The sequence below is a fragment of the Ottowia massiliensis genome (assembly GCF_900240305.1).
Lineage (GTDB): Bacteria > Pseudomonadota > Gammaproteobacteria > Burkholderiales > Burkholderiaceae_C > Ottowia > Ottowia massiliensis.
Window position 1 is genome coordinate 2,413,256 of sequence record NZ_LT964854.1, and the last position, 57,347, is coordinate 2,470,602.

A 57,347-nucleotide genomic window follows, 5' to 3' on the forward strand; every position below is an offset into this window, starting at 1 on the left:
GCGCGGGGGTGATGAGGCAGCGGGCGGCATCGTGCACCAGCACCCAGTCGCTGCCAGCCGCGCCGCGCTGCAACAGGCGCTCCAGCCCGTTGAACACGCTTTCGGCGCGGCTGGCGCCGCCGCAATCGGCCAGCGCGAATGAATCACTGGGCAGGCGTGCGGCCAGCGTGCTATCGCCCGGCGCGGTCACGATCAGCGTCTGCGCAATGCGCGGCACGCCCGCAAAGGCCGCCAGCGTGTGCCACACCAGCGGCGCGCCGCCGATGGGCTGGTATTGCTTGGGCTGCCCCGCGCCCGCGCGCGAGCCGCTGCCCGCGCAGGGAATCAGGGCATGGCAGCGGGCAACGCGGCGGTTGGGAGCGGCGGATTTCATGGGCAGGGCAGAAGCTGGCGTGCAGCGCAAAAAGCGCGATTTTCATGGAAATGAAATTGGCGGAAGATATGTATTTTTATTGATTTGCCGCATTCAACTTTGCCTGCCGCCCCGCCACCCCGCAAACACATTCGCGTTTCGCAAATCATCAAGGCCAAGCCAGGGCCGTATGGAAGAAAAACATGAAAGACATGGCTGACAACTTTTTTGCCAACCCGCGCCCAGTCGAGGGACGCCTGCGGCAACTCTTCATGGCGCGGCCTGGCAGCTAGCCAGTCCATCTTTTGGAGTGGCAGAAAGCCTTGCCAGCGGTGGAATTTTCCCCATTCAAATGTATGAGCATTACTAACGCAACGGGTGTTGCAGAGGGCGGCGGCGAGTTTTGGGAACGGCACACTTGATTGATATGGCAAAAACCGCCATGCGCGGCTTATGATGGATTCCACTATTTAAACGAGTGACCACTTACGGAAAGGAGCGATGCAATGCAACTGGAACATTTGTCAATCGACGGGCGGCGCAAGCTGCCGTTTTGCATCTTTCATGCGCTGCTGGGGCGCTGGCTCCGGTGGACCTTGCTGGCCATGCTGGCGCTGGGCTGGCAGGCGGCGATGGCAACGCCGCCTGCGATGGAACCCATGGCTGAAATCGTGGTGGATGTTCCCAATCCACAGCCGGGCATACCGGTGGATGAATTCGAGATGAAGTTTTCATTCATCCGATTGGAAAAGGGCCTGCATGGCAAGATCAAATTCAAGGTAGTTGGAGCCAATCACCGGGATTTGACGGGCATTGAGGTGCCAGCGGAGTTGCCGCTGGATAGCCCGGGGCCGACGGCAGAGGCTAAATTCAGGCCAAAATTTTTGAAAGCTGGTTGGTATCATATTTTAGCTGATTTTGAATCCAATGAATTCAATGGCGGAATACAATTCAGCATCTTACTGCATAATGGAAAGGTTTATTACGACTGGCTTGGAACAAATCTGCTGCATTCAATAGCCAGATTCAGTCTCAGGAACCACGATGAATACCAGTCATTGGTCTCTAAAGTCAATAAAAAGCATGAGCAATGGAAAAAACCATCCAGGGGAAGAAGAACGGCTTCCTTTTGAAAGGTGGCTGAGCAAGGAAGAATTGAAGCGGATTTCGGAGATTGTTCGGGGAGAAGAAGGTCGTATCTATAGATCCATCCAGCAGGAGTCCAAGCCACACCCAGAAAAGTCAGAAGATTCTGGCAAGAAAATATCCAAAGGGGATACTGTAACAATCAGGGTTAAATTTGCCATAGATCATGGGTTCTCCAAGTTTTTGCCATTGCATGGCGCCGTGATTCGCGTTACACACACTGGAAAGGTGCCTCCAGGACTGGCTGAGCTGATTGCTTATGGCCGGTTGGATGAAAATGGGGAGCTTAAATTCATATCTCCCGTTGATGACTTGAAATACCAGGTGCAGCTTTTTGGCAAGCACGATAGATTTAATATTGGTATTTTTAAAGATGCCGATAATTTTACCCCCTTGATATCGCTGTTTGATCAAAAAGAAGAAATAAACATCAAACCTGATGATGCACATAAAGATAACAAATACCACATCAGCAAAGCCGAAGCCAACTCCTGGTCCGTTTTCCAGGCCCTGTATGAACTGACGGAGCATGTCAAACCCATCGCAGGCATTCCCGAAGCGCCCGTTTTCAAGAAAGTCGTCACCAACCGTCCCACGCCAAGAGAGGCTTTTCACGGGGCTGGCAGCGATGGAGGGAAAAAAGTGTCTGAAATGCACCTGGGTTCTCTCAAGTCTTTTGACTGGGACGTGATGGCGCACGAATACGGCCATGCCGTGGCTTACCTGCAAGGCGCAACCAGGGCGGAAGGCGGCTTTCATGACGGAAGCAANNNAAAAAGGTGTCTGAAATGCACCTGGGTTCTCTCAAGTCTTTTGACTGGGACGTGATGGCGCACGAATACGGCCATGCCGTGGCTTACCTGCAAGGCGCAACCAGGGCGGAAGGCGGCTTTCATGACGGAAGCAATCCGTACGACATTGACAAAGACACTTCTATCTTCTGGCGTGCTGCGGTATGAATTGGTCTTTTTTATTTCCGCCGGTACGGCTGGACGCGAACGGCAGTTTCATCGAAGACAAAACCGGCAAATACAGATTGGACAAAGACGATTTGCTGATAGCCAATATTCCGGCAGGCATTAGCGTGTCAAATTTGGCGGCCACCGTGCCGACGTTGCTGAAACAAAGAAAATTTGTCTGAATGCTTTAACATGGCTGCCATATAATGGCTCTTAAACAAGAGCCGATTGAAAACCTTGAACATCAGGTTTTTAGTCGGCCTATCCCCTTTACCAAAAGGAAACTCAAAATGAAAAACATCTGTCTTGCGGCAATAGGGCTGATTTCATTCATGCTGCATTTCAATTTGACTATTGTCGCATTCATGAAATCATCTGCGCTATATGCGGATGAAAAAACGATCTTATGGAGAAGTGTTCTTGAATATTTGTCTATTCCAATTGCCTATATCGATGGATATCTATTCATTGACAATGTAATTGTATTGATCATGCTCAACAGTCTGATCTGGACATGCCTGATCGTATTTGTAATTTGGCGTCTGATGATGTTCAAGAAAACATGAAATATACGAAAGTTTTGCTTTTAAATATCGGGCGGTTGTCATGAATCAGATTGGCCACTTGAAGGTTCTTATTGAGCTGGGCGCCGATATGAAAGCAAAAACGCCGGACTCTCCGCCCGAGACCTTGATGCAGGTGGCCAAAAGAATGATGTCCCGTGAAATCATTGAACTTTTGGGATCTTATGGCGTACGGTCTTGACTCTGAAGCGCAACGCCGTTGATTTTGCGGCTCATGAATATACAGCGGAGATTGGATTTCAAGGCGCCAATCTTGATGTGGATTTTCTGACTTCTTTTCTGGACCTCACTCTTCCAATGACAAGAAGAAAGAAAGCGGCAGATCCAAAAGATTTCAATGATTAACGATGTGGGAAATTCATGACGATGGCATGTGGATTATTTATGTTGCTTCATCTTATAATTTTCCGGGTTGGGGATGTGGTGGCAAAACGTCTTTACAGAAAAATTCATGGAAAAACAGACGGATATCATCTTAAAAAAGTCTTGAAAAGCATAAAGAATGGCGATCTGGATGATGAATTTTCCGGAGTGGCGAGAAAATAATGATCCTGGACCGTCTCTCATTGATATTTTTAGTGCTTGCATTTATTTGTTTTTATGTGTCTTTATTGACCCAAGATCAACCAGCTTGAACAAATGGATCGCTCAGGCCGTGGAGGGCAGAAGGGTGGAGCGTGTCGCAAAGCACGCCGATGAAAGGGAGGAAAGGGGGTGGAAAACGCTGTTTTCCGCTCCTTTGTTCATAGCGCGCTGTCCGCGCCACTGAAGCGGCAGATGCCTTTAAGCCCTGGCTGAATTTGCTCCTCTTTTAGATGCAATCTGGCATGTCAGGCGCTGCGTAGCGCGCGTAGCCTGAGAAGCCGTTCAAAGAAGAAGCGGGGCCTGCAAGCCCCGCTTCTTCTTGTTGGCATGCAGCGTGCGCTGGGTTATTCGCCCTGGCTGCCCAAGGCGCGGGTGACGACTTCGCGCACGTCGCGGCTGAGGGTGTCGCGGGCGGCGACGGTTTGCAAGGCGGCGCGGGCGCTGCTGCGGTATGGCTCGGCCAGGGTGGCCCAGCGGTCGAGGGCGCGGGCCAGGCGGGCGGCCACTTGTGGGTTGAGGGCGTCGAGCGCCAGCACTTGTTCGGCCCAGAAGGCGTGGCCTGCGCCGTCGGCGCGGTGAAAGGCGGCGGGGTTGTTCAGGCAGTAGGTGAAGATGAGGGCGCGGGCGCGGTTGGGGTTTTTGAGCGTGAAGTCGGGGCGCTGCATGAGCTGGCGCACGAGCGGCAGCACGTGGCCGTCTGCGTCGGGCGTGCGCGCTTGCAGGGCGAACCATTTGTCAAGGGCCAGGGCGTCTTCGGCAAAGAGGACGTGGTAGCGGGCCAGGGCTTTTCCGGCCAGCGGGTGATGGGTGTGGATGAGGGCGGTGAGGGCGGCCAGGCGTTCGGTCATGTTGCCGGCGTCTTTGGCGCGCTGGTAGGCCTTGCCGGGCCAGACGGCGTCGCCGGTGGCCTGGGCGTTCAGGCAGAGCATGAGCAGGGCCAGGCCGGCGAGGGCGCGGCGGCCGCTGCTGGCGGCGTCGGGCTGGTAAGCGCCGCTGCCCTGGTGCGCTTGCCAGGCCCATTGCCAGTCGGCTTGCAGGGCGCTGGCGATTTGGGCGAGCATGGCCTGGCGCGTGGCGTGGATGCGTTGCGGATCAACAGGCTGGCCCTGGCTGGCCATGTGTTCGGCAATGTCGCTTTCGGCGGGCAAGGTAAGGGCCAAGGCCTTGAAGGCGGCGTCCAGCTGCGGGTGGCGGAGCACGGCGCGCAAAGCTTCCATCTGGGCGCCGTTCAGCGCGGGTTCGCCGGGGTTCGCGGATGCGCTGGCGTGGCGGGTGGCGGCTTGCAGCAGCAGGGTCTGGCCCGCTTCCCAGCGGTTGAAGGGGTCGCTGTCGTGGGCCAGGCGGTGCAGCAGTTGCGCGGGGGTTTCGGCGTATTGCAGCCGCACGGGGGCCGAGAAGCCGCGCAGGAGCGAGGGGGCGCAGCCCGCAGGCACGTTGGTGAAGGTGAAGCTGACTTTTTCTTCGGTGAGCAGGGCGGTAAAGGTGGCGGCGGGGGCGGCAGCGGGGGCGCTTTCGCCTTGCTGGCCTTCTTGCGTTTGCAGGGGCACGTCTTGCCCGTCCGGGCCGACAAGGCCAATGCGCACGGGAATGACGAGCGGCTCTTTGACGGCCTGGCCGGGGGTGGGCGGGGTGTGCTGGGCGAGGGTGAGCGTCCAGGTCTGCGCGGCTTCGTCGTAGCGGCTTTCGGCTGTCACCACGGGCGTGCCGGCCTGGCTGTACCAGCGCTTGAACTGCGGCAGCAGGGCGGGCAGGGGGCTTTGCGGGTTGGCGTCGCTCATGGCCTGGGCGAAGTCGTCGCAGGTGACGGCCTGGCCGTCGTGGCGCTCAAAGTACAGGTCCATGCCGCGCCTGAAGCCTTCGCGGCCCAGCAGGGTTTGGTACATGCGCACCACTTCGGCGCCTTTTTCGTAGATGGTGGTGGTGTAGAAGTTGTTGATTTCCTGGTATTCGTCGGGCCGCACGGGGTGGGCCAGGGGGCCGGCGTCTTCAGGGAACTGGTGGGCGCGAAGGACGATGACGTCTTCAATGCGCTTGACGGCGCGGGCCGATTCGCTGCCGGCCATGTCCTGGCTGAATTCCTGGTCGCGAAAAACGGTAAGGCCCTCTTTGAGCGAGAGCTGAAACCAGTCGCGGCAGGTCACGCGGTTGCCCGTCCAGTTATGAAAGTATTCGTGGCCGATCACGCTTTCCACGCCTGCAAAGTCGGCATCGGTGGCGGTGGCGGGCTTGGCGAGCACGAACCGGGTGTTGAAGATGTTCAGGCCCTTGTTTTCCATGGCGCCCATGTTGAAGTCGCTGGTGGCCACCACCATGAAGCGCTCCAGATCCAGCGGCAGGCCAAAGCGCGCTTCGTCCCAGGCCACGGCGGCCATGAGCGAGCGCATGGCGTGGCCGGTCTGGTCCAGATCGCCCGGGCGCACAAAGACTTGCAGCAAGTGCTCCTTGCCCGCGCGGGTGGTGATGCGCTGCTCGCGCGCCACCAGGCGGCCAGCCACCACGGCGAACAGGTAGCTGGGCTTTTTGTGCGGGTCGTGCCAGATGGCGAAATGGCGGCCATCGTCCAGATCGCCGCTTTCGATCAGATTGCCGTTGGACAGCAGCACGGGCCAGCGCGCCTTGTCGGCGCGCAAGGTGACGGTGTAGGCGGCCATCACGTCGGGCCGGTCCAGAAAGTAGGTGATGCGGCGAAAGCCCTCGGCTTCGCACTGCGTGAAAAAGTCGCCGCCGCTCATGTACAGGCCCATGAGGCGCGTGTTTTTTTCAGGGCAGCAGGTGGTGAAGATTTCCAGCTCGAACGGCTCCGGCCCTTCGGGCAGGTTTTCCAGCACCAGCGTCTGGCCGTCCATGCGAAAAGAGCAGCCCTGCCCGCCCAGCAGCACGCGCGAGAGGCTGAGTTCATCGCCATCCAGCCGCAGCGGCTGCGCGGGCACGGCCGGGTTGCGGCGCAGCGTCATGCGGTTGAGCACGCGGGTCTTGGCTGGGTCCAGGTCAAAAGTGAGGTTCACGCTGTCGATCCAGAACGCGGGCGGGGCGTAGTCGGCGCGGCGGATGGTGGCGGCTTGCGGATGGTTCATGGCGGTGTGGTGCAGGGAAAGGAATGCGGGAAGGGCAGGGCGGTGTTCCGCCCTGCGGCGCATGAGAAAGAGTTCAAAAAGAGAAGCAGATCCGGATGGGGCAAAAACGGCTTTCGCGCAGTCTCCACTAGGACATCACGCTATTGTTATAAGAGCAAAATCAGTCTTTCTTTCCAGGTGACGAATGGCGTAAAAAAGCAACGGCGCCACGCCCATGCGGCTTCAGCGCGAGAGGCGGTTGCTGCTGCTGACCAGCTGGTTGCAGTTGCGCGCCACCTTGCCGTGCGAGCCGTCCACCATCCAGCCGCCGCAGCCTTCAAGCATCATGCGTTCGCCTTGGTTGTAGGGCTTTTTGCCGCGAACGCGGCGCACACGCTCCTTGGCGGCCACGAGAAAAGGCTCAATGCTGCTTTCAAACGCGTTCCACATGGGCTGCCCGCCTTCATGCGCCTTGGCGTAGGCCAGGGTTGCGTCGGCAGCCTTTTCAAAGCTGACCATCGGGGCGGCGGCCTTTTCCACACGGGCCAGCCCGGCGGCATAGAAGTTTTCCATCGCCGGTGTCAGGGCGCCTACATCTTTCAGGCAGTCGCTCAATGCGTTATCGCTGAGGGCACAGAGGCCATCAACCATGCGCTCCCTGCCCGCAGGGCTTGTCTTCATGTTTGCCACCCGGTTGGCGTAACGCTCCATGCTTTGTATGGCGCGGCCATCCACGCTGTTGCAGCAGCCGATATAGGCGGAGACTTTGGCGGACGGGCCATCTGCCGACGCGGGCGCTCCATCCGGCTTGCCCGAGCGGGCAGTGAGCAAGGCCGGAACCAAAGTGGCGTGAAGCGTGTTTTTCATATGCAAAGCGAAGGTTGAAAAAGGCGAACGCGGGGAATGCAGACGATGAAAATGCCGCCGCCTGCCGCCAGAGGCCCCGGCGCGGGGCAGGGTGGCCGGGCTGGCTTGGGCCTCACACGCCCTGCTTCAGGCTGGCTTCGATGAAGGCGTCCAGGTCGCCGTCGAGCACTTTTTGCGTGTTGCTGATTTCAACGCCCGTGCGCAGGTCTTTGATGCGGCTTTGGTCGAGCACGTAGCTGCGGATCTGGTGGCCCCAGCCCACGTCGGTTTTGCTGTCTTCGAGCTTTTGCTGCTCTTCCATGCGCTTGCGCATTTCATGGTCGTAGAGGCGGCTGCGCAGGCGGCGCCAGGCCACGTCGCGGTTGGAGTGCTGGCTGCGGCTGTCCTGGCACTGCACGACGATGCCGGTGGGCAGGTGCGTCAGGCGCACGGCCGAGTCGGTTTTGTTGATGTGCTGGCCGCCCGCGCCGCTGGCGCGGTAGGTGTCCACGCGCACGTCGGCGGGGTTGATGTTGATTTCGATGGAATCGTCAATTTCCGGGTAGACGAAGATGGACGCAAACGAGGTGTGCCGTCCGCCGGCCGAGTCAAAGGGCGATTTGCGCACCAGCCGGTGCACGCCCGTTTCGGTGCGCAGCAGGCCGAAGGCGTATTCGCCTTCCACTTTGATGGTGGCGCTTTTGATGCCGGCGGTTTCGCCCGGCGTTTCGTCTTCCAGATCGGTTTTGAAGCCTTTGCGCTCGGCGTATTTCAGGTACTGGCGCAGCAGCATGCTGGCCCAGTCTTGCGCTTCGGTGCCTCCCGCGCCGGCCTGGATGTCGATGAAGCAGTTGCTGGGGTCGGCGGGCTGGTTGAACATGCGGCGAAATTCCAGCTGTTCGACCGTGCCTTGCAGGCGCTGCACGTCGTCGGCAATGGCCTGCAAGGCGGCTTCGTCGCCTTCTTCGCGGCTCATTTCATACAGCTCGGCGTTGTCGGCCAGGTTGCGCGCCAGGTCGTCGAGCACGAGCACCACGTCGTCGAGGCGTTTTTTTTCCTTGCCCAGCTCCTGGGCTTTTTGGGGGTCGTTCCAGACGGCAGGGTCTTCCAGCGCGGCGTTCACGGTGCGCAGGCGGTCGGCCTTGGCAGGGTAGTCAAAGATACCCCCGTAGCTCGGCGGTGCGGGCGGTGAGGTCTGCGATCTGGCTGCCAATCTGGTTGATGCGTTCTGCGTCCATGATGTTTTCCGGGTGTTTCTTGAGAAAAAAGCGGGCGATTCTCGCATGTGGGTCTCTCGGGAGCCTGCCTGCGGCGGGCTTTGCCGCCTTTGCGCGACTGGCGGCGGCGCGGCGGCATCTGGCGGTTTGCTTCCCGTCCGCCAGATCGCATCAAAAACAGGAGCGAATTCAAGGGGGTCGAAATGCCGTCTCGCGCAGTTTCCACTAGGACCTCATGCTACGAATAAAGTAGTGAAAATGACCGTCTGCCCGTGGCCCTGTGCGGACAGATTGCGAACAGGTTCTCAGAGCTTCGCCAGTGTGCGCAGCAGGGCCTCTTGCACCGGCGGGGGCGCGACGGCCATGCGCACGTGGCCGGGCAGGCCGAAGCTGGCGCAGTCGCGCAGCTTGAAGCCTTGGGCGCGCAGGGCGGCCAGCAGCGCGGGCAGCTCGTGCGCCGCCAGCGGCGGGCGGGCGGTGAAAAAGCTGGTTTGGCTGGGCAGCGCTTGCCAGCCCGCTTGCGCCAGCCCGTCAAGCTGCCGCGCGCGCCACTGGCGCAAGGTGGCGCGGCACGCATGCAGCCAGGCGGCGGCGGCGGGGCTGGCCCAGGCTTGCAGCAGGGCTTGCCCGTGCGCGCCCAGCGGCCAGGAAGGGGCCAGCGCCTGCACGCGCGCAAGCAAGGCGGCATCCGCATGCAAGGGGGCGATGGCGTAGGCGGCGCGCACGCCGGTCAGGCCCAGCGCCTTGTTGGGGGTGATGAGGCGCCAGGCGCGTTGCAAGGCGGCTTCGTCCAGGCTGGGCGCGCCTTGCAGGCGCAAGGGGGCGTAGGCCTCGTCCAGCGCCAGCGTTTGCTGCGGCGCGAGGGCGGTGGCCAGCGCGGGCAGGTCAGTTTGCGGCTGGCCCAGCGGGCTGGATGGCTCGCAGGCCCATAGCAGCGCGGCTTGCGCGGGCGCGGCAGCCAGCGGCAGGCCGTGGGCTTGGGCGGCGCGGGCGTAGTCGCCGTAGGCGTGGCGGGGCAGCCAGACGGCGGGCGGCGCGCCGCCATCGCGCGCGGCGGCGCCTTGCAGGGCCACGGCGGCGGTCAGGCGCTGGATGAATTCGCTGCCGCTGGCGGCCACGAAGATGCGGCTGGCCGCCACGCCGTGCCACTGGCCCAGCAGCGCGCGCAGGCGGGTGTAGGCGGAGTCGGGGTAGCGGCGCGCGTCGGCCCGCTCCAGCGCCCGCACGGCCAGCGGGCAGGGGCCGCAGGCGTTGGCGTTGGTTGAAAGATCGTGCTCGGGCGCGCCCTGGGCGTCGGGGCCGCCGTGAAGGGGGGTGGGGCCGGGCATGGCGGCAGGTTCGGGTTGCTGCAAAAAAAGTGAGCGGCCCGCGCTGATTCCACGGGGCTTGGGGCTGGTTTGATGCTGATTGGGCGCCGCTTTGAAAGAAGGGCGGCGGCGCTTCAAGGCAGTTCCGCCCCGGTTTCTTCCTGCGGCGCGGGCGGCGCAATGCGCCCCAGGCGCTGGGCTAGGGACTGGGGCTGGCCGGTGAGCAAGGCGGCGTAATCGACGGTGTTGGAGAGCACGTTTTTGACGTAGGTGCGGGTTTCGTCGAAGGGAATGTTTTCCACCCAGGCTGCGCCTTCCAGCTCGGGGCCGGCGCCGTCGTCGGGGGCGCGCCACTGGCGGGGCGGTGGGGCGGCGTGTAGGGGCGGCGGCCAGGGGCAGGGCGCCGTCAAAGCGCTCCAGCGCCAGCTTCAGGTAGTGGGAGCCGATTTGCAAGTTGGTGTCCAGCTCGTTGATTTGCGCAGGCTTGAAGCCCTTGAGGCCGAGCTGGCGCGCCGTCCAGCGGGCCGTGGCGGGCATGATTTGCATCAGGCCCGATGCGCCCGCGCGCGAGCGGGCGGCGGTGACAAAGCGGCTTTCCTGCCGGATGAGGCCGTAGACGTAGGCCGCTTCCAGCCCGCTGGCGCTGGCGTGGCTGAGCACTTCGGTGCGGTGCGGGGTGGGAAAGCGCAGGGCTTCGTCGCTGAAGGGCAGGCGTTCGCTGGCGCTGATGCAGCGGTCCCACACTTCGTGCTGGCAGGCGTAGGCGGCTGCGGCGTGGCGCTGTTCGTCGCTCATGCCGCCGGGCGTGTGCAGATTGACGGTGTAGTTCCATTCGCGCACGCCTTCGCCGCGCAGGCCCAGCAAGATGGCCAGCAGCGCGCGGTTCAGGCCCGCGTTGTGCCGCACGGCCTGCTGCATGGCAGCGGGCACGGGCGGGGCGGCGGGGGCGCGTTGCAGGCGCAGGCCCAGGCGCTCGGCGGCGAGCTTTTCGTAAAAGCCGCCGCCGCTGGCGCGGGCGATGGATTGGTAAAGCGGCTGCGCCTGCGCGGCCTGCCCCGTGGCGGCCAGTGCGCGCGCCTTCCAGTACACCCATACGGGCTGGCTGGCCTGGGCGGCGGGCATGGCGCTGATGGCGCGCAGCACTTCAGGCCACTGCCCGGCGCGCAAGGCGGCGCGAGCCATCCATTCGCGCGCTTCGGGCAGCAGCCAAGCGGGCTGGCGCACGTGGCTGAAGTAGGAGGGCGCGTCGGCGGAAAGGCGCAGCGCGGCTTTGTGGCCGGCGGCGGCCCAGACCCAGTCGCGGCCTTCTTCGCTCATTTGCCCGGCCCACTGGGGCATCCAGGCGCTGGCTTGCGCGGGGTCGGCGCTGGCAAGCCGGGCCAGCGCCAGGGTGGTGAGTTCGCGGCGCAAGGCGGCATCGGCCACGGCGGCGGGCTGCGCGGCCAGCCAGCGGGCGGGGCTGGCGGCAATGGCTTCAATGTGCGGCAGCGCTTCAGGGTGCAGCAGGGCGACGGCGGCGCGCGCCAGCGGGGTTTTGCCCGCCAGCAAGGCAGCGCGCGCCTTGCGCCAGACGGCGGACGGCGGCACTTGCCCATCGTCCAGCAGGCGCGAGACGGCCCAGAGGCACCCGTCGTCAGCGTCTTTTTGCGCCAGCCACAGGCGGGCGGCTTCTTCGCCCGCGCCCGCCGCCGTTTCCGGATGCGTCAGATGCGCCAGCCCCAGCGCGTAGCAGCGCACTTGCGCGTCATCTCGCATGCGGTAGGGCGGCTCGTAGGCCAGAAAGCGCCCCCAGTCGCGCCGCTGGCCCAGCAGCAGCAGCCAGTCGTTGCGCAGGCGGTCTTCCTGATACGTGCCTGCGTGGCGCTGCAAGAAGGCGTCCACCTCGGCGGGCTGCGCCAGCGGCAGGCGCGCTTTCAGCTCCCAGTAATCGGCCCACGGCTCCAGCGCATGGCCCGCCGCCAGCGGCAGCAGGGCCGCAAGCTGCGCCCGGTCGCTCTTGCGGAAGGCGGCGCGCATTTGCACGATGACGGCGTCGGCGGCGCCAAGGGCCTGCGCGCCGGGCGCGTCGGGCGCATCAGGGTTCAAGCCGGTTTGCGCCCCGGCCAGGGGAGCGGCCAGCGCCAGCAGCAATGTCAGAATCTTTCGCATATTGACTGAATTATGAGCACCCGCCCTGACAAAAAAGCCCTGCGCCAGCGCCTGATGGCCCAGCGCCAGAGCCTGCCTGGCCGCACGGCGCGATCGGCCGCCCTGCACGCAGCGCTGCGGGCCTGGCTGGCGGGCCGGCCCGAAACCTGTGTGGGCGCTTACTGGCCCATCAAGGGCGAGTTCGATCCCCTGCCCGCCCTGTGCCATTGGCAACAAGAAGGCCAGCAGCAGGAAGGCCAGCAGGCGAACCAGCGCCGCCGCATCGGCCTGCCCGTGATGGACAAGGCCAGCAAAACCCTGGCCTTTCACGACTGGCACCCCGGCTGCCCGATGGAGATGGACGCCTGGGGCATTCCCCAGCCCAAGGGCACGCCAGCCATCGCGCCCGATCTGCTGCTGGTGCCCTGCGTGGGCTATGCGCCCGGCGGCGTGCGCCTGGGCTACGGCGGCGGCTTTTATGACCGCACCCTGGCCGCGCTGCGCCCGCGCCCCTATGCCGTGGGCCTGGCCTTTGCCTGCGCCTTCGTGGCCGACTTGCCGCCCGAGCCGCACGACGCGCCGCTGGACGCCATCCTCACCGACTGCGGCCTGGCCTGGCCCGCCAAGGCCGAATCGCATTGAAAACAGGAGCAAATTCAAGACCCATGAAAACGGCTCTGGCGCAATTTCCACCAGGACCTTATGCTATTTAAAAAGGAGCGAAAAAAGACCCTTCATCCAGCCCCGCCAAGCGGCTGCCCGGCTTGAAAAAGAACGGGGCAGCCGCAACTGCCCTGTGTCATTGGGAGTGTGCGCACTGCACGCTCACGAAAGGAGAAAACACTGATGCGAGCCGACAAATTCACAACCAAATTTCAAGACGCGCTGGGCGACGCCCAGTCGCTGGCGCTGGGCAAAGACCACGCCTACATCCAGCCCGAGCACTTGCTGGCCGCCATGCTGCGGCAAGAAGGCGGCCCCAAGTCGCTTTTGCAGCGCGCGGGCGTGAACACGCAGCAGCTGGCGCAGGCGCTGGATGCTGCCGTGCAGCGCCTGCCGCAAGTGCAGGGCCAGGAGCAGGTGCAGCCCAGCCCTGATCTGATGAAGCTGCTGCAAACCACCGAAAAAGAATCCATCAAGCGCGGCGACCAGTTCATCCCCAGCGAAATGTTTTTGCTGGCGCTCACCGAAGCCAAAGGCGAAGCCGCCCGCATCGCCAAGGAAGCGGGGCTGACGCGCAAGGCGCTGGAAGCGGCCATTGACGCCGTGCGCGGCGGCCAGACGATGGACAGCGCCGACGGCGAAAGCCAGCGCGAGGCGCTGAAGAAATACACGCTCGATCTGACCGAGCGCGCACGCCAGGGCAAGCTGGACCCGGTGATTGGCCGCGACGACGAAATCCGCCGCGCCATTCAGGTGCTGCAACGCCGCAGCAAGAACAACCCCGTGCTCATTGGCGAGCCGGGCGTGGGCAAAACGGCCATCGTGGAAGGGCTGGCCCAGCGCATCGTGGCCGGCGAAGTGCCCGACACCCTGCGCGACAAGCGCGTGCTGGCGCTGGACATGGCGGGCCTGCTGGCCGGGGCCAAGGACCGGGGCGAGGTCGAGGAGCGCCTCAAATCCGTGCTCAAGGAAGTGGCGCAAGACGAAGGCCGCATCATCTTGTTCATCGACGAAATCCACACGATGGTGGGCGCGGGCAAAGCCGAAGGCGCAATGGACGCGGGCAACATGCTCAAGCCCGCCTTGTCGCGCGGCGAGCTGCACTGCATTGGCGCCACAACGCTGGACGAATACCGCAAATACATCGAAAAAGACGCCGCGCTGGAGCGGCGCTTCCAGAAAGTGCTGGTCGATGAACCCAGCGTGGAAGACACCATCGCCATCTTGCGCGGCCTGCAGGAAAAGTACGAAGTGCACCACGGCGTGGACATCACCGACCCGGCCATCGTCGCCGCCGCCGAGCTGAGCCAGCGCTACATCACCGACCGCTTCCTGCCCGACAAGGCCATTGACCTCATCGACGAAGCGGCGGCCAAGATCAAGATCGAAATCGACTCCAAGCCCGAAGAAATGGACAAGTTGGAGCGCCGCATGATCCAGCTCAAGATCGAGCGCGAAGCCATGAAGAAGGAAACCGACGAGGCTTCCCGCAAGCGCCTGGCGCTCATTGAAGACGACCTGGCCAAGCTGGAAAAGGAATACGCCGATCTGGACGAAATCTGGAAGGCCGAAAAAGCCAGCGCCCAGGGCAGCGAGCAAATCCGCAAGCAGATTGACCAGATTCGCTTCCAGATTGACGAATTCACCCGCAAGGGCGACTTCAACAAAGTGGCCGAGCTGCAATACGGCCAGCTGCCCGCGCTGGAAAAACAGCTCAAGGAAGCGCAGGCTACCGAAGTGGCCGGCGAGCGCGCCGCGCCCAAGCTGCTGCGCACGCAAGTGGGCGCGGAAGAAATCGCCGAAGTCGTCAGCCGCGCCACCGGCATCCCGGTCAGCAAAATGATGCAGGGCGAGCGCGAAAAGCTGCTGCACATGGAAGAGGCCCTGCACCGCCGCGTGGTCGGCCAAAACGAAGCCGTGAACGCCGTGGCCGACGCCATCCGCCGCTCGCGCTCGGGCCTGTCAGACCCGAACCGGCCCCTGGGCAGCTTCTTGTTCCTCGGCCCCACCGGCGTGGGCAAAACCGAACTGTGCAAGGCGCTGGCGGGCTTCTTGTTCGACAGCGAAGAGCACCTCATCCGCATCGACATGAGCGAGTTCATGGAAAAACACTCCGTGGCCCGGCTCATTGGCGCGCCCCCCGGCTACGTGGGCTACGACGAAGGCGGCTACCTCACCGAAGCCGTGCGCCGCAAGCCCTACAGCGTGGTGCTGCTCGACGAAGTGGAAAAAGCCCACCCCGACGTCTTCAACGTGCTGCTGCAAGTGCTTGACGACGGGCGCCTCACCGACGGCCAGGGCCGCACCGTGGACTTCAAAAACACCGTCATCGTGATGACCAGCAACATCGGCAGCGCCCAGATCCAAAGCCTGGCCGGCCAGCCGTATGAAGACATCAAGGAAGTCGTGTGGGCCGAGCTGAAAAACCACTTCCGCCCGGAATTTCTCAACCGCATCGACGAAACCGTGGTCTTTCACGGGCTGGACGCCAAACACATTGGCGAAATCGCCCGCATCCAGCTGCAAGTGCTCAAGGCGCGGCTGGAAAAAATGGACCTCACGCTCGACGTGAGCGAACAGGCCTTGGAGGAATTGGCCAAAGTCGGATTCGACCCCGTCTTTGGCGCGCGGCCCCTGAAGCGCGCCATTCAGCAGCGCATTGAAAACCCGCTGTCCAAGCTGCTGCTGGAAGGCAAATTCCCGCCCAAATCCACCATCCACGTCAAAGTGGACCCGGTGCAAAACCCCGGCGTCTTCGAATTCAGCGCCTGACAGCCGCCCCCCCATGCCGGGCGGCCCGCCCCATGCGCCGCCTGGCAGCCCGCCAGGATGGCAGCAGGCGCGGGCCACAGCCTGATTTGATGCTTGCGCAAGCGAGGGGGTTTGAAGCGTGGCGGCGGGCCGAGAGCGGGAGAGGCCGCGCCTTACCCCGCTGCGCCCAGCACGCGGGTTTTGAGCAGGGCGAGCTGGTCGCGCGCCTGGGCGGCCTGCTCGAATTCCAGGTTGCGGGCGTGTTCCAGCATTTGTTTTTCCAGGCGCTTGATTTCGCGGGCCAGGTCTTTTTCGTTCATTTCCTCGACCTCGCGGCGGGCGGCGGCGCGCTCGCGGGCCTGCTGGGCCTGGCGGTCTGATTTTTCGGAATACACGCCGTCGATGAGGTCGCGCACTTTTTTGACGATGCCGCGCGGGGTGATGCCGTGCGCCTGGTTGTAGGCCATTTGCTTGTCGCGCCGGCGGCGGGTTTCGTCAATCGCCTTTTTCATGGATTCGGTGACGTGGTCGGCATACAAAATGGCTGTGCCGTGCGCGTTGCGCGCGGCGCGCCCGATGGTCTGGATGAGGCTGCGTTCGGCGCGCAGAAAGCCTTCCTTGTCGGCGTCCAGAATGGCCACGAGCGAGACTTCCGGTATGTCCAGCCCTTCGCGCAGCAGGTTGATGCCCACCAGCACGTCAAACGCGCCCAGGCGCAAATCGCGAATGATTTCCACGCGCTCGACGGTGTCCACGTCGCTGTGCAGGTAGCGCACTTTCACGCCGTTTTCATTCAGGTATTCGGTGAGCTGCTCGGCCATGCGCTTGGTGAGCGTGGTAATCAGCACGCGCTCGCCTTGCTGCACGCGCTGGCGGATTTCCTGCAACACATCGTCCACCTGGTGCGTGGCGGGGCGCACTTGCACTTCGGGGTCGAGCAGCCCCGTGGGGCGCACCACTTGTTCCACCACTTGCCCGGCGTGCTCTTTTTCGTAATCCGCCGGGGTGGCGCTCACGAAGATGACCTGGCGCATGCGCTGCTCGAATTCGGCGAATTTCAGGGGCCGGTTGTCCAGCGCGCTGGGCAGGCGAAAGCCGTATTCCACCAGCGTGGTTTTGCGGGCGCGGTCGCCGTTGTACATGGCGTTGAGCTGGCCGATCATCTGGTGGCTTTCGTCCAGAAACATGATGGCGTCGCGCGGCAGGTAGTCGGTGAGCGTGGGGGGCGGATCGCCCGGCCGCGCGCCCGACAGGTGCCGCGTGTAGTTTTCAATGCCCTTGCAGTGGCCCAGCTCGGTGAGCATTTCCAGATCAAAGCGGGTGCGCTGCTCCAGCCGCTGCGCTTCCACCAGCTTGCCTTCGGCGGTGAAGAATTTCAGGCGTTCATTGAGTTCCTGCTTGATGGTTTCCACCGCCGCCAGCGTTTTTTCGCGCGGGGTGACGTAATGGCTGGAGGGGTAAATCACGAAACGCGGCACGTTTTGCTGAATGCGGCCCGTGAGCGGGTCAAACAGGGCGATGCTTTCAATTTCGTCGTCAAACAGCTCAAAGCGCACGGCCAGTTCCGAATGCTCGGAGGGGAACACGTCGATCGTGTCGCCGCGCACGCGGAAGGTGCCGCGCGAAAAATCCGTTTCACTGCGCTGGTATTGCATGCGCACCAGCTGCGCAATGGCCTCGCGCTGCCCCTGCTTGCCGCCCACCTTCAAAATCATGCGCATTTGCAAATAATCATCGGGCGCGCCAATGCCGTAAATGGCCGAAACCGTGGCCACAATCACCACATCGCGCCGCTCCAGCACGCTTTTGGTGGCCGAAAGGCGCATTTGCTCGATATGGTCATTAATGGCGCTGTCTTTTTCAATGAACAAATCGCGCTGCGGCACGTAGGCTTCCGGCTGGTAGTAATCGTAATAACTCACGAAATATTCCACCGCGTTTTTCGGGAAAAACTCGCGAAATTCACTGTAGAGCTGCGCCGCCAGCGTTTTGTTGGGCGCAAACACAATGGCCGGCCGCCCCAGCCGCGCAATCACATTGGCCATGGTGAAGGTTTTGCCTGAACCGGTCACGCCCAGCAGGGTCTGGAACACCTCGCCATCGCGCACGCCTTCCACCAGCTGCGCAATGGCCGTGGGCTGGTCGCCCGCTGGCGGGTAGGGCTGCCAAAGCTGAAAGGGCGAATCAGGGAAGGTGACGAAGCGGCCTTCCGGGGCGGCGGTTGATGCGGAAACAGGCGTGGAGTCTGGCGTGGCGGGCGGCATGGCTGGCGGCAAGGCGGGCAAAACCGGGCATCGTATAGCGCCCGGGCTGCCCGCGCGGCGCGCTGGCGTGGGCAAAACGGTGCGCTGCTATTGCCTTGATAGCTGCCCGCGCCCGTATTCAGAGGGCTGGCGCTGGTTTTGAGCTGAATTGAAATGGCGCGCTGCGGCTCCAGAAGCAATCAAGGCTGCCGCAATCCGGAAGGATGAGCTGTTGATGCTCCAGGCAGAACGGCAAAACCCACAGGCGCAAGCCAGGCGGCTGAAACTCGAAAACAGGCAGCGCCTGCCTGAAAGCATCCGTTTTTGGGTAAATCAGCGCCATGTCGCCTTGCCCTTTGAGATAAGTCTGGCCGTAGGCGTGCAGCTGATAGAAGTCTGCCTGGCTCAGTCCGTACTTGTCTTCGCTGTTGCCGCGTGCGTTGTCAAGCAGCTTCCATTTTGTGTCCAGCACCAGACGGTTTTCTCCTGATTGCTGAACCAGCACATCAGGCTTCAGGCGAAACCAGCCTTGCTCCCTGTGCCTGACCAGCGAATGGCTGCCAGCTTGCACGCGCAGGGTGAAAGGCGGCGCGAGCTGCCGCTTCAGATGCCTGGCCACGCAGGCTTCAAATATTTCCGCCATCGGAAACAGCAGCGAGGGCGCGTCATGCCCGCCCGCGCCGGTAAGGGGCGATTCGTTTTGCAAGATCAGGCGCGCCCACGCCAGCGCGCTGGCGTAATGCGCCATGCTGCGGTCCAGCCGCGTCCGCCGGAAATCCTGCGCGGGTTGCGCTGACTGCGGAATTTGAGCGAACACGAAGCACAGTTCGCGCGCCAGTTGCTGATGAGCGGGCCAGGCTGTCCACGAAAGAGTCCGCCGCAGCGCAGAGTGCAGCAGGCGGTTTTCGGGGCGATCGCTTGAAAACTCGTCGAACTCGCAAAAAAAGCGGTCGTGCTGGCACAGGTTCCGCCGCAGATGCGCGGTCATTTGCAGCTTGCCGCGCAGCGCGAACACGTTGCCGCGCCGCGCAACGTAGTCGCCGCGCAGGCCGCGTTTGACAACGCGCTCTGCGGCGCGCAGGAATTCGCCGATGAACACCTCCAGCAGGGGCATGCGCGCGGCCTTCAGGCAAGCGCTTTCGGTTTGAATGTGGCGAAACCGCGCCAGGCAGCACAGCATCCTGATGAAAAGCTGCCGCGCCCGGGCATCAGCCTGGTCGCCGCTTGTGGCCCGGCCAATCTTCGGCAGCACTTCAATCTGGTAGCCGCCCGGCGCGCGAATCACCCCGGCGTATCCGCCCAGCGCCTGCACGGCGCGGCGGCCGCCTTTTTGCATCAGGCGCAGCCAGGCCGTGCCGCCCGCCAGCGCCTGGGCCTCCAGCCAATCGAAAACCGGCTTCGGCACTGCGCGCAGCCCGCTGGCGTTGGGTGCGGACGGCGGGCATGCCGTCAGCGCGTCGAATTCGTAAATCGTGATGCCAGCCATCCGCGCGCCTGCCGCCTGTCAGTTGGAAGAGAAAGACTGATAAATACCGATATAAGCGTCAGGTTCGGAAAACGCCTTTTCCTGCAATACGTAATGGCGCTTGAGGGCGTGGTTTTCAAGCTCATGGTTTTCACCAAACAAGGCATTCAGGTCCGTTTCACTTTCAGTCATGAACTGATGCGCCTTCTCTTTCTGGTTATCGCCCAGCACCAGGCGAATCTTTTGCCAGTCATCGAAAAAATACTCTTCCAGCAGCGCAACAATGCGATGGCGGAAAACATTTTTCAAATCGTCAAAATGTTTTATGCCCATCAGATAGGCATGGCCGATGCAGTGGTCGCGGTCATACAGCGCCTCAATGCGCGCGTTCATTTTTTCCAGCATTTGGCACAGGTTGATTTCCTTGTTTTCAAAAACCACCTTTCCCAGCAGTGCGCCATCCGGCAGCAAGGGCCTGAACTCAAACCGGCGGCGCAAGGCCATATCCAGCAAGGCCAGCGAGCGGTCGGCCGTGTTCATCGTGCCATAGATATCCACATTGGCCGGCACGGAGAATTTTTCGCCGGAATACGGCAGAACCACTTCGATGGGCGGTTTTTCTCCATTCAGCGGATCGCGCTTGTCCGCTTCAATCAGCGTGATCAGCTCGCCAAAAATCTTGCTGATATTGCCCCGGTTGATTTCGTCAATCACCATCGCAAACCGCTGGCCGGGCGACTGCCTTGCCTCATCGCACAGTTGCTTGAATACGCCCAGGCGAATTTCATAGGCCACTTCCCCCTGGGCCGTTTCATCATTCAATACAGGGCGCAATCCCTCGACAAATTCCTCGGAACCTGTTCAGAGTCTGGCCGTGAGGGGCGAAAGTGCGGATCGGGATGGGCTGCAAGGCGCAAACCACAGATGGGCCTTGTGGCCCATCGAGGATTTGCAACGCCGCAGGCCGCCCGAGGCCGCGCTTTTCGCACCCACGGGCAGACTTTGAACAGGTTCTTATAGCCATAGGACTGATGGAAGGTGACGAAGCGGTAGCGCTGAATGACGCTGGCTTCTTGCGGCCCACGCTTGAACTCATCAACAAGCGCAATCAAATCAGCGCAGGCATCTTCCCAGTCCCCCGCCAACTTCCATACCGAACTGGCGTTCTTATCGAACACGGCAGGGGCCGCACGGTTTTGTGTTGCCACAATGGAACCTTCGATTGCGTGGTGCTGTAAAGCGCCCCACAAGGTGGCCCGCAAATTTTGGATGCTTTTGGCCTTTGCAATGGCCTGGATAAATGGATGGCGGGTCATTTGCGTGACATCGGCTTTTCCGCCCAAGTCATACAACACGGCAGCCGCGCTTTCCCACCATTTCAAGGTTGTGATTTTTTCGGCGATGAATCGATTACGCCATTCTTCCGGAGAAACATTCGTTTGAGCATATTCATGTTTAAGAATTTCGTTTAGCTTATGGGTCTTTCCCGTGCCAGGCGGGCCGTAATAAATGAGATTGGTGCAAGGCGCGGGCGGCGCAGCGCCGCCATTTTTTTGCTGATGCGTCATCCCTATCTGCCGCCCATATTCCAGAATGCCCATGCCCGCCGGGCGTTTTGCAATGGCGGCTTTTTGCAAGGCGGCCATGCCTTCGCTGGCGTCGCGGCCCGTGTATGCGGCCAAAAGCGCGGGCTTGAAAACGTCCACGATCACCGGGTTTTGCCGGTTTTGATAATGAAAGGCGACTTTCCATCTGAATGCTTCGCCTTCGGCCTCTTTGATTCGTAGGCTGCGTCCTTCGCTGTCTTTGAAACCGAGCGCCCCAATGCCGTCCACATCTCCTTGCGAGGCCAGTTCCGCAATCTGAATCACGTAATCGCGCACCTTTTCAAAAGCTTCTTCAGCCGTTGCGCCCAGAGCCGAATACCAGGCATGCGAATCGCAATAGCGCAACCTGCCATGACTTTCTTTTGGCTCATCGTTTGCGCGCGAAAAAATACCAAATTTCGATGCCCATATGCCCCGGATGCTGCCCAGATCGCGAAGCCGCCATTCAAGCCAGTAGGTAAAAGTATCTTTTGAGCCAGCCTGGGTGTATTCATCCAGCGTCATCGTACGCAGGCGCCGGGCGGGCCATTCCTTCAAAAATTCATCCCACAGGGCGTAAAGCTGTTCAATATCTTTCATGAATCAATGGCCTTCCTGGCGTTGAAAGTGCAGGCATTTTTGAAATGTATGCGAATGAGCGCATTGGTCCGCTGGCGGCCAGGGCGGCCAAGACCAGAAAGGGCGGGCGGCAAGCGGGCGCCTATGCGGCCTTCAGCGGCTGGCTTGCAAGCGGATTTGAAGGCGTGCACTGAAGGCGTGCGCATTGCGGACGCGGGCACTCATCAGTTGCTCCATACGCTTTAGGAAGCCAAAAACAGGAGCAGATTCAGGGGGGGCGGAATACCGCTTCGCGCCCGTTCCACTAGGACCTCATGCTATGTTTTTAGAAGCGCCTAAAGCTGGCGGATGAATGACGCCAGCTCCGGCGGCAGCGCGGCTTGCAGCTCAATGGCCTGGCCGGTGGCCGGGTGCGCAAAGCGCAGGCGCCAGGCGTGCAGGAACATGCGTTTGAGGCCGTGCTTTTGCAGGGCGCGGTTCAGGGCGAAGTCGCCGTATTTGTCGTCACCCGCAATGGGGTGGCCGCTGCTGGCCAGGTGCACGCGGATTTGGTGGGTGCGGCCGGTTTTGATGGTGACTTCCAGCAGGCTGCCCTCGGGCAGGCCGGGCGCAAAAGCGGGCAGGCGCTTTTGCACGCGCACAAGGGTGATGGCGCGCAGGCCCTGGGGGTCGTCACGGCTGGCAATTTGCACGCGGCGCTCGCCTTCGCCAGCCGCGCCAGCGGGCACGATGAGCTTGCGCAGCGGCGCGTCAATCACTTTGCGCCCGGCAGGCCATGCGCCCAGCGCCAGCGCGAGATAGGTTTTGCCGGTGGCGCGGTCGCGGAACTGGTCTTGCAACTGCTTGAGGGCGCTGCGTTTTTTTGCGATGAGCAGGATGCCGCTGGTTTCGCGGTCCAGCCGGTGCACCAGCTCCAGATAGCGGGCTTGCGGACGGGCGCGGCGCAGCTGCTCGATGACGCCAAAGCTCACGCCAGAGCCGCCATGCACGGCCACGCCAGCGGGTTTGTCAATGGCGATAAGGTGCTCGTCTTCCATCAGCACGGCAAATTCGCGCGCGGGAGCCGCCGGCTGGGGCCTGGCGGCAATGCGGATGGGCGGCACGCGCACGGCGTCGCCCGCTTGCAGGCGCGTGTCGGCGCTGGCGCGCGCCTTGTTCACGCGCACTTCGCCGCTGCGGATGATGCGGTAGACGTGTGTTTTGGGCACGCCCTTGAGATGCCGCATGAGAAAGTTGTCCAGCCGCTGGCCGGCGCTTTCGGCGTCCACGGACAAGGTGCTGGCCTGGCTGGCGCAGGCCAGCGCCAGGGGCGCGCGGGCAGGCATGGAAGCTGGCATGGATGGGGCGGCGGCCATCAGCGCGAAGCACGGCACGATGCACGCGGGGCGCGTATGCAATAAGTGAAAAAACGGATGAATGGAATCGGCATTTTCAGGCGGAGGCAGAAAGCAGGCAAAAGCGATGGGCGCGCGGCCTGTCTGGCTTTGCATCCAAAAAAGGAGCAAATCCAGACCATCAAAAAAGCGCTCAGCGCAGGAAACACGGGGACATCATGCTATGAAACAAGGAGCTGAATTTGCCGCCTTCTTGCGCCTTGGCCGGGCCGCCTGAAAAGCGCGGCGGATTGTACAAACGCAGTGCCATGCCCCGGACGGCGCGGCAGGCCCCGCGCCTATAATCCGCGCCTGTCCGCGCCCATAGCCTGAAACCTGCTGATTCATACAGCCCGGCAACTTCGTGAAACAGGCGCCGCGCGGGCAAGGTTCATGCCACGCGCCACGCGCCCGGCTGCCGCTAGCGGCCCCCGGCGGTGGCGGCAGGCCGGATCGAAACACTCGGACACTGAAACGGATTTTTCTTCCGGCAGGCCCCTTTGCAATGCCTGCCGGTCTTTTCTGGACAGGCAATGCTTTTTTTGTGGGTTTGGCTGGCTTCACTCTGGCGCGGGCGTCAAGCCGCCGCGCCAGCGTTTGGCGGCCTCTTTCCGCCTTCTGCCGCACCCGCTGCGGCGGCCCCGGCAGGCAGCGGGCTGGCCCACGGCCTGTTTTGCGCCTGCCCGCACGCGCCGCCGTGGCGCCTGATGCGCCCCGCCATGCCCCGCCTGGGGTGAACGGCTGACTGGCGCGCGCCCGTTTCCCTTTCCTTTGTTTCGCTTCGCGCTCCTGCTGCGGCATGAGGTGCGGCCCCCTGGCGGGCCTGTTTTGATTTGCAAGAGACAAAGGACAGCGCATCATGAAACGGATGCTGATCAACGCCACGCAGGCCGAAGAGTGCCGCCTGGCGATCGTCGATGGACAAAAACTGCTTGACTACGAAGTCGAAGTGGAGGGGCGCGAGCAGCGCAAGGGCAACATCTACAAAGCCGTGGTCACGCGCGTAGAGCCATCGCTGGAGGCGTGTTTTGTGGACTACGGCGAAGAACGTCACGGTTTTCTGCCTTTCAAGGAAATCTCGCGCCAGTACTTCGCCGAAGGCGTGCCCGTTTCGCAGGCGCGCATCAACGACGTCATCAAGGAAGGCCAGGAGCTGCTGGTGCAGGTGGAAAAAGAAGAGCGCGGCAACAAGGGCGCGGCGCTCACCACCTTCATCAGCCTGGCCGGGCGCTACGTGGTGCTCATGCCCAACAACGCGCGCGGCGGCGGCGTTTCGCGCCGCATCGAAGGCGACGAGCGCGCCGAGCTGAAAGAGGCGATGGACCAGCTCGAATACCCCAAGGGCATGTCCATCATCGCCCGCACCGCCGGCATAGGCCGCAGCGCGACCGACCTGCAATGGGACCTGAACTACCTGCTCAAGCTCTGGGGCGCCATTGACGACGCGGCCAAAGGCGGCAAGGGCGCCATGCTGATCTACCCCGAAAGCAGCCTGGTCATCCGCTCCATGCGCGACTACTTCAGCAGCGACATTGGCGAAATCCTGATCGACACCGACGACATGTTCGAGCAGGCTCAGCAGTTCATGAGCCACGTGATGCCCGAGCACGCCAGCCGCGTCAAGCGCTACCGCGACGCCGCGCCGCTGTTTTCGCGCTTCCAGATCGAGCACCAGGTGGAAAGCGCCTACAGCCGCACCGTGCAGCTGCCCTCGGGCGGCGCCATCGTCATCGACCACACCGAAGCCCTCGTGGCGGTGGACGTGAACTCCGCCCGCGCCATCAAGGGCGGCGACATCGAAGAAACCGCCACCCGCACCAACCTCGAAGCCGCCGACGAAGTGGCCCGCCAGATGCGCCTGCGCGATTTGGGCGGCCTCATCGTCATCGACTTCATCGACATGGAGGAAAGCAAAAACCGCCGCGAAGTGGAAAACCGCCTGCGCGAAGCCCTGCGCCAGGACCGCGCCCGCGTGCAATTTGGCTCCATCAGCAAATTCGGCCTGCTGGAAATGAGCCGCCAGCGCCTCAAGCCCGCTCTCTCCGAAGGCGCATCCATTCCCTGCCCGCGCTGCGGCGGCTCCGGCCACGTGCGCGACACCGAATCGAGCGCGCTGCAAATCCTGCGCGTCATCCAGGAAGAGTCCATGAAGGACAACACTGCCGCCGTGCACGTGCAAGTGCCGGTGGAAGTGGCCAGCTTCCTGCTCAACGAAAAGCGCGCCGAAGTCGCCAAGATCGAGCTGCGCCAGCGCGTGGCTGTCGTCCTCGTGCCCAACAAAACGCTGGAAACGCCCCACTACAAGCTCGAGCGCCTCAAGCACGACGACCCGCGCCTTGACGCCCTGGCCGCCAGCTACAAACTGGCCGAAACGTTTGAAGACCCCACCGTCGTCACCCGCCGCAGCCAGGAGCCGACCAACCGCCAGCAGCCCGTCATCAAGGGCGTGCTGCACGACGCGCCCGCGCCCATCGCGCCGCCAGCGGCGCAGCCCGCCGCGCGCCCCATGCCCGGCGGCCATCCGGCCTACCCCGGCGGCCAGCCTGCCAGCTTCATGGCCTGGCTCAAACTCTGGCTGCAAAACCTCTTTGGCGGCCACCCGGCCGCCCCGGCCCCGGCGGCTGACCTCGCTGGCAAGCCCCGCGAAGCGAGCCGCAACGGCCAGCGCCGCGACAACAACCGCAACAGCCGCAACCGCAACGGCCAGCGCCGCGACAACCGCGACGAGCGCCCCACAGATCGCCCTGCCGAACGCAACGCCGAACGCAACGATCGCCCCGCCGACAGCGACACGCGCCGCCCGCCGCGCGACAACGGCCCAGGCAGCGAAAACCGTGACAGCCGCGAAGGCAGGGAAAGCCGCGAAAACCGCGCCAGCCGTGAAAACGGCGAACGCAACCGCCCGCCGCGCGCCGAACGGCAAGACCGGCCCGACCGCACCGAACGCCCCCGCCGCGACCCGCTGCCCGCTGATGCAGCCGATACGGCAGGCAACGCGCCCGCAGCCGCGCCCGTCGAAACCAGCGCCGAACCCCGCCGCAGCGAAAACGGCCGTAGCGAGCCGCGCAAGCCACGCGCGCAAGCCGCAGCCGCCGAAAGCGACACCCGCCAGCCGCCAGCCGCCCAGGCTGACGCCGCAGGCCAGAGCGCCGTTCCTGCCGAAGGCGAAAACGCGCCAGAAAACGAGGCAGGAAACGTGACGGAAAACGCTCCTCAAGGCGAGCGCCGTGAACGCCGCGCCCGCGACCGCTATGGCCGCGACCGCCGCCGCAGCCGTGACAGCGCCGACAGCGCCAGCGAAAGCGCCCATGAAGGCAAGGGCGAAAGCGGCAGCAGCGCCGATGCCGCCATGGAAGAAGCCGTGCCCGCCTCCTACTTCAGCCGTGGCGCGGCCCTGGCGGCCGCCAGCGCGCCGCCTGCCAGCGCCGAAGCCGCGCCAGCCGCCGCGCCCGAGCCTGCTCCGGCAGCGCCATCCACCCAGGCCGCGCCTGAAACAGCGCCCCCGGCCCGCGCCAAACCCGAAGCGGCACGGCCCTACGACCTGCCCGTCACCCAGCTATCGGAGCTGATTGAGAGTGCGGGCCTGCAATGGGTGCAGTCTGACCCTGACCGCGTCGCCGCCGCCCAGCAGGCCATCGCCGCCGAGCCGCCGCCGCAGCGCACGCCGCGCGAACGCGCGCCCTTGCCCGTGCTGGACGAAGGCCCGCTGATCCTGGTGGAAACACGGCAAGACCTGCGCCAGGCCGCCATGCCTTTTGACAACGCCTCATAAGCCCTGGCTGGCCCGCCTCACAAACGCGGGCCTTCCCCCAAAACAACAGACGCTGAATCCGCAATGGATTCAGCGTCTGTTTTTGCTTTCCTGAATTGATTCATCCATGAGCGGCAAAATCATTGTCATTGACCTCGAAGCCACCTGCTGGGAAGGAAATCCCCCGCCAGGAGAAATCAGCGAAATCATAGAAATAGGCATCTGCGTGCTGGATCAGGCCACCGGCGTCATCGATAAAAACAGGGGCATTCTGATAAAACCTGTGCATTCCGCAATCAGCCCGTTTTGCACGCAACTGACGACCATCACCCCCGATTTGATCGGGAAAGAAGGCATTTCTTTTGAAGAGGCCCTGCATATTCTTGGAAAGGAATATCAGGCGGGTCAGCATGCATGGGCCAGCTACGGCATGTACGACAAAAACATGCTGCAAAAACAGTGCGCTTTGCGGCATATTCCTTACCCCATGCACCATGAGCACATCAATGTGAAGGAGCTGTTCCGGCAAGTGACCCGCATTCCCGGAAAAGTGGGAATGAGCCAGGCCCTGGATATTCTGGGCTATCCGCTGCAAGGAACGCACCACCGGGGCGGAGACGACGCCTTCAATATCGCCAGGATATTGCGTTATTGCCTGAATCATTCTGAAGCCGCTATTGAATAAAAGCCCGTTCAAGGCGGATGCCGGCCATGCCGCCAAAGTCTGCAACAGGCGCTGTGTCCGGGCGCAGGGGCGGCGCCAGCGGCCCGCCTGCTTTTTTGCCGCGTGCGGCATATCGCAAGCAGACCGAAAACGAGCCATTGGGGCAGGCAGGCGGGTATCAAAAACAAGAGCGAATTCAGAAGCAAGAAATTGGCTTCTGCGCCCGTTTCACTAGGACCTCATGCTATGGATAGAGTAGCGAATAGAAGCGCTCTCTGAACCGGCTTGCGGCCAAGCGATGAACAGGCGCTCAGGCCTGCCCGCAGTGCAGGCAAGCGTGCTCGTGGCCGTGCGGGTGGCCGTGCGGGTGGCTGTGCCCGTCCATGTGACCCCATAGCAGCCAGGCATCGCGCCCTTCCAGCAGCAGCTCCACGCGCGCGCCCACGGGCAGCAGCACTTTGGTGGGCACGTGGCCCATGGGCAGGCCGCTGAGGATGGGCGTGCGCGTTTGCGCGCGCAGCCAGTGCACGGCTTCATTGAGGTTGAATCCCCGGTCGTGCGGCACAGGCTTGTAGGCCGAAAAGCTGCCCAGCAACACGGCTTGCTGCGCGTCCAGCACGCCCGCATGCAGCAGCTGGCAGAGCATGCGCTCGATGCGGTAAGGGTGTTCGCCCACGTCTTCCAGAAACAGCACGCCGCCCTGAATGGACGGCAGCCATGGCGTGCCCGCCAGCGCGCAAAGGGTGGAGAGGTTGCCGCCCCACAGCAGCGCGTCTTGCACGTGCAGCTTGCCGGGCACAGGCGCAGGCTGCGGCGCGAGCAATTGCGCACTTTTAGCCGGGCGCTGCGCGGGCAAACGCCAGCCCGTGCCTTCGCCTTCGCCCGAGAGCAAGTCGCCAAAGCAGGCTTGCATGATTTCGTCTGGCTCGCCAGGGCAGCCAAAGTCGGCGCACAGGGTCGGGCCGGCCCAGGTGATGGCGCCGGTTTGCGCCAGCAAGGCCATTTGCAGGGCGGTGAAGTCGCTCAGGCCCACAAAGCGCGTGCCTTGCTGCGCGGCGCGGGCAAGGGCCTCATAGGGCAGGGCGGGCAACAGGCGCGTGAGGCCGTAGCCGCCGCGCGTGATCAGCGCCACGTCAGCGCCGCTGGCCGCCGCGCGGGCAATGGCGGCCAGGCGCGTGGCGTCGTCGCCCGCGAAGCGCTGATGGCTGGCCAGGGCGGCTTCATCCACCTGCACTTCATGGCCCAGGGCCTGCAGGCGGCGCACGCCGCGCCGCAGGGCCGCGCGATCGCGCACCGCGCCGGAAGGAGAGTAGATGTAGATGCGAGGCATGAGCGGCTTTCAGCGTTTTTTCAGTGTTGCGGAGCAGCGCCAGGAACCGGCAGGCGGCGAATGGACGGCATTTTCGGCGCACGGCAGGGCTTGGCGGAGCAAATGGAGCTGGCTGGCAGCCGTTTCAAAATGGCCTTGTCCAGGCTGTCTGAAACGGCATTCACAAACTCACGCCGTCCTGCTCCATTTTGGCGGACAAGGCCGCCAGTTTTTTCGCCGGGTCAAGCAAAGGATTTAGCAGGTGGGCGGCGCAATCTTCGGCGGATTGGGCGATGGCCTGCCCGTCGGCAACCACTGCGCCGTGAAATACAAACGGCGGCAGAAACGGCGTTTTCAGCAGGTTTGCCGTCTGCTGCAGCGGTTTCAGAAATTCGCTCATGGAAAAGCTGTTGTAGCCGCCCGCCTGATACGAATCGGCAGGCCCGCCCGTAGAAATGGCGCAGACCCATTCTTTTCCCGCCAAAACCCCGCCTTTTGGCCCATATGCCCAGTTGTAGGTCAGCACATCGTCCAGCCATTGTTTCATCAGCGGCGGAATGGAATACCAGTAAAACGGATGCTGAAATACCAATCTGTCGTGCGCCAGCAGCGCAGCTTGTTCGGCCGCAATATCAATTTTGCCGTCGGGATACAGCTCGTATGGCTTGCGGACGGTCACATTGGGTTCGCGCGCCAAACGTTGCGCCCATGCGCGGTTTACTTTGGATTGAGAGAGATGGGGGTGAAACAAATTAATCAGTATTTTCATGGCGCTTCCTTTTTCAAATGGGCCGGACTGGGTGGTTTCAGAATGGGGCGGCTTTCCCGTCAGGGCGGACTGGCGGGCTGGCATGCCTGCGCCCAAACAGGCGAAAGAGCGCATACGCCAGCGTGGCAAAGGGCCACAGCCAGCCGACCCACTGGGCCAGGCCGTAAAAGTGGATGAAGCGGCCCTGCTCCCACTGCTGCAAATTGGCGGCGTCGTAGGCGCTCAAAGGAGCCTCGTTGAGCAGCCACAGCTGCGCGCCCAGCGCCACGGCCAGCAGGGCCAGGCAGGCGCGCTGCGGCAGGGGCAGCGCCAGCAAGGCCATGAGAGCGCCGCCTGCCAGCCCGCCAATTTGCGGCGCGCGCAGCCAGCCCCAGGCAGAGGCAGGCCCCCAGGTGAGCGCGAAGGAAAGGGCCAGCGTGGCCACGCCCGCCAGCAGCGCGGCCAGCGCAAACGGAACGCGGCGGGCCGCGCCTTGCATCACGCCATAGCCCAGCAGGCAGGGCGCGGCCGCGCCCAGGGCGACGCACAGCACTTGCACGCCAGGCAGCAGCGGCTGCAGCTCGAATTCACGCAGGGGCAGCCATTCCAGCCAGGGCGTGTCTTTCAACAAAGCGGCCAAGGCCGCTTCAACGCGCTCGTACACGTGCCCCAGGCCAAGCGCCACAGGCGTGGGATAAAGCAGCCCCACGGGCCACAAGGCCAGCAGCACCAGCGCGCCGCGCGCATCGGGCGCGAACCAGCGGCGGCGAAAGCGCCGCCAGCGGCCAGCCAGCCCGGTTTTCTCCAGCGCCAGGGCGGCCATCGCGCCTGCGGCGGCCCCGGCGGCGTTCAGGGCCAGGTCAAGATTGGAGGCAATGCGCAGCGGCAAATAGGTTTGCAGCGCTTCCAGCACGAACGACAGCGCGGCGGCGGTCAGCGCAGCCAGCAGCGCGGCCAGCCAGGGGCGCAGGCGGCCGCTGGCAGACCAGGCCAGCGTCAGCAGCAGGCCCAGCGGGGCATAGCCCGCAAAGTTGGCAAGCACGTCAAAGCGCGTCCAGTACTGCGGCAGGGCTTCGTCAATGTAGGCCCACGGCATCAGCCCCTGATTGCGCCAGCCCGTGAAGGGAAAGAGACTGGCGTAGGCAATGAGCGCCACCCAGCACAGCGCCAACGGCGCGGCGGCGGACTTTTCGCTGGGCGGCGGTTTGGCGGTCATGGGCGGCGCAACAGGCGAGGCTGGTCAGAACGGCTTGAGCACCACGAGCAGCACGGCAGCCAGCATCATCAGCACGGGGCCTTCATTGAACCAGCGGAACCACACATGGCCGTGAGTGGGCAGCCGCGCCTCAAAGCGCCGCAGCAGCCGCCAGCACCAGAAGTGATAGGCCAGCAGCAGCAGCACAACGGCCAGCTTGGCATGCATCCAGCCATTGCCCGGTCCCAGCCCGATGCCGTAGCCCAGCCACAGCCACAGGCCCAGCGCCAGCGCGGGCGCGGCCAGCAGCGTCATGAAGCGGTAGAGCTTGCGCGCCATCAGCAACAGCCGCTCGTATTCGGCGCGCGAATCGGGCGCCACCATCGCCAGATTGACGTAAATGCGCGGCAAATAAAACAAGCCTGCGAACCAGCTTGCGATGAAAACAATGTGCAGGGCCTTGATCCACAACATGCACGCAAGTGTAGGGCGCGCCAGAGGGCGCAGAACGCGGGCGGCATGACCTGCTTCAAGCTGCCTGCCGCCGGAAAAAAGAAAACCCCTGATCCGCAAGGACCAGGGGCTGAAAAGCCTCTCGTCAGAAAGGCTCCCGCTCAGGGAGGAAAAGCAGGGCGCCCGAAGGCGCGGACGGAAATATAGCAAAAAAGCTGCCACTTCGTGAAATAGTGCACGATTTTTTTGCCTTCCGACGAACGGTTGATTGGACTGGCTGAATGGATGCGCGTGATGGCAAATCAGACAACTGCATCCTTGAATGTGCGCCGCAAGCGCAGCGCTTCGCCACAAAAGGCCAGCTGCCGCGCTTTCAGAGCCTGCTCAAATTCCTTTGAACAGGCGCTCAGCGCTTGATTGCCAGCACCAGCACGCCAGCGGCAACCAGCCCCAGGCCGCCCCACTCATGCGGCCTGGGGCGCTCGCCCAGGAAAACCACGGCCAGCAGCGCCACGAGCACCAGGCTGAATTTGTCCACCGGGGCCACCCTGGAGGCGTCGCCCAGCTGCAGCGCCTTGAAGTACGCCAGCCACGACGCGCCCGTGGCCAGCCCGGAAAGCACGAGAAACAGCCAGTTGCGCGCCGTGAAGGCCGCCACGCCTTGCCATTTGCCTGCCCAGGTGAGAAACAGCGCCAGAGCGGCCAGGATGACGAGCGTGCGGATGAAAGTGGCGAAGTCCGAATCAATGCCTTGCAGGCCCGCCTTGGCGAAGATGGCCGTCAGCGCCGCGAAGAAGGCCGAGGCCAGCGCCCAGAAAAACCACGTGTGTCCGTTCATGAAAGTGCTCCGCAGGCCCGGATTTTGGAGGCGAACCGGGCGCCTGCCTGCAACAAGGCGGCTCCAGAGCCTGTTCGGCGCTTGGGGCCGCGAGGGCGAAAGTGCGGCCCGAAGCGAGCCGCCGCGCCGCTTTTTCCCCGCCCCGCGCGGCCAGCCCTGAATAGACCGGGCGCGCAGAACGACAATACGCCTTTCCACTCACTGAAAGAGAGCTTGCCATGATCGATCTCTACTCCTGGACCACGCCCAACGGCTTCAAGGCCACCATCATGCTGGAAGAGTGCGGCCTGGCCTATCGCCTGCACCCCGTCAATATTGGCAAGAACGAGCAGTTCGCTCCTGACTTTCTCAAGATCAGCCCCAACAACAAGATTCCGGCGCTGGTCGATAGCGAAGGCCCTGGCGGGCAGCCGCTGCCGCTGTTCGAGTCTGGCGCCATCCTCATTTACCTGGCCGACAAAACGGGCCGCCTGCTGCCCGCTGCGGGCGCGGCGCGCTACACCGTGCTGCAATGGCTCATGTTCCAGATGGGCGGCGTCGGCCCCATGCTGGGGCAGGCCGGGCACTTTCGCTTCTTCGCCACTGAAAAAGTGCCCTACGGCATTGAGCGCTACACCGCCGAGGCCAAGCGCCTCTACGGCGTGATGAACGGGCAGATCGAGCGCACGGGCGCCTTCATCGCCGGCGGCGACTACTCCATCGCCGACATCGCCATCTACCCCTGGCTCATCCACCACGAGCGGCACGGCATCGACTGGGCCGATTACCCGGCGCTCAAAGCCTGGTTCGACCGCATCAGCCAGCGCCCCGCCGTGCAAAAGGGCCTGAAGGCATTTGAAAAACAAGGCTAGAATTGCCCGCTTTCACGGAACGTAGCGCAGTCTGGTAGCGCATCTGCTTTGGGAGCAGAGGGTCGCGAGTTCGAATCCCGCCGTTCCGACCATCCCAATAACCGCCAGCGCCTGGCAACAGCCGCGCTGGCGGTTTTTTTCATTCTGGCGCGGGCGCTTGCGTTGCCAGAAGGCATGAAAAACAGGAGCGGATTTGATGGGGTGAAAAATGGCGTCTGCGCTCTTTCCACTAGGACATTGTGCTATGGATTACATAGCGAAAATAATGCAGCTTGCCCTTGCCCATCTCATGCGAAGGCCCGGATCTGTTCTTTGCCCTATCGCAAGCCCGCAAGCCGGTGAACTGGCAAAGGCCCGTTGCGGTGCGCAGTTCGTGCGGCTCGCCGTGGGCGTGAGGGGCGCAGAAAGCATGAGGGCCGCGCGCCGTGCCTTCTTCGGGCATAGCCGCCTGCACTGCATAATCGCGCGCTTCGCGCCGTTTCGTCATGGCCTTGGCATTTGCCGCTGGCTCTTGTCGTTCGGCAGCAAAACAGCCTGGCGGTTTCCGCCCTGGCGAAAGGCCCGGCTGGCCGGGTTTTCATCTTTTTGCTGGCCCGTTTTTTTCGTCTGCCCGTAGCTCAACTGGATAGAGCAGCTGCCTTCTAAGCAGCAGGTCGGGGGTTCGAGTCCCTCCGGGCAGGCTCCGCCGGAGCTGGCGCAGGCATCCGGAAAGCTTGACTCCATGCCCTACATGAATCGCGCCCTGGCTCTGGGCCGGCAGGCTCCCAATGACGCCGATCCCAATCCCCGCATTGGCTGCGTGCTGGCGGCCGCCGATGGCCGCGTCATCGGCGAAGGCTGCACCCAGCGCGCAGGCGGCCCCCATGCAGAAATCATGGCGCTGCGCGCCGCGCAGGCCGCTGGCCAAAGCACGCAAGGCGCCACGGCCTATGTGACGCTGGAGCCTTGCTCGCACCAGGGCCGCACCGGCCCCTGCGCTGATGCCCTGATCGCCGCTGGCGTGGCCCGCGTGGTGGCCGCCCTGCCTGACCCCAACCCCCGCGTGGCCGGACAGGGCTTTGCACGCTTGCGCGCCGCTGGCGTGCAAGTGCAAACCGGCCCGGGCGCGCGGCAAGCTTTTGAAGACAACATCGGCTTTTTCAGCCGCATGCTGCGCGGCCTGCCCTGGGTACGGCTGAAACTGGCCGCCTCGCTGGATGGCGCCACGGCCTTGTCCAACGGCCAAAGCCAGTGGATTACGGGCGAAGCCGCCCGCGCCAACGGCCATGCCTGGCGCGCGCGCGCCAGCGCCATCCTCACCGGCATCGGCACCGTGCTGCAAGATGACCCGCTGCTGAATGTGCGCCACGCCAGCGCCGCCCGCCAGCCCGCCCTGTTCATTGCCGATAGCCAGTTGCGCACGCCGCTGGCCGCCCGTCTGTGGCAAACGCCGGGCCGCTGCATCCACATTTGCACCACCGTGGACAGCGCTGAGCGGCACGCCCCCTACCTGGCCCAAGGCGCGCGCCTGCACGTCATTCCCGCCACGCCGCAGGGCCGCTTGCACCTGCCCGCCTTGCTGCACACGCTGGCCGCGCTCGAAGTGAACGAGCTGCATGTGGAAGCCGGCCAGCGTCTTGCGGGCGCGCTGCTGCAAGCGGGCCTGGCTGATGAATGCCTGCTGTACCTGGCCCCGCTGCTGCTTGGCCCCGGCCGGGGGCTGGCGGATATCGGCCCGCTGGACACGCTGGCAGCGGGCGTGCCCCTGCGCTTTCACGCCATTGACCGCATAGGCGAAGACCTGCGCCTGATCGCCCGCCCGCCGGAGCGCGACAAATTCTGGGCTTTTGACGCGGCGGGCGGCCGGCAGTGACGGCGCGGCGCCCAGACCGTCCGATAAACCGGCGTTGGCCAAGGGAAAAAGCGTCTGGCGCGGCCAACAAAAAAGCTGGCAGCCGCTTGCGTTGCGGCCGCCAGCTTTTCGCGCTTCAGGCAGAGAATGTTTCAGCGTTCAGCGTGCGCGCGAGACTTTCGCGCCCTGCACGGATACCCCTGCTTCCAGCCCCACATTGGTGAGCACGAAGCTGGTCACAGGCTGCTCGCTGGTGCGGCTGTCCACCATGCCATTGGCGCCCAGATGGCCGATGGCGGCCGTGGCGTCGATGCCGATGGTCCAGCCATTGCTGCGGCGAAACATTTCCAGCGCCTCGGGCGAGTTGAAAACGTAGATGACCGACTTGGCCTGCCCGCCCGCCTGAAAGCCCAGCGACCCGGCATTGATGGTGTATTCCTGCGGCTGCGTGTTGCCGGCCACGTATAGCAGGCCACGGCCATGCTCCACGCCCACGATCAGGCTGCCGCCCACCACTTGCGGGAATACCAGCGCGCCCGCCGAACGGGCCACCAGCGCCTCGGAGCCTGGCGCGGCGCGATACAGGCGCGACAAGGCTTCATTGACCTGCGCCTGGAGCGACTCCTGCTGCACTTTCTGGTTGGCGTTGTCGTAAAGACCGGTCGTGGTGCAGCCCGTGTTGAAGGCGGCCGCGCCAGCAACCAGCATGGCAGTGGCGGCAAGGCGGGTGAAAGCGGTGGTTTTGTTCATGATGTGCGTCCTTGAAAAAAGGAAGAAGCGGCCACACCGCCAGGCCCTCTGACGGCAGCCGGGCATAAATGTAACGTGCGCCGCGCCCACGCCGCCGTGCCAGGGCGGGTGCGGAAAGGCTTCAGGTTGCTCAGGTTAGCCTGGTTGCATTAAAAAAAGGAGCAAATTTAAGGGGGCAAAAATACTGTTCAGCGCTTATTCCAGTAAGACATAACGCTACGAATATAAGAGCAAATCTGATCTCTTTTTGCTTTTTCCTTTCTCATTTGAAGGCCGCAGGCGGGCCTTCAGGATTGCTTGCCGAGTTTGGGGTCGTCCAGCGGGCCGAGGTGCGAGGAGCCAAAGCCTGTGGTGCGGTCAAAGCCTGATGAGCCAAAGCCCGTGGTGCGGAAGGCGCTGTTGTGCACGTCCAGCGTGATGTCGGTGAACGAAGGCTCGTCGGCAATCGCGTCTTCATGTATGTGCGCCTGCTGGGTGGCGATGTGGCGGCTGGTGTCGTTTTGCAGGCGCCAGAGCAGGTTGGTGGGCGAGTCGGCGTAGGCCAGGCCTTCTTTGCGGTCGATGCGGCCTTCGTTGATCAGGCGCGCCAGGTCGGCTTCAAAGGTCTGCGAGCCTTCGGCCATGGAGTTTTCCATGGCTTCTTTCACGCCGGTGAAGTCGCCTTTTTCAATGAGGTCGGCCACGAGTTTGGTGTTGAGCATGACTTCCACCGCCGGGGTGCGCAGGCCGTCCACGGTGCGGATGAGGCGCTGCGAGACGATGGATTTGAGCGCCGAGGCCAGATCGCCCAGCAGCGTGGGCCGCACTTCCACGGGGTAGAAGGAGAGGATGCGGTTGAGCGCGTGGTAGCTGTTGTTGGCGTGCAGCGTGGCCAGGCACAGGTGGCCGGATTGGGCGTAGGCGATGGAGGCGCTCATGGTTTCGCGGTCGCGGATTTCGCCAATCATGATGACGTCAGGCGCCTGGCGCAGGGCGTTTTTCAGGCCGATTTGCAAGCTGGCGGTGTCGCTGCCCACTTCGCGCTGGTTCACGATGGATTTTTTGTTGGTGAACATGTATTCCAGCGGGTCTTCAATGGTGAGGATGTGGCCGGTCATGTTCTCGTTGCGGTGGTCGAGCATGGCCGCCAGCGTGGTGGATTTGCCCGCGCCGGTGGCGCCCACCATGAGGATGAGGCCGCGTTTTTCGAGCACGAGGGTGCGCAGCACGTCGGGCAGGTTGAGCGTGTGCAGCGGCGGGATGTCGGGGCTGATGAAGCGGATGACGGCTGAGTACATGCCGCGCTGGCGCATGGCCGAGAGGCGGAAGTTGCCCACGCCGTGCAGCGGAATGGCGGTGTTGAGTTCGCCGGTTTCCTTCAGCTCTTCAATGCGGTTGGGCGGCACGATGTCCAGCAGCAGGTTCATCGGCCCGTCCACGGGCAGCGGCTGCGAGTTGATGGGCAGGTATTCGCCGTTGATCTTGATGGTGGCGGGCGCGCGCGGCGAGAGGTAGACGTCAGACGCCTTTTTTTCCGCCATCAGGTGCAGGATGCGCTCCATCATGGAAGCGGGTGCGTTGGACATGGTGTGTTTTCCTTTCCCTTGAGAGATATGTGCAGTGCGGGCCGGGTGCGGGTTGCGGGGGGCCGTAGAGCGGTTTTACATTGAAAAGAGAAGCAAATTAAGGCGGCAAAAAATGGCGTTTGCGCACATTCCACTAGGACCCAATGCTATGAATCGAGGAGCTAGATCATCTCCGCAACCATCCCCTTTGGCCTTCAGGGGCGCAGCAGGTCGTTGATGCTGGTTTTGGCGCGCGTTTGCGCATCCACGCGCTTGACGATGACGGCGGCATACAGGCTGTAGGGCTGGCCGCTGGCGGTCTGCCGGGGCAGGCTGCCGCTGACCACCACGCTGCCTGAGGGCACGCGGCCATAGCTGATTTCGCCGGTTTCGCGGTTGAAGATGGGCGTGCTCTGGCCCAGATACACGCCCATGCCGAGCACCGAGTGTTCTTCCACGATCACGCCTTCCACCACTTCGGAGCGCGCGCCGATGAAGCAGTTGTCTTCAATGATGGTGGGGTTGGCCTGCAAAGGCTCCAGCACGCCGCCCAGCCCCACGCCGCCTGACAAATGCACGTTTTTGCCCACTTGCGCGCAGCTGCCCACGGTGGCCCAGGTGTCCACCATCGCGCCTTCGTCCACGTAGGCGCCAATGTTCACGTAAGAGGGCATGAGCACCACGCCCTTGCCGATGAAGCTGCCGCGTCGCGCCACGGCGGGCGGCGCCACGCGCACGCCGCTGGCAGCCAGCGCAGCGTCGTCCATGCCGCCGAATTTGGTGGGCACCTTGTCAAAAAAGGCCAATTCGCCCGCCCGCACGGGCGCGTTGTCAGTCAGGCGAAAGGAAAGCAGCACGGCTTTTTTGATCCACTGATGCACCGTCCACCGCCCCACGCCTTCGCGCGTGGCCACGCGCAGGCGCCCCGCGTCCAGCTCGGCCAGCACGTGCCGCACGGCCTCGCGCACGTCAGCCGGGGCTTGCGCGGGGGAAATTTGCGCGCGGTTTTCCCACGCGGCATCAATGGTTTGCTGCAATAGCTGGGGCATGGGTTTCTTTCGGGTTGAGTGAGTGAATCAGGGAGATCAAGCAAGGCGCGCCATCACCACGTTGGGTCTTGGCCGTAATCGTTGCGGCCTTCTTCGCTGGGCTGCACGAGCCAGAACAGCAAGACCAATGCGCCGATGATCGTGATGTAGAGCAGCTGCCACCAGCCGCTGCGGCCCACGTCGTGCAGGCGGCGGGCGCCCACGGCAAAGTTGGGGATCAGAAAGGCCAGGCTGAGAACGAGCGACAGGTTATCGGCAAGGCTTTGGGACACAAAAGTCAAAACCAAAAGCGCCATGTTCAGCAAAAACTGAAACAGCATGAAATACCAGTATTCCGCCCGCCGCGCGCGCCCGGAAAAGTCGAAATATTTCCGGAAGCACTGCTGAATGGCCCACAAAAAGCCGGCGCTGCCGTCATCGCTGCTGGAACGGCGGCCTGCGCGGCTTGATCTGCTGGCCGCTGCTGCGCCGCCAGCGGACCATTCATGCGCATGGCCGCCAGGCGGCACGGAAGACGGCCCTTGAGCGCGGTGCGCCACTTCCAGCTCTGGCACGGCGGCCACGGCGCGGCCGGGCGCGGCTGGCGGCGGGGGCGGCAGCTGCTCGCTGGCATGCGGAGCCGGGGGCTGGGTCGCCCGCTCCCACAGTTTGGTGAGCTTGCTGGCGCGCACCCACTCGGTCATGCCTTCGCGCCAGACGAGCGTGTCAGGCATGACAGTGCCCTTGCGCGCCAGCCGCGCCAGTTCGCCGCCCGTGCACGGGCCGAATTTCTCTTGCCCAACGGCGTACCACCAGATTTTTTCTGAACCGTCACTCATCACTCATTTCCTCAGGGTTTGAAATCGGTAAAACCAGCGTTCAATCAGGGTTGCCGCTGATGAACGCCGCGATGCGCCGCGCCGCTTGCACGCATTCATCCACCGGCGCCACCAGCGCCAGGCGCACGCGGCCCGCGCCCGGGTTGAAGCCCGCCGCCTCGCGCGCCAGAAAGCTGCCTGGCAGCACCGTCACATGGCACGCGGCATACAGCGCGCGGGCAAAGGCCGCGTCATCGCCGCCAAAGGCGGGCGGCACCCCGGCCCACAGGTAAAACGACGCATCGGGCAGGCGCACATCCATCACCGGCTGCAAGATGGGCATGACCTGCGCGAACTTGTCGCGGTACAGCCGCCGGTTTTCACGCACGTGCGCTTCGTCGCCCCAGGCAGCGGCGCTGGCCGCCTGCACTGCGCCGCCCATCGCGCTGCCGTGGTAGGTGCGGTAGAGCAAAAACGATTTGAGCAGCTGCGCATCGCCCGCCACGAAGCCCGAACGCAGCCCCGGCACGCTGCTGCGCTTGGACAGGCTGGTGAGCATGACGAGATGGCGCCAGCCGCGCCCCAGCTGCATGGCCGCCTGCAAGCCGCCCAGCGGCGGGGCGTCGTCGTCAAAGTAAATCTCGCTGTAGCACTCGTCAGAGGCAATGACAAAGCCGTGCCGCTCGCTCAGCTCAAACAGCATGCGCCATTCGTCCAGCGGCATCACCGCGCCCGTGGGATTGCCGGGCGAGCACACGTAGACCAGCTGCGTGCGCTGCCACACGGCCTCAGGCACCTGGTCCCAGCGCGGCGCGAAATTGCGCGCCGCGTCGCTGGGCACGTAATGCGGCTCGGCGCCAGCCAGCAAGGCCGCGCCTTCGTAGATTTGATAGAAGGGATTGGGGCAAACCACCGTGGGCCGCGCCCGCGTGGGGTCAATCACCGTCTGCGCCAGCGCAAACAGCGCCTCGCGCGAACCCAGCGTGGGCAGCACTTGCGTGGCCGCGTCCGCCTGCACGCCGTAGCGCCGCCGCAGCCAGGCCGCGCAAGCTTCGCGCAGCAGCGGCAGCCCCGCCGTGGCAGGGTAGCCCGCCAGGCCATCGGCCAGCGCTTCATCCAGCGCCTGCCTGATCAGCGGCGGCGCGGCGTGGCGCGGCTCGCCAATACCCAGGTTGATGTGGCGCAGCGCCGCAGGCGGCTGCACACCGGCAAACAACTGGCGCAGCCGCTCAAAGGGATAGGGCTGCAAACGGGCAAGGCGGGGATTCATGAAACAGGCCGTAAACGAGAAGGGCCGATTGTGACGGACTTGCGACGGCCGCAAAGCCCCCGCCCGCTGATTCGCGCAGGCCGGCGTGGCAAATCTGCGGCACTTCCATCTGCAGCGCTTTCATTTGTGGCGCTGGGCTTGCAGCGAGCCGCTGAGGCCCGCTTCAGCGCTTTTCCTGGCTTTCTTCCAAGATGGCATCAAAAACAGGAGCAAATTTGATGGGGTTCAAATACCGCTCATCGCAGATTCCACTAGGACGTCATGCTATGGATTGATGAGCAATAAAAGAGGCTTTCAGAACTGTGCAACGGTTGCGGGCGCTGGAGCGGGGCAGTTTCTAGGGCCGTCATAGAGCAGGCATTGGCTTTGTGATGGATGCCGCCCGCGCCCTTTTGGGGGCGCGTTGGGGGCGCGCTTTTGCTTGCTTGCCTACCTGCACTTGCGTCCGGCGCGCGCCTGGCTGGCTGCGCCGACGGCCATGAGGGCGAGCAGGGCGCAGATGGCGATCAGGCGCTGCCAGTCGGTTTCGTCGCTGCCATCAGGCGGGGGGGGCGGCTGCTGGCGTTCGAGCTGCATGCCGCGCACGGTTTCGGCGGGCGGGGTGTCGGCGGCTTGTTCGGGCGGTGTTTTGGGCGGTGTTTCGGGCGGTTGTTCAGCCTGCGGCTGGGCGGGCTGCTCGGTCGGGGCGGCCGCAGCGGGCGCTTCCAGGCCGAAGCCGGGGGCCGGGGCTGTGCTGGCGGGGTCATTGACGAAGGCGGTGAACGGGGCGTTTTCGCTGCGCACGTCGTATTTGCGTGCGAGTTCGACGTAGCGGGCCTTCAGATCGGCCAGCGTTTGCTCGTCGGTGCGCCAGTAGCCCTGGCGGATGGCTTCGACCATGCGCTCGATGGTTTGGGCCTGGGCGTGGGGGTTGTGCTTTTCAAACCATTGGTTCAGGCCCAGCTGGTGTTTGTCGCGCACGTAGACATCCATCATTTCCTGCCACTGGTCGTCGCGCACGATTTCGCGGGAGACGGCGGTCCAGCCCCAGAAGTTGTTGGTGGCGTCGAGCACTTCAAGCGTGCCGGCATAGCCTTCGGCCATCAGGCCCTTGATGTAGCCGGGGTGGAACTGGCGGGTGGACAGTTCTTTGGCCAGGAACTGGGCGGCGGTTTCGAGCCGTTCGCCGCCCGCCTTGCGCAGGTTGCTGATGTACAGCTGCGGCGCTTTGCCGTCGAGGTGGCGCACGGCCAGGCCAATGCCGCCGAGGAACTGGAAGGGGTCGTCGGTGGTGAGCATGCCGTAGACGTTGGAGGTGCGCGAGAGCACGGCGCCTTCGGTGCCGCGCAATTGTTCGGCGTAGAGGTTGGGGGCGTCCTGGGCGCTGGCTTTGCCGCTTTCTTTTCCACTGGCTTTGCCGCCGCCTTCATCTTCGCCATCGCCTGCCAGGGTGCTGCCCCATTTGGCGGCGTTGGGGCCGTAGGCGTATTGCATGCGCGAGAGGTAAAGGCGGGCGAGCTTGCGGTCGCCCTCGGCCTTGCCTTGCCACTGGCCGGTGTCCATGGCGGCGTAGTTGATGCCGGTGCCGTAGCGGCCCGAGGCGGAGGAGAAGATGCGCGTTTGCGCGGCGTCCAGCGCGTCGGCTTCGCTCATGCCGCCTGCGCGCAGTTTGCTGGCAATGCGGCGGGTGTTGGCGGCAATGGGGTTGTCGGCTTCGCTTTCGCCTTCGGCCTCGGAGGCGAGCTTGGCGGCCTGGGCGAGCTTTTCCATGATGTTGGGGAAGTGGTCGCGGTACAGGCCGGTGGCGGAGATGACCACGTCCACGCGCGGGCGGCCCAGCTCCTGGCGGGGGATGAGGCGCACGCCTTCCACGCGCCCGCCCGCGTTCCACACCGGCTCCACGCCCATGAGCCACAGCGCCTGCGCTTCGAGCAGGCCCTGGTGGCGCATGGTTTCGGCAGACCACAGGGAAAAGGCGATCTTGGCGGGGTATTTGCCGCCGTTTTGCTGGCGGTGGGCTTCAATGAGGGCGTCGCCCGCTTTTTTGCCCGCTTCCCAGGCCTGTTTGGGCGGCACGCGGCTGGGGTCAAAGCCGTAGAGGTTGCGGCCCGTGCGCAAGGTGTCGGGGTTGCGCACGGGATCGCCCCCGGTGCTGGTGGGCACGTAGCGGCCCGCCAGGGCTTGCAGCAGGCCTGCGTTTTCGCTGCTGGCGTCCAGCGCCTGCCACCACGCTTTGCCTTGCGCCAGCTGCTTTTGCAGCTCTTCGGGCAGATTGGCGGGGGTTTTGCCGTCAAGGGAGTCGGCCAGCAGGCGGTAGCCGGGGTTTTGGTCCAGCGCTTCGTAGTTGATGACGAGGGCTTCGTCCAGCTCGCTTTCAGGCACGCCGGCCTGGCGGGCGGCGGCTTCCTGGTAGGGCTGGCCCAGCATCATCATGGCGGTGGCGATGCGGTGCCCGGGCGTGGCGGCTTCGCCGAAGGTGTGCAGGCCGATGGGCTGGATGGTTTGCGCCAGCTCGTGCAGGTGCACGTGCAGCGCGTCCACAAAGGCAGGGAATTCGGCCCTGGCTTTTTCGGGCGCCCAGGCCATGTCGGCCATGAGGCGCTCTTTTTCGGCCATTTTCAAAATGTCGGCGGCGTATTGCGCCTTGACGGCGCCTTCGTCTTGCGCCAGCCATTTGTGCAGCAGCTCGTGGATTTCTTCCAGCTTGTCGTGCAGGCCCGCCGGGCGCAGGGCGGCGGTCTGGTGGCTGATGGTGACGGCGCGCCCCCGGCGCTTGGCCTGGGTGGCTTCGCCCACGTTGTCGATGATGTAGGGATAGACCACGGGCACGTCGCCCACGGCGAGCATGGGCGGGTCGAACAGGGACAGGCCCCGCTCCTTGCCCGGCAGCCACTCTTGCGTGCCGTGGGTGCCGAAGTGAATGAGCGCGTCGCGCGCGGGCGAGGCTGCGGGCGGCAGCGGGTGTTTTTTGGCCGCTTGCAGGGCTTTTTCATCCATCACGCCCTGGCGCACCCAGAGGTAGGCGGCCAGATACGAGTGGGGCGGCAGCGCGTCGGCCTTGGTGGAGTGGTAGAGGGCGGCTTCGCTCAGGCTGCCTTCGCCAGCGTTTTTGTCCACGCCTTTGTCGCTGCGGCCCATGAGGGGCAGCAGGGCCAGGCGGCCCATTTGCAGGCGGGGAATGACGAAGTAGCTTTTGCCGCCTTGCTGGATGACGTAGGCCGAGCGCTCCGGCTCGCCCCAGCGCTTGCGCATGGCCGCTTGCGTGGCCGCAGGCAGGCTTTGCAGCCACTGGCGGTATTGCGCCACGGGCAGCAAGGCGGCCAGGCCGTCTTTGAGCAGGCCGGGCAGCTCGCCGTCGCGGTAGCCGGGGGCCAGCAGGCGCTGCACGCCGGCAATGAGTTTTTCTTCTTCGGGCGGCTCGGGCACGTCATAGCCCGCCGCGCGCAGGGCTTTCATCACGCTGATGAGGCTGCGCGGCACGTTCATGAACGAGGCGGCCACGTTTTTTTCGCCGCCGGGGTGGTTCCAGAAGATGAGCGCCAGCTCTTTTTGCGCGTTGGGCTTGCGGCGCAGGGCGGCCAGGTTCAGCGCCTTGCCGGCCATGGACTGCATTTGTGCGGGAATGGCGGCGATGGCCTCGTCGCCGCCCTGGCGCACGGCAGAGGCAATCTGGATGTCGGCCACGCCCGCCATTTCAGGCTGCGTCATGTAAAAGGGAATGCTGGCCATGGGCAGGCCGTGTTCGTCGGCGGCCCAGGCGGCTTCGTCGCCCGTGCGGTAGGTGGTGGCCTGAATGACGGGCAGGCCCAATTCTTCAAATTCTTTCCGGCGGCCTTCGGCGTTGAGCGTGATTTGAAAGCTGACGATGGCGTCGGCCAGCGGGGCGGCATCGGGCTGCCCGCTGGCATTCGCTGCGGCAAAGGGGCGCAGCAGCTTGCCGATGTCGCCAGCGGGCAGCATGCGGTCGTAAATGGGCATGGCAATGGCGCCTGTTTTTTCGATGCGCTGCACCAGGTCGTCAATAAAGCCCGTTTGCATGCCCGAGATGTATTCCTGATGGATGGACAAGGCGATGATGGGCGGCCGCTCGGCCTGGCCCTGAATCTGCGCCTGGCTCAATCCCTTGAATTTCAGAAATTCGGGCACGCTGGCAAAAACCAGATCGGGCGCTTTTGGGTGATATACGGCGGATTTTGGAAAGACCACGGGCGCGGGCAAATCAGCCGGGGCGGGCTTTTTGTGAACAATGGCCGAAAGCAGCGCGAGAAAGTTTTTCATGTTGCGCTCGCCGCCATTTTCATAATAGGCAATCAGGTTTTTAAGCTGCTTTTCGTCAAAACCGCCGGCCAGCGGCGTTTCCGATTCATGCAGCCAGGCGAAATAAGGCGCTTCAATGTTTTTCACGATGTCGCCCATGGCCGCCAAGGTTTGCGGGCGCATGGGCAAATCCAGCAAAACGGCTTCATGGCCCTTGAGCCGCTGCGGCTCCAGCGCGCCCGCGCCCGCGCCCAACGGCACGATGTATGAATCCACGGCCAGGCCGTAGGGCGCGGCCATTTGGGCCAGTTCGTGAAATTTGCCCTTGGGCACGTTGGACGTGGCGATGAACAGCAGTTTGTGCGGCGCGCCGCCTACTGGCGGCTGGGCCAGGGCAGGCCAGGCCAGCCAGCAGGCGGCCAGCCAGAAAAGAAGAAAACGGCGCAAAAGACCAAGGGCGAGACGGGACATGGCGTATCTGGCTGGGCGGTTGGAAAAGAGGCGGTTGCGGGCAGCGGACCGGGTGGCGCTTTTGGGCATCCAATCGGCCGCAAGTCCTGATGGAATCAGCGCGGGCAGCTATCTTTTTTGAAGCCCATGACGGGTGCAGGATGGCCCTTGCGCGAAAGCGGCCCGCAGGGCAGGGCGCACGGAACGGGCTGGAATGCCAGGCCGGCAAACCGGAAAAGCAGCGGGGCAGGGCGCTGATTCAGGAAAGAGCATATTCATCACTGCCATCCGGAATGAATCCGGCCATGCGCATGAACGGATATTTCCGGATGGGCGGGCCAGGTGAAAACGGACAAATGACATGGCTGAAGATTCGGCGCTTTCATTTCGTCAATGCGCGGCGGCATTTCTGGCGCCGTATTTCATTCATGGGCCTTCCGGGCCGCGCGCCCCTGCTTGAGCAGGGGCTGCTTCTCATCAAAAACAGAAGCAAATACAGACCCCATAAAAGGGCATCCTGCGCAATCTCCTTGCGGACCTCATGCTATCAAACAAGGAGCGAAAAAAGCCTTTTCGCAAGGGCTGCGCAAGCGCATCAGAAATCGGCCCGCACGTTCACGGCCAGGGTGCGGCCGCGAATGGCGTAGCCAAAGTTGTCTGATTTGTCGGCCAGGCGCACGTTGCCAATGTTGTCCACTCCCACGCGCCAGCTCAGCATCTTGTTGACTTGCTGGCCCACGCTGAGGTTGAACAGGGTGTAGGCGGGCAGGCGGCCGCCGCTTTGGCTGATGCGCTGGCGGCCCGTGTAGTCCAGCCCCAGGCGTGCGCTCAGGCCCCAGGCGCCTTGCCATTGCAGTTGCGAGTGCAGCACCTGGCGCGGGCGGCCGGTCAGTTCCACGCCGGAGTTGCTGTCTTTGGTGCGCAGCAAGGTAAGGTCGTTGTTCCACTTGAAGCCGGGGGCGAAGGCCCAGCTCAGGCCCAGCTCCGCGCCGCGCACGGTGGCGCGGTTTACGTTGTCGTACTGGTAGGTGACGCGCACCAGCCGCCCCATGCGCTGGCGGTTGACTTCGCGGAAATAGATCAGGTCTTTGACGCGGGTGTGAAACAGCGTGCCGCGCAGCGAAAGCGGCCCGGTGGTGTAGTCGGCCCCCACTTCAAACGAGGTGGAGCTTTCGGGCTTGATGCGGGCGTTGCCCAGGAAGGTGTGCGGGCCTTCGGCGCCCACGTAGTTGGGCGATATCTGCTTGAGCGTGGGCGCCTTGAACGCGCCGCCCACGCCGCCTTTGATGACGAGGTTTTCACTCGGCTCCCAGACCAGGTAGGCGCGGGGGCTGACGTGGTTGCCAAAGATCTGGTGATGGTCCACCCGCACGCCCAGCGTGGCGATGAGGTGGCTGGCAAAGGCGAATTCATCTTGCGCGAACAGGGCCTTGTGCGTGGCGCTGTCTTTGCCGCCGGTCAGCCCGGCGTTGATGAGTTTTTCGCGCCGCCATTCGCCGCCGGCGGTGAGGCGGTGGCCGCCCATGCGCCACTGCACGAAGCCATCGCCCACCACGTCGCGCATGTCTTGCGGGCGCGTGGGCGCAACGCCGTTGGTGCGGTGCGTGCTCACGCCAATGGCGCTGCGGTAGGCGCGCAGCTGCGTTTTGACGTCGTTGCCGAAAACGCCGTTCCACTGGCCGTAGCCGTGGTCGCGATTGACTTTGTAGGTGTTTTGGTAGGGCGTGGCCCGGGCGCTGCGCGCCACGTCGTCGTAGAAGCGGTCTTCGCTGCCGTGCTGAATGCCTGCCTCGAAGGTGTGGCGGGCGTTGAGCGCGTAGCGCGCCGAGAGGCTGCCGGAAGTGCTCCTGCGGCCTTCGATTTCGCTATAGCGCCGGTCTTCGCGCAGGGCCACGGGATTGACGTGGCTGCGCTCGGCATTGACGCGCAGCGCCAGCCCTTGCGCCACGGGGCCGCCCGCGTACACAGCGGTTTTGCCGCCCGTGCCGCCCCATTTGGCGCTGCTGGCGCGCTGGCCGGAGAGGCTGACCGAGCCTTCCCATTTGTCGGTGGGCCAGCGGGTGATGATGTTCACCACGCCGCCCAGCGCCTCGGAGCCATACAGGGCCGAGAGCGGGCCGCGAATGACTTCCACCCGCTCGATGGCAGAGGCGGGAACCCAGCCGTACTGGTAATCGGAGTGGCCCACCACGTCGTCCGAGGCGGCAATGCGGCGGCCATCCATGAGCACCAGCGTGTGCGAATCGTTCATGCCGCGCAGGGTGAAGGTTTTGCGCCCGCCCACCTGGCGCGCCGAAAGCGTCAGGCCCGGCGCGTCTTCAATCAGGGTGAGCAAGTCTTCATCAGGGCGGCTGCTTTGCTGCAGCGTCTGGCGGTCAAACACCGTGACGGAAGCGGGCGCGGTGCGGGCGTCTTCTTCGCTGCGCGTGGCCGTCACGGTCACTTGCGGCAGCACGGCCTGCTCCTGGTTTTTTTTCTGCTTCTGCACATGGGCATGGCCCGCGTGCAAATCCTGCGACTGCGCGGCTCCGGCGCAAACCAGCAGGCTGGCAGCGGCCAAAACACTGAAACTCAAAGGGTGGCGCGACATGAAACAAGTCTCCTTCTAGCTGCGAGGCTCGTTATTTTGTCACAGCGAATAACAAGCGTTATCAGTCAGGGTCTATGCGCCAGCGGCGCTCTATTCAGGTTTCATCCAGAAGCGCCAGCCTTGGACTGGGCTATATTCATTTCCTTCTTTTCCCCGCACTCAAGAGGCCGCCATGAAAGTCAGCGATATTTTGCGAATCAGGGGCAATACCCTGTTTACCGTGCAAGCTGGCGAAACCCTGGAGGCGGCCATTGCCGTCATGGCTGAAAAAGACATTGGCTCGCTGGTGGTGGTGGAGCATGGCGAGCTGGCGGGCCTGCTCACTTTTCGTGAAGTCATTCTGGCGCTGGCGCAAAACCGTCCGCTGGACAGCATTCACGTGCGCAGCGTGATGAATGACAGCCCCCTGACTTGCACGCCCGAAACCGACATGGAAGAAGTCAGCCGCATGATGCTCAAACACCATGCCCGCTACATGCCCGTGATGGATCAGAAAATGCTCATGGGCATCATCAGCTTTCACGACATGGCCCATGCCGTGGTGAGCAGCCAGGATTTTGAAAACCGCCTGCTCAAGGCATTTATCCGGCAATGGCCGCAAACCGACGGCGGCGAACAGGGCAGGGCGGCATAAAAATGGCAGGCAACACGCTGGGCACTTTGTTTGCCGTGACCAACTTCGGAGAATCCCACGGCCCGGCCATCGGCTGCGTGATTGACGGCTGCCCGCCCGGCATGGCGCTGGCCGAATCTGACATCCAGCCTGAGCTGGACCGCCGCCGCCCTGGCAGCAGCGCCTTTGTCACACAGCGCCAGGAAGCCGACCGGGTGGAAATCCTCTCGGGCGTGTATCAGGGCCAAACCACCGGCACGCCCATCTGCCTGCTGATTCGCAACACCGACCAGCGCAGCAAAGACTATTCAGACATCGCGCAAGCCTTTCGCCCCGGCCACGCCGATTACGCCTACTACCGCAAATACGGCATCCGCGACCCGCGCGGCGGCGGCCGCTCATCCGCGCGCCTGACGGCCCCCACCGTGGCCGCAGGCGCCGTGGCGCGCAAATGGCTGCGTGAGCGCCACGGCACGCAATTTCAGGGCTGCATGACGCAGCTGGGCGAGCTGCCCATCGCCTTTGAAAGCTGGGACTACGTGGCGCAAAACCCGTTTTTCGCCCCTGTGGCCGACACCGCCGCGCTGGAAAACTACATGCGCGCGTTGCGCAAAAGCGGCGACTCCTGCGGCGCACGCCTGCGCGTGACGGCCCGGAACATGCCCGCCGGGCTGGGCGAGCCTTTGTATGACCGGCTGGACGCCGACATCGCCCACGCCATGATGGGCCTGAACGCCGTCAAGGGCGTGGAAATTGGCGACGGCTTTGCCTGCGTCACCCAAAAAGGCAGCGAACATGGCGACGCCATGTTCCCGGGCGAAGCGGGCCGCCCGCGTTTTGCCAGCAACCACGCGGGCGGCATCCTGGGCGGCATCAGCACGGGGCAAGACCTGGAGGTAAGCGTCGCCATCAAGCCCACCAGCTCCATCCTCATTCCCCGTCCTTCCATCAACACGGCAGGCGAAGCGGTCGAACTCATCACCAAAGGCCGCCACGACCCTTGCGTCGGCATTCGCGCCACGCCCATCCTGGAAGCATTGCTTGCTTTGGTCGTCATGGATCATGCGATGCATCAGCAAGCGCGCCGCGCTACGGCTTAATTTTTTGGATGAGGAAAAGCTCTAGCCCGACGCTATCCGCCGAAAACAGTTCGACCGAGAACAGTTCGAGCTTGCGCATTTTTTGTTGGAGAGAAGATTGCTTAACTTAACATAAGGCAAATTATGGGAAGCTATTGGGTGAAGCGCGATGCTAAGAACGATGCTTCCCGCTCAATCCCATCAGAGGCAAGGTGAGGTTGCTGGTAACGCAGGACATGCATGCTTTTTCCAGCAACTCGAGGAGCACCTTCAATGAGTCTTCGCCAGCACGTAGAGCGCCCACGCTTTTAATCAGCGCCAAAAGCGGCAGGCCCGCAAGGCACAGCAGCCTGCGGCTTGTCTAACCCCATGTCTGACTCTCATCCATGAAAATCCGGCCGATTTGGGCCGTTCGTGATTCATGCCTGCCGTTTTCCGTCTTGTTTTCGCCTTGTCGTTGGCTGGCATCGCCTTGGCCTGCCTGGGGCTGGGCGTGGGCAGCACGGGCTGGCGCAGTTTGTGGCAGATGTGGGGCGATGCAGCGGCCTGGCAGATCGTGTGGGATGTGCGCCTGCCGCGCACGCTGGGCGCCTGGCTGGCCGGGGCGCTGCTGGGGCTGGCCGGGGCGGTGGCGCAGGGGCTGTTTCGCAATGCGTTGGCAGATCCGTTTTTGCTGGGCAGCGCCTCGGGGGCCACGCTGGCCGTGGCGCTGGCGCTGGCCGTCATGGGCCTGCCGCTGGCTGCCGCTGGTTGGCTGGCGCGGCTGGGGCTGACGGGGGCCGCTTTTGCGGGGGCGCTGGGCGGCGTGCTGCTGGCGCTGGCGCTGGCGCAAGGGGCGCAGAACACGCTGCGCCTGTTGCTGGCAGGCGTGGTGGCGGGCTATGCGCTGGGGGCATGCAAGGATCTGATCACGCTGGCCGCGCCTGACATCTTGCAGGCCATGCAGCTTTTCATGCTGGGCAGCAGCGCCTTCGTGGGCTGGGCGGGCTGCGCGCTGATGGCCGCCGCGCTGGCGGCCTGCCTGCTGGCGGCCTGGGCGCTGGCCCGCGTGCTGGACGCCCTCTCGCTGGGCGAGGCCACGGCGCGGAGCCTGGGCCTGCCCTTGCCTGCCGCCCGCGCCGCGCTGGTGGCGGTGCTGGCGCTGGCCACGGGGGCGGCGGTGGCGCAAACGGGGCTGATTGCTTTTGTCGGCCTGGCTGCGCCGCACGTGGTGCGTCAGCTCGCTCCGGTGCGCCATGCCTGGCTGCTGCCCCTGGCGGCGCTGGCGGGCGGCACGCTGCTGCTGGCAGCTGACATCGGCGCGCGCTGGCTGCTGGCGCCGCAGGAGCTGCCTGTGGGCGTGCTCACAGCCACGCTGGGCGGCGGTTATCTGCTGTGGCTGATGCGCCAGCAGGCGCGCAGGGAATGAAGCCGCTTGGAAGGATTGATTTCGCTCCATTATTTATAGCAATACGTCCTAGTGGAACGTGCGCGAAAGGCGTTTTTAAACCACTTGAATTCGCTCCTCTTTCTGATGCCCCAGATGCATTGCCCAGAAACCGTTTCGCCGTGAATCCGAACCCCCATCCACCCAGCCCCCCTGCCCTGCAAGCTGAAAACATCACCCTGCGCCGTGGCGGTCAGAGCGTGCTGTGCGGCGTGCGCCTGAGCGTGCCGCTTGGGCGCTGGCTGGCCGTGGCGGGGCCGAACGGCGCGGGCAAATCCACCTTGCTGCAATGCCTGGCCGGGCTGCTGCTGCCACATGAAGGGCAGACGCGCGTGCTGGGGCAGCCGCTGGCGGCGCTGACCGGGCCGCAGCGCGCGCGGCGCGTGGCCTGGCTGGGGCAGGCCGAAGCCGTTTCAGGCGAGCTGACGGCGTGGGATGTGGCCATGCTGGGCCGCCTGCCGCACCAAGGCTGGCTGGCCACGCCCTCGGCCGCCGATCGTGAAGCGGCCGAAGCCGCCTTGCGCGACACCGGCGCGTGGGCCTGGCGCGGCAGGCCGCTGGGCCAGCTCTCCGGCGGCGAACGCCAGCGCGTGCTGCTGGCCCGCGCCCTGGCCACGCAAGCGCCCGTGCTGCTGCTGGACGAGCCGCTGGCCAATCTGGACCCGCCCCACCAGGCCGACTGGATGGCGCTCATGCGCCGCCACGTGGCAGCAGGCGGCGCCGTCATCAGCGTGCTGCACGAGCTGGGCATGGCCTTGCAGGCCGATGACCTGCTGCTGATGCGGGCGGGCGGCGTCTTTCACTGCGGCCCCGTGCAGGAAGATGCCACGCGCCGCGCCCTGCAAGCGGTGTTCGATGACCGCATCGCCATCCACCCCTTGCCGCCAGCGGCCGACGGCAGGCCCCAATGGGCGGCCATTGCCGTGTGAAATGGATTTTGAAACGGGCTTTGAAAATGGCCTTTTTTCTTTTTTAACCAGGTTTCAACGCCAAAAATGCAAATCGAAAATCCACCCACCGAACGCACAAACCCCCGCCCCGAAGGCGAAAGGCGCGGCCTGATCATCATCAACACCGGCGATGGCAAAGGCAAAAGCACCGCCGCATTCGGCCTGGCCTTGCGGGCATTCGGGCGCACGCACGTTCACGGCAAGAAAATTCACATTTTCCAATTCATGAAAGTGCCCAGCGCCCGCTTTGGCGAGCATCGCGCTTTTGAAAAACTGGGCATTCCCATCGAAGGGCTGGGCGACGGTTTTTCATGGATGAGCAAGGATATTGAGAAAACCGCCGAACTGGCGCGCCAGGGCTGGCAAAAAGCGCGCACGGCCATTCTGGATGGCGAGCATTTTCTGGTGGTGCTGGATGAAATCACTTACCCGCTCATCTACGGCTGGCTGCCTTTGCAAGACGTGCTGCAAACCCTGGCCGAACGCCCGCGCCATGTGCACGTGTGCCTGACGGGCCGCCGCTGCCCGCAGGAGCTGATGGACGTGGCCGACACCGTGACGGTGATGGAAATGCGCAAACACGCCTTCAGGGCCGGCATTCCGGCGCAGCGGGGTATTGAAGATTGAATAGGCCGGCTGACGGCCCGGACATGAAGCCGAAACACATCTGAAACACCCCGCGCCCAGCCGCCGCATTTCTTCTTCCGAAAAAGAAGGCAGAAGGCGTAACGCAAAACGGCCCATGTGGGCCAGCCGTTTCTGGCCTTGGCCTCGTCTGACAGCAAAACGGCCGGCTGCCCGCACAGTCATAACGGCGAGAGAAGAAGGAACTTAGGCAAAGGCCCAATTTCGCTTCTGAATTCATAGCTGCATGTCCTAGAAGAAATTGCGCAAGACGGTTTTTTGGGCCCCTTGAATTTGCTCCTGTTTCTGAAGTCATTCGGCGGATGCAGGCCGCCCCTAAGCCCTGTGCAGTAGCCATCCAGCCCGGCCAAGACTGGCAAGGCCGCAGAGCGCCCGAGTCCGCGCTTTCGCGCCTGCGGACGGGCATTGAACAGTCTTTCAGGGCATCCGCCGCCTGCCGGCTTGCCGCAGGCCGGACAATCCGCCCTCCATCCGGCAGCCGCCTGCCGCAACTGAAGGAAGCCCCATGTTTGAACTGCGCCTTGTCGCCCCTGAAGACCGCGTCGAAACCCTGTGCGACGCGCTGGATGCCCTGCAAGCCCTGAGCGTTTCGGTGGAAGACGCCGATGCCGACACATCCGCCGAGCGCGCCCTGTTTGGCGAGCCGGGCCTGCCTGCGCCCGCACAAGGCTGGGCGCGCTCCAGCCTCGTGGCCCTTTTCGCGCATGAAAACGAAGCCCGCGAAGCCGCTCGTTTGCTGGCCCCGCAAGACTTTTTCGCGGGCTGCGCCGTGGCCTCTCTTGGTCCTGTGCCCGAGCAAGACTGGGTGCGCCTGACGCAATCGCAGTTCGCGCCGGTTGAAGTGGCTCCCGGTTTTTGGATCGTGCCCACCTGGCACGAAGTGCCCGATGGCGCGCGCCAAGTCATGCGCCTGGACCCGGGCCTGGCTTTTGGCACCGGCACGCATCCCACCACGCAGATGTGCCTGCGCTGGATTGCCCGCCAGCGCATGCAGGGCCAGCGCGTGCTCGATTACGGCTGCGGCAGCGGCATTCTGGCCATTGGCGCAGCCCTGCACGGAGCGGGCGAAATCGACGCGGTGGATATTGACCCCGACGCCGTGGCCGCCACGCAAGGCAACGCCGCTGCCAACGGCGCGCGCGTGCGCAGCGGCCTGCCCGAAGCGGCCAGCGGGCTGTATGACGTGGTGCTGGCCAACATCCTCGCTTCACCCCTCAAAGTGCTGGCCCCGCTGCTGTGCGGCCACGTTGCCGCTGGCGGCCACCTGGTGCTGGCCGGCGTGCTGGAGCGCCAGACGCAAGAGCTGCAAACCGCCTACGCCCCCTGGCTGGCGCTGCAAGTGGCCGACACGCAAGACGGCTGGGTTTTGCTGACGGCGCAACGCCCTGTCTGATGGCCTGCGTGTGATGGCCTGCGTGGCCTTCATTGATTTCCCATCGGTCAAGACCGTCTCAAAAGGGGCAGCGTAGATATGACGCAGGCAAAAGAGTCAAAGGGCGCAAGCGCCATATAAGCCGTAGACGCAAAATCAGCTCCTGGATTAATAGCATGATGTCCTGATAGGTACAGCGCGAAAGCCTCTTTTTAGTTCCTGAATTTGCTCCTGTTTTTAAATCTTTTCTGCGCTTTCCCGCAGGCGCGGCCCTTGTCCCCAAGCCGCAAGGCAAGGCGCTGGCACGCGCGGAAAAGCGGGCAAAAGCAGGGACAATAGCCGCCGTTTTTCGTTCTCCTCTTCAGGCCGCAGCGGCCTTTTTGTTCATGTTCCCCTTCTCCCGCGACAGCAAAGACCAGCCCGAAACCCCTGCTACCAAGCCCGCAGCCGAGGCGCACCCGCTGGATGCGCTCACGGGCGGCGCATTTTCAGCACCCACATCGGGCGAGCGCGCCGCGCGCATCCGCGCCTGGCTGGCTACCAACCCGCCAGCGGAGCAAATGCAGCAAGTGCACAAGGAGCTTTCCGCCAAAGACAAAGGTGCGGCCAAGGCGCTGCGCGAGCGGCTGGACGAAATCAAGCGCGCCCACAGCCAGCAAGCCGTGGCTGCCGAATGGGCCGCCAAAGCCGAAGCCCTGCTGCAAGCCGCACGCCTGAACATTGCCGACGCCCTGGCCTGGAAGCGCGACGCCGCCCGCGCGGGCGCGCCCCTGTCACGCGAGCCGCTGCTGGGCCTGCGCAGCCAGCTGGACGAACGCATCAAGGCGCTGGAAGATTTGCAACAGCGCGCGCTGGTGCAGCGCGAAGCGGCTGCGTTGCTGCATCAGCGCATTGAACTGCTGTCCACCAAGCCCTGGGCCGACGCCGATGCTGTGTGCGCCAGCCTGCAAGCCGATGTGGACCACTGGCGCGAGCAAACCGCCGCCTTGCAAGCCGACACCAACTGGGCTAGCGTGGATTTGCGCTACCCCCCGCAAATTGAAGCCGCGCAAGCGCAACTGGCCGCTGTTTGGGACGCCTTCAGCGCTGCACTGGAACAGACCCGCGCCGCCGCGCAAGACACCGCCGCCGCGCTGCCTCCCGTGCCTGTGTGGGCCGATGAAATCCGCGCCGCCCGTGGCCTGCCGACCGAAGCAGGCGAAAAAGCCGCCGCCGAAAAAGCCGCCGCGCGCGCCAAGATTGACCCCGCCCAGCGCCAGGCCGCCACAAAAGCCGTTGAAGCGGGCGTGATGCTGCTGGAGCAAGCCGTGCAGGCCGGCAACAGCAAAGACACCCACAGCGCCGCCGCCGCGCTGCGCCAATCGCTCAAAAAACATGGCCGTCTGATAGACGATGAAAAACTGGAAGCACGCGTACACGCAGCCCTGGTTTCTGCAGGAGAGCTGCAAGGCTGGCAGCGCTGGAGCGCCGACCAAATCCGCGAGCAGCTCGTAGCCAAGGCTGAAGCCCTGCTCATCCGCCGCCCGGCCAAACCCGTTGAGGCCACGGCAGAAGCGCAAAAAGCGCCGGAAACCGCCCCTTCTGCGGACATTCCTTCGGACATTTCACCAGCCGCTTCGCCTGCCGAAGCCCCCCAGGCCAGCGACAGCGGCGCGCTGCCCGCCGATGCGCCCGCCAGCGCGCCGGAAACCGCCGCCAGCGCCGCCCCCGAGGTCGACGCTGCGGCCCCGCAAGCGCCTGCCGCCGAAGAAATCCTGACCCCCGCCCTCACGGGCCGCAAGCTGCAAGAAGCCCTGCGCAAGCTGCGTGAGGAATGGAAAGCCGCCGACCAGGGCAGCGCCCCCAATCACGCCCTCTGGAAACGCTTTGACCACGCCTGCAACCAGGCCCACCAATTCGTTGAGCAATGGCTGGAAAAAGCCCGCGAAGAAAGCGCTGCTCACAAAGCCGCCCGCCTGAGCCTCATTGAAGAAGCCAAAACCTGGGCTGCCGCCCTGCAAGGCCAGGCCCAGTCTGACTGGAAAGCCATCAACCGCCAGCTCCACCAGTTCGCCGACCGCTGGCGCAACGCGGGCCACCTTTCCGAAAAAGCCTTTGCGGAACTGCAAACGCAGTGGAAAGCCGCCCTGGCCGCCGCCTCCGCCGGGCTGCAAGCTGCGCAAAAGCAAAGCGCCGAACGCCGCCAGGCGCTCATTGAAGAAGCGCGAGAGCTGGCCGCTGCCGCCACCTTGCGCGTGGATGCCGTCAAAGCGCTGCAACAGCGCTGGCAGGCCGAAGCGCAAGCCGTGCCGCTGGATCGCCGCCACGAGCAAAAGCTGTGGGACGCCTTCCGCAAACCGCTGGACGAAGCCTTTGGCCGCAAGAGCGCCGAACGCGAAAAAGCCCAAGCCGCCAGCAGCGCCCATGACCAGGCCGTCATGCAAGCCGCCCAGGCCCTGGAAGCGGCCAACGCAGCTGGCGATGCCGCCCAAATCCGTGCCGCCATGACGGCGTTGCAAGCCGCCTTGCGCAACCAATCTGCCGCCCCGGCCGCTGAAGCCGCGCCGCAAACTGCCGAAGCCGCACCGCAAACTGCCGAAGCCGCGCCGCAAGCTGCCGAAGCTGCGCCCGCTGAAGCCGCCAATACCGCGCCAGCCCCCGAAGCCCCGGCCGCCGAAGCTGCGCCTGCTGATGATGCGGCGCAAGCTGAAAAAACTGCTGCGCCCAAACCCGCCCGTCCCCTCATTGCCATGCGCGGCGACGACCGCCCCGGCATGAAAAAAACCGAAGCGGCCAAACCCGGCCGCCCCGGCGAACGTGGCCGTCTTGGCGATAGCCGACGTGAAAACCGGCGCGACGGACGCGAAGGCCCCGGCAGCCGTGATGGCCGCCGCCCGCTGCGCGACACCCGCGAGCCGCGAGCCGAACGCACCCGCCTGGGCGACGCCGCCTTCCGCGCCCAGCGCGAAGCGCTCGAACACGCCCAAAGCGCCCTCAAGAAGCTGGCCGCGCAAGCCCACGGCGAAGCCCTGACCCAGCTCATGACCGCTTGGCAAGAGCGCGACGCCGCCCGCCTGCCCGCCGCCGGCGAACTGGGCAGCGCCCTCACCGCAGCGGCCCGCAACGCCTGGGCGCAAGCCATCGGCAGCGCCGCCAGCGCCCCTGCCAGCGAAGCCGCCACCGCCCTGCTGCGCCTGGAAATGGCCTCTGAAGCCCCCACGCCCGCCGAGCACCTCACGGCCCGCCGCGCCCTGCAACTGCAACTGCTCACGCGCCGCAACGACCCCGCCCCGGCCGACACCTGGACGCAAGACGCCGCCCAGGTTTTCGCCAGCGCCTGGACCGAAGCCGACGCCCGCCGCCTGCAAACCGCGCTCAAGGCGCTGCTGCGCGGCAGGAAATAAACGAAAAATCCCTTCGGCAGAAGGCCACACGCCCCTACAATCGCGCGCTTTTGCCGCTCAGCCGCCATAGTTCAATGGATAGAACGAACGCCTCCTAAGCGTTAGATGCAGGTTCGATTCCTGCTGGTGGTACCAAATTCAAGTCTTCAAGCCCGTCCTGCTTTGCCTGACGGGCTTTTTTCTGGAGCGCGGATCAAGATGGGCTGTCAGCAGCGCTGTATTCGTACTCTTTGCACGCACTTCAGCGGCTGGTTTTCTTTGGCGCCATGACGAAGCGGGCAATATCTTGGTGGCGCCGGGCGTACGGATTTGCTGTGGCTGCATCCAGCGGTAGTTGCCGTAATTGTTTACCATTTTCGCGGAATGGTATCCCGTATATTTCATGCACTGTTGTTTCATCGGGCCTGAAATAAACTTCAGGATAGCCGCCGCGAAAATCAATTCCGTGAAAATGATATGATCTTATGTTTTCATTGTGCGCGATATTTGGATTGTAGCCAAAGATATTCACGGGCACGAATCCAACACCAAATTCTTGTTTCACTGGAACCCCTTCAACACAGAACATCAACTCGCCTTTTCTTTTGATTGCGATCTTCAAAGTGCCAAGATCCGGACACGGGCATTCCCCAAGTTCATAACCAACTTCATATCCGCCTTCCAGAAAATTGGAAACGCTGAACCTTGCATCCTGGATATCTCGAACGCGGAAACTGC

General features: G+C 63.8%; 45 protein-coding genes, 3 tRNA genes and 1 pseudogene (2 of these 49 running past the window's edge). 24 read left to right on the forward strand and 25 right to left on the reverse strand.

Annotation, left to right across the window (positions count from 1 at the left end):
• Together ispD and C1720_RS13245 are read right to left on the reverse strand one after the other, a co-directional pair.
• Window positions 1–373, reverse strand: the start of a protein-coding gene (gene ispD, locus C1720_RS10810) for a 2-C-methyl-D-erythritol 4-phosphate cytidylyltransferase (RefSeq protein WP_102284202.1). It extends 383 nt beyond the left edge of the window; only the first 373 of its 756 coding nucleotides appear in the window; its start codon is at window positions 371–373; its stop codon lies off the left edge, out of view.
• Complete coding sequence (locus tag C1720_RS13245; protein ID WP_146006999.1) at window positions 370–819, reverse strand: hypothetical protein; 450 nt, start codon at window positions 817–819, stop codon at window positions 370–372. Before C1720_RS13245 ends, ispD begins: the two co-directional genes overlap by 4 nt.
• Before the next feature lie 39 nt (window positions 820–858).
• Between C1720_RS13245 and C1720_RS10815 the strand changes: the two genes are divergently transcribed.
• The 7 genes from C1720_RS10815 (at window position 859) to C1720_RS13255 (ending at window position 3,810) form a co-directional block, all read left to right on the forward strand.
• Window positions 859–1,485 carry a hypothetical protein gene (locus tag C1720_RS10815; RefSeq protein WP_102284203.1) on the forward strand — a complete coding sequence of 209 codons (627 nt, stop codon included), beginning with the start codon at window positions 859–861 and terminating at the stop codon, window positions 1,483–1,485.
• Between the two features lie 801 nt (window positions 1,486–2,286).
• Window positions 2,287–2,457, forward strand: coding sequence for a hypothetical protein (locus C1720_RS13825; RefSeq protein ID WP_158241711.1), 171 nt, complete (start codon window positions 2,287–2,289; stop codon window positions 2,455–2,457).
• Entirely contained in the window at window positions 2,454–2,639 is a 186-nt protein-coding gene (locus C1720_RS10825; RefSeq protein WP_199170994.1) for a hypothetical protein, read from the forward strand. Before C1720_RS13825 ends, C1720_RS10825 begins: the two co-directional genes overlap by 4 nt.
• Window positions 2,640–2,663: 24 nt before the next feature.
• On the forward strand, window positions 2,664–3,023 hold the full coding sequence (locus tag C1720_RS10830) for a hypothetical protein (protein ID WP_102284205.1): 360 nt from the start codon (window positions 2,664–2,666) through the stop codon (window positions 3,021–3,023).
• A gap of 40 nt (window positions 3,024–3,063) precedes the next feature.
• Window positions 3,064–3,222, forward strand: coding sequence for a hypothetical protein (locus C1720_RS13830; protein WP_158241712.1), 159 nt, complete (start codon window positions 3,064–3,066; stop codon window positions 3,220–3,222).
• Complete coding sequence (locus tag C1720_RS13835; protein ID WP_158241713.1) at window positions 3,219–3,386, forward strand: hypothetical protein; 168 nt, start codon at window positions 3,219–3,221, stop codon at window positions 3,384–3,386. The genes C1720_RS13830 and C1720_RS13835 overlap by 4 nt, the downstream gene beginning before the upstream one ends.
• A 157-nt stretch (window positions 3,387–3,543) precedes the next feature.
• The gene (locus C1720_RS13255; RefSeq protein WP_146007001.1) at window positions 3,544–3,810 is read left to right on the forward strand and encodes a hypothetical protein; all 267 of its coding nucleotides are present in this window, start codon (window positions 3,544–3,546) and stop codon (window positions 3,808–3,810) included.
• A gap of 160 nt (window positions 3,811–3,970) precedes the next feature.
• On the opposite strand, the gene pepN is transcribed toward C1720_RS13255, so the two are convergent.
• The 5 genes and pseudogenes from pepN to C1720_RS14755 all read right to left on the reverse strand — a co-directional run bounded on the left by pepN (window position 3,971) and on the right by C1720_RS14755 (window position 12,197).
• Window positions 3,971–6,700: an aminopeptidase N gene (gene pepN / locus C1720_RS10835; protein WP_102284206.1), complete on the reverse strand. Its 2,730-nt coding sequence runs from the start codon at window positions 6,698–6,700 to the stop codon at window positions 3,971–3,973.
• A gap of 222 nt (window positions 6,701–6,922) precedes the next feature.
• On the reverse strand, window positions 6,923–7,546 hold the full coding sequence (locus C1720_RS10840) for a DUF3829 domain-containing protein (protein ID WP_102284207.1): 624 nt from the start codon (window positions 7,544–7,546) through the stop codon (window positions 6,923–6,925).
• Between the two features lie 112 nt (window positions 7,547–7,658).
• Window positions 7,659–8,763 (reverse strand): peptide chain release factor 2 gene (gene prfB / locus C1720_RS10845; RefSeq protein WP_102284208.1). Its coding sequence is split into 2 segments (ribosomal slippage): window positions 7,659–8,681 and window positions 8,683–8,763, totalling 1,104 coding nucleotides; the frame shifts between segments, so codons are not numbered across the junction.
• A 284-nt stretch (window positions 8,764–9,047) separates the two neighbouring features.
• The gene (locus C1720_RS14750) at window positions 9,048–10,070 is read right to left on the reverse strand and encodes an aminotransferase class I/II-fold pyridoxal phosphate-dependent enzyme (RefSeq protein WP_102284638.1); all 1,023 of its coding nucleotides are present in this window, start codon (window positions 10,068–10,070) and stop codon (window positions 9,048–9,050) included.
• A 113-nt stretch (window positions 10,071–10,183) separates the two neighbouring features.
• A pseudogene (locus tag C1720_RS14755) lies at window positions 10,184–12,197 on the reverse strand (lytic transglycosylase domain-containing protein).
• 12 nt (window positions 12,198–12,209) lie between these two features.
• On the opposite strand from C1720_RS14755, the gene C1720_RS10860 reads away from it, so the two are divergent.
• Entirely contained in the window at window positions 12,210–12,818 is a 609-nt protein-coding gene (locus tag C1720_RS10860; protein ID WP_102284209.1) for a 5-formyltetrahydrofolate cyclo-ligase, read from the forward strand.
• A gap of 204 nt (window positions 12,819–13,022) precedes the next feature.
• The gene (gene clpB, locus C1720_RS10865) at window positions 13,023–15,611 is read left to right on the forward strand and encodes an ATP-dependent chaperone ClpB (protein ID WP_102284210.1); all 2,589 of its coding nucleotides are present in this window, start codon (window positions 13,023–13,025) and stop codon (window positions 15,609–15,611) included.
• Between the two features lie 152 nt (window positions 15,612–15,763).
• Here the strand turns inward: clpB and uvrB are convergent, their stop codons facing one another.
• The 5 genes from uvrB to C1720_RS10895 form a co-directional block, all read right to left on the reverse strand.
• Window positions 15,764–17,854 carry an excinuclease ABC subunit UvrB gene (gene uvrB, locus C1720_RS10870; RefSeq protein WP_102284211.1) on the reverse strand — a complete coding sequence of 697 codons (2,091 nt, stop codon included), beginning with the start codon at window positions 17,852–17,854 and terminating at the stop codon, window positions 15,764–15,766.
• A 118-nt stretch (window positions 17,855–17,972) separates the two neighbouring features.
• Window positions 17,973–19,319, reverse strand: coding sequence for an McrC family protein (locus C1720_RS10875; RefSeq protein ID WP_102284212.1), 1,347 nt, complete (start codon window positions 19,317–19,319; stop codon window positions 17,973–17,975).
• An 18-nt stretch (window positions 19,320–19,337) separates the two neighbouring features.
• Window positions 19,338–20,093, reverse strand: a complete 756-nt coding sequence (locus C1720_RS10880) for an McrB family protein (protein ID WP_369406082.1) — start codon at window positions 20,091–20,093, stop codon at window positions 19,338–19,340.
• Window positions 20,094–20,116: 23 nt separating this feature from the next.
• Entirely contained in the window at window positions 20,117–21,484 is a 1,368-nt protein-coding gene (locus C1720_RS10885; RefSeq protein WP_102284214.1) for a hypothetical protein, read from the reverse strand.
• A gap of 314 nt (window positions 21,485–21,798) precedes the next feature.
• Complete coding sequence (locus tag C1720_RS10895; protein WP_233200054.1) at window positions 21,799–22,788, reverse strand: RluA family pseudouridine synthase; 990 nt, start codon at window positions 22,786–22,788, stop codon at window positions 21,799–21,801.
• Between the two features lie 581 nt (window positions 22,789–23,369).
• Here C1720_RS10895 and C1720_RS10900 point away from each other — a divergent pair.
• From C1720_RS10900 to C1720_RS10910, 3 genes are all read left to right on the forward strand, one after another.
• Window positions 23,370–23,573, forward strand: coding sequence for a hypothetical protein (locus C1720_RS10900; RefSeq protein ID WP_102284216.1), 204 nt, complete (start codon window positions 23,370–23,372; stop codon window positions 23,571–23,573).
• 122 nt (window positions 23,574–23,695) lie between these two features.
• A complete protein-coding gene (locus C1720_RS10905; RefSeq protein WP_102284217.1) occupies window positions 23,696–26,608 on the forward strand; it encodes an Rne/Rng family ribonuclease in 2,913 nt (970 codons plus the stop codon).
• 106 nt (window positions 26,609–26,714) lie between these two features.
• The gene (locus tag C1720_RS10910) at window positions 26,715–27,272 is read left to right on the forward strand and encodes a 3'-5' exonuclease (protein ID WP_102284218.1); all 558 of its coding nucleotides are present in this window, start codon (window positions 26,715–26,717) and stop codon (window positions 27,270–27,272) included.
• Between the two features lie 289 nt (window positions 27,273–27,561).
• Here the strand turns inward: C1720_RS10910 and C1720_RS10915 are convergent, their stop codons facing one another.
• The 5 genes from C1720_RS10915 to C1720_RS10935 form a co-directional block, all read right to left on the reverse strand.
• Window positions 27,562–28,581, reverse strand: coding sequence for an LD-carboxypeptidase (locus C1720_RS10915; RefSeq protein WP_102284219.1), 1,020 nt, complete (start codon window positions 28,579–28,581; stop codon window positions 27,562–27,564).
• A gap of 160 nt (window positions 28,582–28,741) precedes the next feature.
• A complete protein-coding gene (locus C1720_RS10920; RefSeq protein WP_102284640.1) occupies window positions 28,742–29,329 on the reverse strand; it encodes an NAD(P)H-dependent oxidoreductase in 588 nt (195 codons plus the stop codon).
• A 37-nt stretch (window positions 29,330–29,366) separates the two neighbouring features.
• Window positions 29,367–30,524, reverse strand: coding sequence for a VanZ family protein (locus C1720_RS10925; protein WP_102284220.1), 1,158 nt, complete (start codon window positions 30,522–30,524; stop codon window positions 29,367–29,369).
• A 24-nt stretch (window positions 30,525–30,548) separates the two neighbouring features.
• Entirely contained in the window at window positions 30,549–30,977 is a 429-nt protein-coding gene (locus C1720_RS10930; protein ID WP_050716310.1) for a CopD family protein, read from the reverse strand.
• 385 nt (window positions 30,978–31,362) lie between these two features.
• Entirely contained in the window at window positions 31,363–31,794 is a 432-nt protein-coding gene (locus C1720_RS10935) for an EamA family transporter (RefSeq protein WP_102284221.1), read from the reverse strand.
• A gap of 218 nt (window positions 31,795–32,012) precedes the next feature.
• Here C1720_RS10935 and C1720_RS10940 point away from each other — a divergent pair, with 218 nt between their 5' ends.
• The 4 genes from C1720_RS10940 (at window position 32,013) to ribD (ending at window position 34,497) form a co-directional block, all read left to right on the forward strand.
• Window positions 32,013–32,645 carry a glutathione S-transferase family protein gene (locus tag C1720_RS10940; RefSeq protein ID WP_102284222.1) on the forward strand — a complete coding sequence of 211 codons (633 nt, stop codon included), beginning with the start codon at window positions 32,013–32,015 and terminating at the stop codon, window positions 32,643–32,645.
• Window positions 32,646–32,660: 15 nt separating this feature from the next.
• Window positions 32,661–32,737 (forward strand) — tRNA-Pro (locus C1720_RS10945).
• Window positions 32,738–33,251: 514 nt separating this feature from the next.
• Window positions 33,252–33,325, forward strand: a tRNA-Arg gene (locus C1720_RS10950).
• Window positions 33,326–33,366: 41 nt separating this feature from the next.
• Window positions 33,367–34,497, forward strand: coding sequence for a bifunctional diaminohydroxyphosphoribosylaminopyrimidine deaminase/5-amino-6-(5-phosphoribosylamino)uracil reductase RibD (gene ribD / locus C1720_RS10955; RefSeq protein ID WP_233199944.1), 1,131 nt, complete (start codon window positions 33,367–33,369; stop codon window positions 34,495–34,497).
• Between the two features lie 138 nt (window positions 34,498–34,635).
• Here the strand turns inward: ribD and C1720_RS10960 are convergent, their stop codons facing one another.
• From C1720_RS10960 to C1720_RS10990, 7 genes are all read right to left on the reverse strand, one after another.
• Window positions 34,636–35,226: a BPSL1445 family SYLF domain-containing lipoprotein gene (locus C1720_RS10960; protein WP_102284223.1), complete on the reverse strand. Its 591-nt coding sequence runs from the start codon at window positions 35,224–35,226 to the stop codon at window positions 34,636–34,638.
• Between the two features lie 287 nt (window positions 35,227–35,513).
• Window positions 35,514–36,791, reverse strand: a complete 1,278-nt coding sequence (locus C1720_RS10965) for a PilT/PilU family type 4a pilus ATPase (protein WP_233199946.1) — start codon at window positions 36,789–36,791, stop codon at window positions 35,514–35,516.
• Between the two features lie 194 nt (window positions 36,792–36,985).
• Window positions 36,986–37,819, reverse strand: coding sequence for a 2,3,4,5-tetrahydropyridine-2,6-dicarboxylate N-succinyltransferase (gene dapD, locus C1720_RS10970; RefSeq protein WP_102284224.1), 834 nt, complete (start codon window positions 37,817–37,819; stop codon window positions 36,986–36,988).
• A 53-nt stretch (window positions 37,820–37,872) separates the two neighbouring features.
• A complete protein-coding gene (locus C1720_RS14640) occupies window positions 37,873–38,637 on the reverse strand; it encodes a DUF805 domain-containing protein (protein WP_158241714.1) in 765 nt (254 codons plus the stop codon).
• 40 nt (window positions 38,638–38,677) lie between these two features.
• Window positions 38,678–39,886, reverse strand: a complete 1,209-nt coding sequence (gene dapC / locus C1720_RS10980) for a succinyldiaminopimelate transaminase (RefSeq protein ID WP_102284225.1) — start codon at window positions 39,884–39,886, stop codon at window positions 38,678–38,680.
• A 429-nt stretch (window positions 39,887–40,315) separates the two neighbouring features.
• Window positions 40,316–44,593, reverse strand: coding sequence for a cobaltochelatase subunit CobN (gene cobN / locus C1720_RS10985; RefSeq protein ID WP_233199948.1), 4,278 nt, complete (start codon window positions 44,591–44,593; stop codon window positions 40,316–40,318).
• 574 nt (window positions 44,594–45,167) lie between these two features.
• Window positions 45,168–47,162: a TonB-dependent receptor plug domain-containing protein gene (locus C1720_RS10990; RefSeq protein WP_199170995.1), complete on the reverse strand. Its 1,995-nt coding sequence runs from the start codon at window positions 47,160–47,162 to the stop codon at window positions 45,168–45,170.
• Between the two features lie 172 nt (window positions 47,163–47,334).
• Between C1720_RS10990 and C1720_RS10995 the strand changes: the two genes are divergently transcribed.
• The 8 genes from C1720_RS10995 to C1720_RS11030 all read left to right on the forward strand — a co-directional run bounded on the left by C1720_RS10995 (window position 47,335) and on the right by C1720_RS11030 (window position 56,765).
• Window positions 47,335–47,796, forward strand: coding sequence for a CBS domain-containing protein (locus C1720_RS10995; protein WP_050714336.1), 462 nt, complete (start codon window positions 47,335–47,337; stop codon window positions 47,794–47,796).
• Between the two features lie 2 nt (window positions 47,797–47,798).
• On the forward strand, window positions 47,799–48,875 hold the full coding sequence (aroC, locus tag C1720_RS11000; protein WP_102284227.1) for a chorismate synthase: 1,077 nt from the start codon (window positions 47,799–47,801) through the stop codon (window positions 48,873–48,875).
• Between the two features lie 400 nt (window positions 48,876–49,275).
• Entirely contained in the window at window positions 49,276–50,262 is a 987-nt protein-coding gene (locus C1720_RS11005; RefSeq protein ID WP_102284228.1) for a FecCD family ABC transporter permease, read from the forward strand.
• Between the two features lie 140 nt (window positions 50,263–50,402).
• Window positions 50,403–51,209, forward strand: a complete 807-nt coding sequence (locus C1720_RS11010) for an ABC transporter ATP-binding protein (RefSeq protein ID WP_439650758.1) — start codon at window positions 50,403–50,405, stop codon at window positions 51,207–51,209.
• A 66-nt stretch (window positions 51,210–51,275) separates the two neighbouring features.
• A complete protein-coding gene (gene cobO / locus C1720_RS11015; RefSeq protein ID WP_102284230.1) occupies window positions 51,276–51,857 on the forward strand; it encodes a cob(I)yrinic acid a,c-diamide adenosyltransferase in 582 nt (193 codons plus the stop codon).
• A 523-nt stretch (window positions 51,858–52,380) separates the two neighbouring features.
• Window positions 52,381–53,268 (forward strand): 50S ribosomal protein L11 methyltransferase, encoded by an 888-nt coding sequence (gene prmA / locus C1720_RS11020; protein WP_102284231.1) that lies wholly within the window; start codon window positions 52,381–52,383, stop codon window positions 53,266–53,268.
• A gap of 365 nt (window positions 53,269–53,633) precedes the next feature.
• Window positions 53,634–56,630 carry a DUF349 domain-containing protein gene (locus C1720_RS11025; protein ID WP_102284644.1) on the forward strand — a complete coding sequence of 999 codons (2,997 nt, stop codon included), beginning with the start codon at window positions 53,634–53,636 and terminating at the stop codon, window positions 56,628–56,630.
• A gap of 60 nt (window positions 56,631–56,690) precedes the next feature.
• Window positions 56,691–56,765 (forward strand) — tRNA-Arg (locus C1720_RS11030).
• Window positions 56,766–56,871: 106 nt separating this feature from the next.
• Here C1720_RS11030 and C1720_RS13260 read toward each other — a convergent pair.
• Window positions 56,872–57,347, reverse strand: the 3' portion of a protein-coding gene (locus C1720_RS13260) for a hypothetical protein (RefSeq protein WP_146007002.1). It continues 244 nt past the right edge of the window; only the last 476 of its 720 coding nucleotides appear in the window; the start codon falls outside the window, past its right edge; it ends in the stop codon at window positions 56,872–56,874.

What these genes read in the sequence shown, in the direction of transcription:
- C1720_RS10875 (WP_102284212.1), bottom strand. Translation starts at nt 19,319, where the DNA reads ATGGCTGGCATCACGATTTACGAATTCGACGCGCTGACGGCATGCCCG.
- C1720_RS10920 (WP_102284640.1), bottom strand. Translation starts at nt 29,329, where the DNA reads ATGAAAATACTGATTAATTTGTTTCACCCCCATCTCTCTCAATCCAAA.
- C1720_RS10925 (WP_102284220.1), bottom strand. Translation starts at nt 30,524, where the DNA reads ATGACCGCCAAACCGCCGCCCAGCGAAAAGTCCGCCGCCGCGCCGTTG.
- C1720_RS10995 (WP_050714336.1), top strand. Translation starts at nt 47,335, where the DNA reads ATGAAAGTCAGCGATATTTTGCGAATCAGGGGCAATACCCTGTTTACC.
- C1720_RS10900 (WP_102284216.1), top strand. Translation starts at nt 23,370, where the DNA reads ATGCTTTTTTTGTGGGTTTGGCTGGCTTCACTCTGGCGCGGGCGTCAA.
- C1720_RS11005 (WP_102284228.1), top strand. Translation starts at nt 49,276, where the DNA reads ATGCCTGCCGTTTTCCGTCTTGTTTTCGCCTTGTCGTTGGCTGGCATC.
- C1720_RS10895 (WP_233200054.1), bottom strand. Translation starts at nt 22,788, where the DNA reads ATGCCTGCCCGCGCGCCCCTGGCGCTGGCCTGCGCCAGCCAGGCCAGC.
- C1720_RS10930 (WP_050716310.1), bottom strand. Translation starts at nt 30,977, where the DNA reads ATGTTGTGGATCAAGGCCCTGCACATTGTTTTCATCGCAAGCTGGTTC.
- C1720_RS13255 (WP_146007001.1), top strand. Translation starts at nt 3,544, where the DNA reads ATGGCGATCTGGATGATGAATTTTCCGGAGTGGCGAGAAAATAATGAT.
- C1720_RS10840 (WP_102284207.1), bottom strand. Translation starts at nt 7,546, where the DNA reads ATGAAAAACACGCTTCACGCCACTTTGGTTCCGGCCTTGCTCACTGCC.
- C1720_RS14750 (WP_102284638.1), bottom strand. Translation starts at nt 10,070, where the DNA reads ATGCCCGGCCCCACCCCCCTTCACGGCGGCCCCGACGCCCAGGGCGCG.
- dapD (WP_102284224.1), bottom strand. Translation starts at nt 37,819, where the DNA reads ATGCCCCAGCTATTGCAGCAAACCATTGATGCCGCGTGGGAAAACCGC.
- prmA (WP_102284231.1), top strand. Translation starts at nt 52,381, where the DNA reads ATGTTTGAACTGCGCCTTGTCGCCCCTGAAGACCGCGTCGAAACCCTG.
- C1720_RS10910 (WP_102284218.1), top strand. Translation starts at nt 26,715, where the DNA reads ATGAGCGGCAAAATCATTGTCATTGACCTCGAAGCCACCTGCTGGGAA.
- C1720_RS10885 (WP_102284214.1), bottom strand. Translation starts at nt 21,484, where the DNA reads ATGAAAGATATTGAACAGCTTTACGCCCTGTGGGATGAATTTTTGAAG.
- C1720_RS10960 (WP_102284223.1), bottom strand. Translation starts at nt 35,226, where the DNA reads ATGAACAAAACCACCGCTTTCACCCGCCTTGCCGCCACTGCCATGCTG.
- C1720_RS10990 (WP_199170995.1), bottom strand. Translation starts at nt 47,162, where the DNA reads ATGTCGCGCCACCCTTTGAGTTTCAGTGTTTTGGCCGCTGCCAGCCTG.
- ribD (WP_233199944.1), top strand. Translation starts at nt 33,367, where the DNA reads ATGCCCTACATGAATCGCGCCCTGGCTCTGGGCCGGCAGGCTCCCAAT.
- C1720_RS10830 (WP_102284205.1), top strand. Translation starts at nt 2,664, where the DNA reads ATGGCTCTTAAACAAGAGCCGATTGAAAACCTTGAACATCAGGTTTTT.
- C1720_RS10915 (WP_102284219.1), bottom strand. Translation starts at nt 28,581, where the DNA reads ATGCCTCGCATCTACATCTACTCTCCTTCCGGCGCGGTGCGCGATCGC.
- pepN (WP_102284206.1), bottom strand. Translation starts at nt 6,700, where the DNA reads ATGAACCATCCGCAAGCCGCCACCATCCGCCGCGCCGACTACGCCCCG.
- C1720_RS10940 (WP_102284222.1), top strand. Translation starts at nt 32,013, where the DNA reads ATGATCGATCTCTACTCCTGGACCACGCCCAACGGCTTCAAGGCCACC.
- C1720_RS10965 (WP_233199946.1), bottom strand. Translation starts at nt 36,791, where the DNA reads ATGTCCAACGCACCCGCTTCCATGATGGAGCGCATCCTGCACCTGATG.
- C1720_RS10825 (WP_199170994.1), top strand. Translation starts at nt 2,454, where the DNA reads ATGAATTGGTCTTTTTTATTTCCGCCGGTACGGCTGGACGCGAACGGC.
- uvrB (WP_102284211.1), bottom strand. Translation starts at nt 17,854, where the DNA reads ATGCCGCCCGCCACGCCAGACTCCACGCCTGTTTCCGCATCAACCGCC.
- clpB (WP_102284210.1), top strand. Translation starts at nt 13,023, where the DNA reads ATGCGAGCCGACAAATTCACAACCAAATTTCAAGACGCGCTGGGCGAC.
- C1720_RS10905 (WP_102284217.1), top strand. Translation starts at nt 23,696, where the DNA reads ATGAAACGGATGCTGATCAACGCCACGCAGGCCGAAGAGTGCCGCCTG.
- C1720_RS13830 (WP_158241712.1), top strand. Translation starts at nt 3,064, where the DNA reads ATGAATCAGATTGGCCACTTGAAGGTTCTTATTGAGCTGGGCGCCGAT.
- C1720_RS13825 (WP_158241711.1), top strand. Translation starts at nt 2,287, where the DNA reads ATGCACCTGGGTTCTCTCAAGTCTTTTGACTGGGACGTGATGGCGCAC.
- dapC (WP_102284225.1), bottom strand. Translation starts at nt 39,886, where the DNA reads ATGAATCCCCGCCTTGCCCGTTTGCAGCCCTATCCCTTTGAGCGGCTG.
- cobO (WP_102284230.1), top strand. Translation starts at nt 51,276, where the DNA reads ATGCAAATCGAAAATCCACCCACCGAACGCACAAACCCCCGCCCCGAA.
- C1720_RS10860 (WP_102284209.1), top strand. Translation starts at nt 12,210, where the DNA reads ATGAGCACCCGCCCTGACAAAAAAGCCCTGCGCCAGCGCCTGATGGCC.
- C1720_RS10815 (WP_102284203.1), top strand. Translation starts at nt 859, where the DNA reads ATGCAACTGGAACATTTGTCAATCGACGGGCGGCGCAAGCTGCCGTTT.
- C1720_RS10935 (WP_102284221.1), bottom strand. Translation starts at nt 31,794, where the DNA reads ATGAACGGACACACGTGGTTTTTCTGGGCGCTGGCCTCGGCCTTCTTC.
- aroC (WP_102284227.1), top strand. Translation starts at nt 47,799, where the DNA reads ATGGCAGGCAACACGCTGGGCACTTTGTTTGCCGTGACCAACTTCGGA.
- C1720_RS11025 (WP_102284644.1), top strand. Translation starts at nt 53,634, where the DNA reads ATGTTCCCCTTCTCCCGCGACAGCAAAGACCAGCCCGAAACCCCTGCT.
- cobN (WP_233199948.1), bottom strand. Translation starts at nt 44,593, where the DNA reads ATGTCCCGTCTCGCCCTTGGTCTTTTGCGCCGTTTTCTTCTTTTCTGG.
- C1720_RS14640 (WP_158241714.1), bottom strand. Translation starts at nt 38,637, where the DNA reads ATGAGTGACGGTTCAGAAAAAATCTGGTGGTACGCCGTTGGGCAAGAG.